Origin of the sequence: Mycobacterium sp. (assembly GCF_035570115.1) — a bacterium.
Classification (GTDB): Bacteria; Actinomycetota; Actinomycetes; order Mycobacteriales; family Mycobacteriaceae; genus Mycobacterium.
Genome location: NZ_DATMLH010000149.1, coordinates 1 through 54,588 on the forward strand (window position 1 = coordinate 1; position 54,588 = coordinate 54,588).

Consider the following 54,588-nt stretch of genomic DNA (forward strand, 5'->3'; position numbering starts at 1 on the left):
CATGCGTTCAGCCACCGCCATCATCACGTCGATCAGGGTTTCCTCGTCGTCGTCGATCACGGCGTCGCAATAGACCTGCAGGTAGGCGAACGGCCAGGTCTCGTCGAGTACGCAGAGGCTGACTTTGCCGTTGCGGGCCACCGCTTTGGCCTTGGCGCGTTCACCCATGGTCGCCACCAGCAGGTCGTCGTTGTCGTCGGGCACGTAGTAGACGATCGACATCGCCGGACCGTCCGATTTGCGGCCGTAGCCGAATACACAGGTCCGGTGGGTCCGGACGAATTCCCGCCGCTCAGAGGGCAGCATGTCGCGGTCCGTTGGCGCCTGAAACGGATCCTTCGACAGCGGCAACAGCCGCGCCGAAGCGCGATCGTGGTCATGGTTCGTGGTTTGGGGAGCAGTACTCATGGTCTGGCCTTCCAGCGTTATTATCGAGTGATAATAAGAGTACACTTCGAACGACGGAACGCAAGACCCCGACGCCGAAGAAGGTGCGCCTGCGCCGGGCGAGGACACCGGCGGTGCGGCTGGGGCGTTGTCGACGGTTGCGGCCGGTCGGCGTGAAAGGCGGCTGGGCCTAGCGGCCAAGACGCAGTCGCCGGGTGGCGTGTTGTTCGACCGTCCCCGCCGCTGGGTGGACACGTGAATGCCACCATGCGCCAGGACGAACGGTGGCACTCACGTCTGCTTGAACTGGGCCGACGCCGAAGCGGAGCGCTGAAATGGCAAGCCGCGCTGCTGTTTAGGCGTATCGAAACCGCAGGTAAAGCATTGTCAGGAAGACCTTGCCCATACCAACTAGGCGATACGCAGACGACCGCCGGTCCGTGGTGGGCTGTCGGCCGCCGGTCGTGCCGCCACTCAGTCGCGCACGGTCAGCCGGATGACAGCAGCCCCTGCGGATAAGGCGCGGCGAAGGTCGGCACGGTTCGGTTGTCCGTCCGGGTCGGTGTGAATTCCGGCGTAGCGAGCGTGCACGGGGTTACGGGGGAGGATCATCCGATAGAACTCGGCCGCGCGCTCCTCGTCGGTGATCACCTCGGCTTCGGCCAGGACGTCGGCTCCACGCAGACGGACCGGAACCAGCTCGCCCGGACGGAGGTTGCGTCGCCAGCCTGCGACGCTGCCGACCAACAGGGCACCGTCATGCTGGGCATATCCGACCGGATTGGAGTAACGACGGCCGGTCTTGCGGCCGGTCACAGTGATGATCAGCAATCGTTGGCTCAGCAGTCCGTGCAACGGCGACCGCAACAGTTTGCGAACGACCACATCGCTGGCACGTCCAAAAAGGGTGCCACTCATTTCAGCCTCCAAGGCCATTGACGAATCGTTATCACTCCCTCATATTATCGGATGATAATAGCTGTACACTCTTAACGATGCAACGCAAGATCCAAGCCCCGAACACAGTGCGCCTGCGCCGGAATAGGACCAATATCCGCGAGGCACTGCTGGAGTCGGCCCTGGTCGAGTTCGGCGCCAAGGGCTTCGACGGTGCATCGACGCGGACGATCGCGATGCGTGTTCAAGCGCACCAGCCGCAGATCAACTACCACTTCGAGTCGAAAGCGGCGTTGTGGATGGCCGCGGTGGATCACCTCTTCGGGCTCTGGGCTAAGGCGTTGGATGGCGTGATACCTACGAAGCTCACCGGGATTGATGTCGCGGCGCTTGCTACTGCGTTTGCCGAGGGGATCCGGCGGTTCGTGCGATTCGCCGCCGAGCATCCCGAACTCAACCAGATCATGGTCCACGAGGGCACGGCGGCCAGCGACCGGTTGACATGGATGACCGAGACCCACGTGAAGCCGGTCTTTGATGCCATTAGGCCGGCGTGGCAGATCCTTCGGGACGCCGGGGTTGCTGCACCTATCGACAGCGAGATCCTGTACTACGTGCTCATCGGCGCGGCATCGCTGCCGTACGTGAACGCCCCCGAAGTCCGCCTTCTCACCGGCCAGGATCCGAAGAGCCCCACGTGGATCGACGCTCACGCCAACGGATTGGTTGCCATCCTGCTGCCGGGATTAGCCGCCGGCTGACGAGCGGGCGTGGTCGCCGTGGCGACGGCGATGCTTTACTTGCTCGCGCGAGCAGATACTACGTATGGTGAAACTCATGGCAGCTAAGCCCGGCAGCAAGAGAGCACGAAGTACGAAGGCCGGAGGGGTGATCCCGCTTAGCGCGGGTGAATTCAAGGTGATTCGCGCCCTGCACCCGGGTTTTGTGACCATGATGCGGCAACTCGATGCTGACTTGCAGCGCGAGCATCGCATGTCGCACGCCGAATTCGTCGCGTTGATGTTTTTATCCGAGGCTCCCGACCGCACCTTAGGGCTCAGCGAACTGGCTCGGCGCTGCCAGCAGTCCTTGAGCGCAATTAGCCGTACCGTCGGGCGGATGGAGGCGCAGGGCTTGGTCCGCCGTGAGCAGTCCTCCCAGGACGCCCGCGCCTACAACGCTGTGCTCACCGATGCCGGGCTCACCCGATTGGAGCAAGCCGTCCCAACCCACTTCGCTAGCCTGCGTCGCCACCTATTCGATCACCTCAATGGTGTGGACCTCAAAGCCATCGGCAATGCCTTCGAACGCATCGCGGCCGCCGCCAGCGGAGACCCGCATGCAGTCCCCGATCAACCATCACCAGACACCCCGGTGGGGCGATACATCACGCCCTGAACGGGATTGCGCTTCCCATCCGCTCTGCGGCTTCCGTGCGGGGGAGTGAATCGCTAGGCCTCATCGAGGGGCGCGAGCACGGCGACGGAGATGGGGCTGGCCAGTAGCGGGCCCAGTTGGGCGCGGTAGTTGAGGTAGTGCTCGGTCGTGCGGTGGTGTTCGAGGGCGGCCGGGTCGTCGTAGCGCTCGATCAGCACCAGGTCGCCGTCAACGGGCACTTCGTAGAGGTTGTAGCTGTGGCATCCCGGCTCGGATCGGGTAGGACCGACCATGCCTTCGAGGAGGGCGCGCAGATCAGAGCGCTTTTCGGGGAGGGGGGCGAATCGGGCGATAACGCCTACGGGGTGGGACACGAGTAACTCTCCTGATGAGTGGGTGAGGTCACTTTGACAAGTGGTCTACTAGACGTTTTAATACGTATTATGACGACTGTCAAGCTTCCGACCACCGGGGCCACTCGAGGTGGGTTAGCCGAGGTGGTGGGCGATCGACAGGCATCCGGGATGGCTCTCGGATGCGATGTAATACGTTTCATGACGTCTGACAAGGATTCCCCTCGATTTGACCTCGCGGATGCTGACCTGCGCGTCTCCCGCGGAAGTGTGCCGGCGACCGCCCAGCTCGCGAAACTGTTGAAAGCGCAAATCCTGGAGCAGCGGCTCCCGCCGGGCAGTCGGCTGCCGACCGAACAAGAGTTGATCGAGCGTTCGGGGTTGAGCCGGGTAACCGTGCGCGCCGCGGTCGGGATTCTCGAAGACGAGGGCTGGCTAATCCGACGTCAGGGCTTGGGCACATTCGTGGCTGAATCGGTCAAACAGGAGTTGGAGTCCGGCGTCCGAACCATCACCGAAGTCCTCGTGAGCCGGGGAGTGACGCCCCACGTCGAGGTGCTGTCCCATGAAGTCGTCCCAGCACCGGAACGGGTGGGCGCCACTCTGGGGCGTTCGGAAGTCCTGCGGATCCAGCGGCGCTACACCGAGAACGATCAGCCGATGGCGATTGTGACCGCGTATCTGCCGGCAGATCTGCCCGACGATGCCGTCGAGCCGCTGCTGTCGGCAGAGCCCGCGACCGAGACGACGTACACGATGTGGGAACAACGACTCGGAGTGCGCATTGGCTCGGCCACCCACGAGATTCACGCCGCGGGCGCCTCCTCGGAAATCGCTGCAGCACTGGGGTTGTCGGTAGGCGCACCCGTTCTGGTGCTGCGGCGCACGAGTTACACCGACAAGGGCAACCCGCTGGAGGTCGTGGTCTTCCACCACCGTCCCGAGCGATACGAATTCTCCGTCACGCTGCCTCGGACGATGCCTGGGCGGCAGGCCGGAATGACCGAAAGGTAGGTAGTCCGATGACCGAATACAACGACGACCAGTCCCAACACGATGGCCCGCATTTCGGGTTGATTCTTGCGCTGGTGACACACGGACTCGCGATCAGCGAATATCCCGAGATGGTCCGGGTAGCCAACATCGCCGAAAGCTACGGCTTCAGTTCAGCCTGGGTGTGCGATCACTTCCTGACGTTGAGTCCCGACGACTACGCCCAGGACGCCGGCATTGGCGGCGATGGTCAGCGCCAAAAGGGAACGCGGCCGGCGTCGACGCCTTTACTAGAGGCATGGACAGCGCTGAGCGCGCTCGCCCGCGACACGGCAAATATCCGCCTCGGGACCAGCGTGCTGTGTAACTCCTACCGTCATCCCTCAGTACTGGCCAAGATGGCAGCCACGTTGGACGTCATCTCCGAGGGGCGCTTGGACCTCGGGTTGGGCGCCGGCTGGTTTCAGCGCGAATTCGAAGCGTACGGAATCCCGTTCGCGCCGGTGGGGGATCGAGTCTCCGCTTTCGGTGAGGCGCTGGAGGTGATCAAGGCGATCTGGACGCAGCCCAACCCGGTGTACTCGGGCCGGTTCTACACGCTGGACGGCGCCGTCTGTGATCCACCGCCCTTCCAGAAGCCACATCCACCGCTATGGGTCGGAGGGGAGGGGGACCGGGTGCACCGGATTGCCGCCCGGTCTGCGCAGGGAATCAACATCCGGTTTTGGTCGCCCGAGAAAGTGAGGCAGCGCAAAGATTTCCTTGCGCAGGCTTGCGCCTCAGTTGAACGTGATCCCTCGACACTACGATTTTCACTGACCGCGTTGCTCGCACCGACCCATTCCGCCGAACAGGAAGCCCAGATCAGAGCGGAGTTCTCGGCAATTCCAGATCCGGGTCTGATCGTCGGCCCCGCGGATAAGTGCATCGAGCGGATCAATGAGTATTACGAATCCGGAGTGGACACATTCCTGTTCACGATTCCGCATGTTGCACAATCGGAGCTTATACATACCGTTGGCGAAAAGGTCCTTACGGCATTCCGGGGAGCTGCTATCCGAAGCTGATGAATCGCTCTCATCATTTTAACTAGGTAGCCAATAAGTAAGGATTAGTTCTGTGATGCATGCCAAAAACAGCTTGACCGACAACGCCGATTCCTACCTGGAATCTACCGAATACCTCGACGCGGACCACCCGTTAGTGGCCGCGCTCGCGGACAAACTCACACACGGCGCGGAGTCCGATGTCGAGCGGATCAGGGCGATCTACCTCTATGTCCGCGATCTTCGGTACGACGTTCTCGAGTCCTTCCGCTATCTGGCGGCCGGCCAGCGCTCGGCCAGCGCCGTCCTCGAGCACGGCGTCGCCTTCTGCATGGGTAAGGCCAGCTCATTCGTGGCGTTGTCACGGGCCGCGGGCGTGCCCGCACGCGTCGCATTCCAGACGCTCGACTCTCCCGAAAAGGAGTTCCTCTCACCGGAGGTTCGCGCACTCTGGGGCGGCAAACGCGGTCGACCGTTGCCTTGGCACTCGCTGGGGGAAGCCTTCCTGAACGGCCGCTGGATCAAGCTCGACGCAACAATCGACGCGCCGACGGCCGCACGGCTCGGCAAACCTTACACGCAGGAATTCGACGGGATCACCGACATCCATACCATCGAAGGCCCAATTCTCCGCGAGAATGGCAGCTACGCCGATTACCCGCCGGAAGTCGGGCAATGGTACGAGGAACTTGCGCGTACAGTTCTCGAAACGCTGAACTCGCCTGAAGGTCGTAAGAAAATTGCCGACGACGACGATCTCTGGGCGGGCCCGCAGCTCGAAGACGTAGCACGCCGGGCAGTTCAATGATTATCAGCGGCAGTTCTTTTAACTGCCTCCGCAAGCGTCGATCACCTTTTTTCAATCCAATTTTTCTGCAATCACCTACCGGACCTCAAGGAGGGCTCCATGTCGGTCTCACAGATAGTTTCGATTAACCCCGCCACCGAAGAAATCAATGCCACCTTCGAGCCAACCCCGGCCCGAAACGTCGACCGCGCCCTGGGCTGTGCGGCGACCGCCGCGCAGACGTGGCGGGCACTGCCGATCAGCGAGCGGGCGAAAAGCCTGTTTGCCATGGCGGACGCGCTGCGCGCCAACAGGGAGCGACTCGCCCTGCACATCACCCAGGAGATGGGCAAACCGCTCCTGGAGTCGCTGGCCGAAGTCGATAAAAGTGCGTGGTGCTGCGAGTTCTACGCCGAGCACGGGCCGGCGATGCTCGCCGACCAGCCGGTGTCCACCTCGGCCAAGCGGTCCTATGTGTCCTACGAGCCACTGGGGCTGGTGTTGGCAGTCATGCCCTGGAACTTCCCACTGTGGCAAGTCTTCCGGCTTGCCCCTCCGACACTTCTGGCCGGCAACGGGATCGTGCTCAAACACGCGGACAACGTGCCGCAATGCGCACTCGACATCGCCGAGATCATTGATCAGGTGTGCCCACCCGGCCTGTTCACCACCCTGCTGGTGGGCACCGAACAGGTCGCCGACCTCATCGCCGACGACCGAATCCACGCAATCACGCTGACGGCGTCAACGCAGGTCGGGCAGCTGGTGGCCGCCACCGCGGGCCGTCACCTCAAGCGCCAAGTGCTCGAACTCGGCGGCTCTGATCCGTTCATCGTGCTGGCGGACGCCGACGTCGCCGCCGCCGCGGCCGCCGCCGTCTCCGCGCGTAACCACAATGCCGGGCAGAGCTGTATCGCCGCCAAACGGTTCATCGTCGAAGACGCGATCCGCAGCGAGTTCACCGAAGCGTTCGCCGCCGGCGTCGCGAAGCTGACGGTAGGCGACCCCATGCTCGAGAGCACCCTGGTGGGGCCGCTGGCCAAAGCGAGCATCAGGCAGTCGCTGACAGGTCAGGTTGAGCGCAGTGTGTCGGCCGGGGCGCGGTTGATCACCGGGGGAACACCGCTGGAAGGGCCTGGGTACTTCTTCAACCCCGCGGTCCTCGATGACGTAACCCCGGGGATGGCGGTTAGCGCCGAGGAGACGTTCGGTCCTGTCGCCGCGATCATGGGCGTCCCGGACGCCAGTAGTGCGGTCGAGGTGGCCAACGCGACGGAATTCGGTCTCGGGGCGAGCTTGTGGACCTCGGATCTGGAGCGTGCAGCCACGCTGATTCCCCAGCTCGAAGCCGGCGCGGTGTTCGTCAACGACATCGTGACGTCCGACCCGCGTATCCCCTTTGGCGGCATCAAACGCAGCGGCTACGGCCGCGAGCTCGGCACCTTCGGCCCGCGCGAGTTCACCAACGTCAAAACGGTGTGGATCGGTCCCTCGCCCGACCCGCGGACACCCCACTTATCGGAATAGCACTTCAATTGAACAAGGAAAAATGACCAATGAAAATCATGCCACTGTCGGAAATCAAACAACTCGTCACGACCGAGCTTTACATCAGCGGGCGGTTTCAGCCGGGCTCCGGGACAAACGCGATCTCGGTTACGAACCCCTTCGACAACGAAGAGATCTGCCGTGTCGTGCCCGCGAGCGAGGCGCAAGTCCAGAATGCGATTGAGGCCGCAGCGACGTCCTTCAAATCACCAGCGTGGCAGTCGCTTACGGGCCGCGATCGCGGAACGCTGCTGTATCGACTCGCCGAACTGCTGCGCCGCGACCTTGAAATATTCGCAACCCTGGAAGCCGTCGACACCGGGATTCCCATCCGAGAGACCAGGATGGAGGTCGCCACCTCGGCGCAGCATTTGGAATACTATGCCGGGTTTGCCGGCAAGATCGAGGGTCTCTACCAAGATCTTGGGCCCCGATTCAACTACGTCCGGCGGGAGCCGTACGGCGTCATCGGCCAGATCGTTCCGTGGAACACGCCGCTCAAACTCATGGCCCGCGGCTTCGCCGCAGCCGTCGCCTGCGGAAACACCATGGTCGTCAAACCCTCCGTCGTCGCGCCGCTCAGCGTTTTGAGATTCGCAAAGACCGTGCAAGAAGCCGGATTTCCGCCGGGCTCCGTCAACATCATCACGGGCAGCGGCCGAACAGTCGGCAAGGCGATCGTCGAGCATCCTCAGGTCCGCAAGATCATCTTCACCGGCGGAACGGAAGGCGGGCACGAAATTCTTCAACAGGCGGTGCACACGGTGACGCCGGCCGTTCTCGAGCTTGGCGGCAAAGGACCCATCATCGTTTGTGAAGACGTCGACTGGAACGAGGCCATCGACGGCGTCCTGACGCAAGCGTTCGCGCGCAAAGCGGAGGTGTGCTTTGCCGGCACCCGCTTGTTTGTGCCCGCCAGCATGCATGACAAATTCATCGCGGACCTTGCCGCGAAGGCAGCAAAAATCCCGATGGGGAATCCACTGGACGCTCGCACCCAGCTCGGGCCACTGATGTCTTCGGAACGTCTAACCGACATCATCGAAAAAATCGACAAAGCGCGGGCCGATGGCGCGAACGTCTACTGCGGTGGAGACAAGGTCCGACAGCCGGGCCTCGAGAAAGGGAATTTCCTTCCGCCGACGATACTCACGGACGTGACGCCGCGGATGTCGGTGGCGCGCGACGAATTGTTCGGTCCGGTCCTCTGCGCAATGGCTTACCGCGAGCTCGCTGATGCCGTGGCGATGGCGAACGATTCCGACTATGGGCTCGCGAGCTACGTCTGGTCCAACGATATTCGGAAAAGCACAAAAATCGCCAATGCCTTGGAATCGGGCAACGTCTTTATCAACTCGTATGGCTATCAGTCCGAGATTCCGTTCGGCGGCTACAAGATGAGCGGAATCGGTCGCGAGCACGGCGGTGAAGCCATCCATGAATACACCCAGGCCAAAAGCATCACCGTCGGCCTCGAACGATTCAAATCCCGCTTCGAGGTCTGACCGAGCTTTCGGTAGGGGAGCCTCTGGGTGTGACAACCCGGTCGGCGTGTCGACACGGGGACAGCACCCGTCCTGAAATGCTCCGAAAGGGCATATCGACCAATGTGATTCGCTCGAGAGCGAAACCGCGCGGGTGAACAGCGCAACGAGCCCCAACCGCAGCGAACTGGCGAACGTCTGGCGGCAACTTGACCGAAGCCGCAATCATTCACACGGCGCTTACCGCAGCATGAAACCCGAGTTGGTCTGATTGTGGACTTCGCCCCCACCACGCAAAGCTAGCCGGCTTCCTGGGATGCGAGCGGCTGGCGCGACACCGATTTGTCGTAATTACGCATGACACGGCGTTTCATTGCGCCGGTCCGGTGCGCACCGATAACGCCGATGATGGCGTTGCTGATCACGTGCGGCGCCTCATCCAAGAGCATGTGACCGGCGGTGGGCCGGTGTACGCGCATCGCCCCGGGGATACCGAGTGCCAGGTCGTGGGCATGCGACGGCGGGGTGAGCCTGTCCGCGCCACCACTGATGACCACTGTCGTGGCTGTGATGGAACTCAGAGTCCGATACTGGTCGTAGTGGCGTAGAGCGCGCAGAAAGCCGGCTTTCGTTGCAACTGGGGTGGCGTTGACGGTCGCAGCCGACACCGCGACAAGCGCGTCCCGGCTCGCTGTACCGTATCCGCCATATCTGACAACGGCTCCGCATACCGGCCGGGCAAGTGCACGAAGGACACGGTCTGCGACGGCGCGCGGTGCGTGGTCTGCGAGTTCGTAGAAGATGTCTGTGGCGGGGTTGGCCAGGAGCCGGCCCAGGCCGCGCTCGGCGAGTTTGCCCGCCGCGGTGGCGACGAGGATGAGCCCAACGGGTTGGACAGGTCGCTGGCCGGCGGGGCGACCCAGGTAGGCCAGAGCCGCCATGCCGCCCATGGAATGTCCGGCAAGCGTGAGGGGGCCTCTGACGCCGAGGGATACGAGCACATCGGCGAGGTCGGCGGCCAGCCGGTCGATGTGGTAGGTGTGCATCGGTGCGGCCCCGGAGTCGCCGTGGCCGCGGTGGTCGTAGCTGATGATCCGGACGCTGTCACCGTATTGACGACGCAGGTGACCGATCTGGATGTTCCAGGAGTTTTTGTTCAAGCAGAGCCCGTGGAGAAGGACGACGGTATGGGCGGCGTCTCGAGATCCGTACTCGCGGACTGACAGTGACACGCCGTCGCTTGTCCTTACCGTTCGTTTGATGCCAGGAAGCCGAACTCCGGGGCGGTCGCCCATCATCGCGCTGTCGGTGCCGTCGGGCGCGTGCTTGACGCCGGCCTCGGCGAGTTGGCGGTTGTAGGAGGCGGCGCGCAGGCTGCCGACCAAGGCGAGAATCCGGATGCTCATTTGGGGTCTCCTAGCCAAATAATTGCTTGCGCCAACAATAATATACTTGCTTGCGCGGACAAACAAGAGGTATCCTTGAGGGACGACACGCGGCAAGTAGGGTGCACCCACGGACCGCGCAGGGGCACAAGGTGATCAGCGCACTGGACACGGAGTTCATGGTTGATGCGACAATTCGACGCCGATCGGCAAGGGCCCAGCGCATGCGGATAACGGTCATCGGACTGGGCAGGATGGGCCGCGCGCTCGCCGACCGGTTGCTCGACGAGGAGGACTAAGTGAACAAGAACGCGGCCACAAACGATCGCCAGACCACCGTGAGCATGACGGTTCTCATGACGCCCGATATAGCCAACTTTTCCGGCAACGTGCACGGCGGCGGGATCCTCAAGATCCTCGACCAGGTCGCTTTCGCCTGTGCCAGCACGTACGCCCGCGGCTATGTCGTCACCCTGTCTGTCGACCGGGTGCTGTTCCGCGAAGCCATCCACGTCGGTGATCTGGTGACCTTCTCCGCCGCTGTCAACTACACCGGCAGAACATCAATGGAGATCGGAATCCGGGTTGATACTGTCGATATCCAACGTGGAACACGCCGACACACCAACAGCTGCTACTTCACGATGGTCGCCGTCGACAGCGACGGTCGCCCCGTCGAAATCCCTGCCCTGCAACCGAAAGACCCGGTCACCGTCAAACGATTCCACGCCGCGCAGCGACGCCGCGAAGCCCAGCGCAAACATTTCCAGGAGTCCACGTAATAATTGGCGCTGGTCCCCCTCAGGGCCATCGGTCACGAAGTGCAAGAACATATTTCGGGAATCAACGTGCGGAATGAACTTCCGTTGGTGCTTGCGGTGCCACACGCGGCGCAGCTGCTGGGAATCAGCCGTGCCGCCGCTTACCGGCTGGTCGCCTCCAGTTGACGCCAGTGACCTGGTCGCACAAAGACTCGCCTCGGCCGCCGAGCATGGCACTGGTCCGTCACCAATTGCGGCGGATTGCCCAGGGATGCCTGGCCGCGCGCTGCAGCGCTGACGCTCCTGGCTGCAGGCCTCTGCCCGACGCCGTCCGCGACACCGATTGCTGCAGAGATTTAGCTCGCCGCAATCGTATTCGCGGCCTCGGTAGCCGCATATGAACTGGCACTGGCCGCCAGGGTGGTCACAAACATGTCATGCACCGCCCCCGCCTGGGCGCTGACCGCCTGATACATCTGCGCTTGCGCGGTGAATTGCGCCGCCGTCAACGCCGAAACCTCGTCGGCTGCGGCGGGAATCACCCCAGTCGTCGGGCCCGCCGCGGTGGCATTGCGGCCACTCAAGGCGGAGCCAATTGTCTGCAAATCACTTGCCGCCGCTGTAAGCATCTGCGGCTGTGTAGTCACAAACGACATCAGGATTCTCCTTCCCTCGATCGTTCACCTGCTGACATCTGCAGCAGAGGCACCGAATCTTGCTGTTCCACAAAGGAATCAGATTCTGTGTCGACACCACGTAGCCGCTGACGTGCGTTTCGGTTTGTCTGTCGACCGTGGCGGTCGCGGTCAAAGTTGGCTCCACACGGCTATTGGCGACCAAGCCGTCGAGGCCGTCAGCGGTGGCAACAGACTGGTTGCTCTGTCCTGTCAGCGTGCTCATAACCATGATGGGCGGTCGTTTTTGCGTGGTCGGGTGTTGCGTTGAGGCGTCCGGTATCGGGGGGTAGTACCGCGTCCGGTCAGCTGTGCCATCGGCAGCGCGCTCCACATGGCCGGCGGCATACCTGTTGAGATCGGTTCGGCGGCCAGGGTGATGTCCGATACCGTCGCGACGGGCGGTGCACTGGGCGCGGCCGCGGTCCAGCTCGGCGGCACCGACAACGCACCGGCCGTGACTGCCCTGCCGAGGTTCGCCGACGCTGGCGCAGCGGCCCCAATTCGGTCCACCAGCACACCGGTGCCCGAAGCGCCCCCACTCGTGGCGAGCAACGCCGATCCTGCGGCCCCGCTGCCGCTGGAAGCGAGCCCCGGCGCCTGCGCCACCGTCCCGACGATGCCCAGCACGATGTCCACCATCCCCACGGACCCGGCCCCGCTTCCCACGCCCGCACCTACCGTGCCGATGCCCCCGGCCAGGACCCCGGCGTCCGGGGCCAAGCTGGCCAGTAGGTCCACCAGCGACGACGAGGACGACGTCGATGTCGATGATGCGAGGCTCTGCAGCGCCTGGGGCAAGGCGGAGACCAACTGCGGGGCCGTCGACATGATGGTCTGTGCGGAAGTGCCGGGGGCGCTGCCGGCGGCATGGGTGACGGCGGCGGATTGCGCGGCCAACCCGGCCGCATTGGTGGTGGGCACCGGTGCGGTGAACGGTGTCAGCTGGGTTGCGCTCGCGGAGGACCCGGCATAGCCGTACATGGCGGCGGCGTCTTGGGCCCACATCTCGGCGTAGTGGGCCTCGGTGGCCACGATCGCCGGGGTGTTCTGACCCAGGATGTTGGTGGCCACTAGCGCCGCCAACAGGGTGCGGTTCGCCGCGATCACCGGCGGCGGCACCGTCATCGCAAACGCCGTCTCGTAGGCGGCCACTGCTGCGCGGGCCTGGCTGGCGGTCTGCTCGGCCTGCCCGGCAGTACTGCTCATCCACGCCAGATAGGGAGTGGCCGCGGCCGCCATCGACGCCGATGACGGCCCCAACCATGCGTCACTGGTCAACCCTGAGACCACCGAACTGTAGGACGCTGCCGTCGAGTACAGGTCTTCGGCGAGATCGTCCCAGGCCGTCGCGGCGGCCAGCATCGGCGCTGACCCGGGTCCGGCATACATGCGCGCGGAGTTGACCTCCGGCGGTAGCGCCCCGAAATCCAGCACCGCAGTCCTCCTTGCTTGCGCGAACGCTTCGCCACCAACGCCGCCACGCGTCATGGCTTCTGTGGGGCGGCCTCGGTAGTGGCTCGGGCGGCCGCGGCCAACGTGGCCAGGGCTTCGGGCATAGCGGTGGCGACTTCGTCGTCATCTGCCGGGTGGGTGGTGGCGAATCGTTCGGCTGCCCGGGGCACGGACAGGGCGATGTCGTCGAGCACGCGCGCTCCGGCGACGCGGGCGGTTTTGCGGGTGTCCTCGTGCGCCCGCACCCCGCCGTAACGCCCACCGGAGGTGCCCACGACAGCGACCGGCTTGTCGACGATTGCCCCGCTGTGGAAGGGGCGTGAGGTCCAGTCGATGGCATTTTTGAGCCCGGCGGGGATGCTGCCGTTGTATTCCGGGGTGACCAGCAGCAGCGCATCGGCGCGCTGAACGGCGTCGCGCAGCGACTGGGCCGGGCCCGGGACGTCACCTGGCCGGTCGAGGTCTTCGTTGTACAACGGCACTTCAGCCAGTCCTTCGAAAATCTCGACGTCGGTGCCGTCGGGGGCGTGCTTGACGGCGGCCTCGGCGAGCTGGCGGTTGTAGGAGCCGGCGCGCAGGCTGCCGACCAGGGCGAGAATCCGGATGCTCATTAGGGGTCTCCTGTCCGCAATTAATTGCTTGCGCCAACAACTATACACTTGCTTGCGCGCACAAACAAGAGGTATCCTTCAGGCACGACACGCGGCAAGAGGGTGCCCCCACGGACCCCTCAGGAGCACAAGGTGATCACCGCACTGCCCACGGCGTTCACGGAGGGTTATGAGCTCGCGATGCCGCAGACCGGCCTACCCTTCCGAAGGAGGAGATCCTATGCGTGCCTTACGGTTTGATCACTTCGGCGATCCGCATGTATTGCAGGTCGCCGAGCTCGCTGATCCCGTCGCCGGCGACGGCCAGGCCGTCATCGCCGTCAAGGCGGCCTCGGTGAACCCCTCGGATGTCAAGAATGTCGTAGCTGCGACCATGACCACCGTTAGCAAACGAGACACCCCTCGCAACAACGGGTTTCAGCGCACCGACGGATACCACGTCGTCGTGTTCAGCTCCGCCGCGGCGGCCGTGCCGTTGCGTCCCACGACGATCGCCCACCAATTGATCGACGCCATCCGAGTTGTCGGCGCCGCCTTGCACCGACCCCCCGCGTGCCGACACTACCCGGAGCGTCGCCTCGAGCGTTTCTTCGAGCGGACGCTCATGGAACGCGAAATGTGCAGACTCTAAGATCATCTCGCCACGCGCGATGGGTGGGAAGAACTCGCCCACCAACAGGTGCGGGTGGATGGCTCCTACTCCCATACCGCCGTAATCGGTTGGCCAGCTTAGGCTGAACCACTCATTGTCCAGGATGAGAATCAACCGCGGACGCTTCGGCGTTGCGCGTCGTCACGACTACCTTGATCGCATCGTCGATGTGTTCGCGGGAGTAGCGCAACGCCGTGGGCAGGTCGTGCAGGCCGAATGTGTGGGTGTGGATCTTTGTGGCATCGAAGCGTTTCTGCGACATCAACGCCTCGGCGCGATGCGTGGCACTTTTGCCCTCGCCGCGGATGCCATAGACGTAGATGTTATTGCGCACGATATGGGCGACATCGATCGACGCCGGCTCGTGCCGGGAAGGCGGCGAGGCAGATGCGGCCACCACGGTTGAGCATGCGCGCTGCCTGGTTCACGGCATCGGGGGCGCCAGAGCACTCCAGTACGTAATCCAGCCCCTTGCCGCCAGTGATACGACGTACCGCTTCGACGGGATCCTGGTTACGCACGTTGATCACGTGATCCGCGCCCAACCCGCGACCGATCTGTAGGCGGTTGTCGCGGGTCCCGGTCAGAACGACCGGTGATGCCCCCAGTGCCTTGGCCACAGCGACGCCGAGCAGTCCGATCGGTCCCGGCCCAAGCACGGCGACACCGTCTCCGGCCACCAGCCCGCCGAGTTCGGTGAACCCGTACATCGCGGTGCCTGCCGTGACGACCAGCGTGGCCTCGACGTCGGACATGCTGTCGGGGAGGGGAATAAGGGTGTTGATGTTGTTGACGGCGTATTCGGCGAATCCACCGTCGGTGGTGAAGCCGTTGGCGCGATGGCCCTTATCGACGTCACCGTAGTTCAGGCCGTAGTTGAGGCAGGCGGTGTACATGCCCTGGCGGCAGCGCTTGCACTGCCCGCAGTCGGCATGGACCTCCACGGTGACGCGCTGGCCGATGCGGTACTCGTCCACGCCCGGTCCGAGCGCCGCCACGGTGCCCATGTATTCGTGACCCGGGGTGAACATCTTGTTGAACGGTTCGCCGCCGCCGATGATCGCCGGCGCGCCGTGGTGGATGATCTCCAGGTCTGTCGCGCAGATCGCCGCGGCATCGATGCGCACCAGCACCTCGGCGCGTCCCGGTATCGGAATCGGCTTGTCCACCAGGGTGAGCTCGCCGGGATCGCCGAGTACCCAGGCCCGCATATGCTCGGGCAGCGGATACGCGGCGTCGGTTTCGATCTCGGTTTGATGGCTCACAGCGTCTTCTCCTTGCGTGTGTCTCGGCCCGGCTGTCAGCCCGATCCGGAGGATCCGTCGGCGGCCAATCGGTCGGCGGTGGCTTCGGGCAGCAGCAGCGACGCCAGCACCAGCGGGTAGACGTCGATTACCCACTGCAGCCCAGAAGCCGACGCATGCGGCTCAGTGCCGATCGACGGGAACGCGACGTTGAGCACGCCGAAATCCGAGAGGCTGACCCGGATCTGCCGATCTCGCTATGGCGCCAGTCACGGCGAACGCCGGCCGTACTCGACCAGGGCGGTGATGTCGTGCGTCTCCCACCCATCCTGAGCCACTTGCCGGTAGGCGTCGCGCGCGGCCTCGGTGACGGGCAGCGGTGCCCCGCTGCCCTTGGCGAGGTCCAAGAAGAGCGTCACATCCTTGGCGCCCTGCACGGTGTTGAACCAACCGGCGTGGTCGGGGTCGAAGAAGACGTCGATGCGGTTGCGCAGACCCGGCGGCATCATTGCTGATTCGCGCAGGGTGGCCGCCAAAGTCGTGTCGTCGACACCCGCCGCGCGGCCCGCTCGTAGGGTCTCGGCGATCACCGCCAGCTGCACCAGCAGCATCTGGTTGTGCAACAGCTTGATGACCGCTGCGGTCTGCGGGTCCTCGCCCACATCGAGTGCTCCGGCGACCGCCTTCCACAGCGGTAGCAGCGCCGCGCGGCCCGATCTCGGGCCGCCGACGATGAACTTGGCCGCACCCGAGCGCAGGGCCTGCGGCGCCCCGATGATCTGCGCGTTGACGAACCGCTCACCGTAGGCGTGCGCCAGAGCAGTGATGACATCGGGAGCCACCGTGCCGGTGTTGACCACCAGGGTCTGTGCCCAGCTCGCTCGCGCCTGACCCTTGGGGGCCGCCACATCGAGGGTGCTCTGGTCGTCGGCCAGGCACAGGAACACGGCATCACACGGGTCGCCGATGTCATCGGCAGAGCCCATGACCTGGGCTCCTTGTTCCTGGAGCGCACCAGCCCGGCCAGGGGTCCGGTTCCACACGCTTAACTGGTGGCCCTCCTCGAGCAACCGCTCGGCCAGCGCACGCCCCATCCTGCCCAGCCCGATCACCGCTATCCTCATGCGCTGCTCCCTTGCTTGTGCCCCGGCGATGGGGCCGCCTGACCCTGCTTCTCATAGGCCTCGTAGCCGATATCGTCGACCGCACCGACCCCGGTGAAGAAGTGCAGGACCTGGCTGTCCACGTTGCCCACGTTGCTGATCTCGTGCCAGTTCCCGCGCGGGACCACAAGGACATGTCCGGGCGCCACCTCGATGGGGGAGCCTGGCACGCCGAGAAACTGCACCACCCCGCTCAACGGGATGATGACCATGTCGGCGTAGGGATGCCGATGCATGTGATGGACGAAGCCGGGCGGAAACGTCATCTGGTCGAGAACCACACCCTCGGTGCCCGTGAGAACCTTGCTGAGCAGGTGGCGGTTGACCTGATAGCCGGTGATGTCCCACCTGGTGAACACTTCGTGCTCGATCTCCTCGATGTCCAGCAGTTTGACTTCTGACATGGCTATGAACTCCTATCCGTGAATTCCGGTCGATTGGTCTTGACCTGCGCCAACCATTTGCGGCAAGCCCGGATGGTTTCTCATCATGACTCCGGGACAAGCTGTCGACGGTTGGGGACCGCTGCGGCGAGAGCGGCCAAAATGGTGGGCATCGCGTCGGCGATCTCGTCATCGTGCGCGGGGTGGGTGGTCGCGAATCGGGTCGCTCCGTCCGGCACCGACAGTGTGACGTCATCGAGCACGCTCGCGCCGGCGATGCTCGCTACTTTGCGAGCGTCGTCGTGGGCCCACACCCCGCCGTAGCGGCCATTGGATACGCCGATAACAGCCAACGGCTTTCCGCTGATCACCCCGGCTCCGTGCGGGCGCGAGATCCAATCGATGGCGTTCTTGAGCGGGGCCGGGATGCTGCCGTTGTATTCGGGCGTGACGAGTAGCAGCGCGTCGGCGGACTGAACTTCGACGCGCAGCCAGTCTGCGGCCGCAACTGCGCCTGGGCGATCGAAGTCTTCGTTGTAGAAGGCCACGTCGGCCAGGTTCTCGAAGATCTCGACGTCGACGCCGTCGGGTGCATGTTTGACGGCCGCCTCGGCGAGCTGCTTGTTGTACGAGCCGGCACGCAGGCTTCCGACCAAGGCCAGAATTCGGGTGGTCACGGGGCTCTCCATTTCGCTGGAATTTGCTTGCGCCGACAAACGTATCATTGCTTGCGCGAACAATCAAGCGTAAAGTCGGGAGCATGACAGGAAGCCGCTCGATGACATCGCTCACAGACGACGAAGTGAGAGTGATCGATAGGCTGCGCCCGGCGGTGTCGGCGCTCTTTCGCCGCTTCGACGCCGACCTGCAGCGAGAACAGCGCCTTTCGTTCGGCGATTACATCGTGTTGTTTTTCGTGTCCCAGGCGCCCGACCAGACCCTGGGGCTCAGCGAGCTTGCGGCACGCTGCCAGCAGTCGCTCAGTGCGATCAGCCGTACCATCGGGCGGCTGAAAGCCGACGGCCTTGTGCGCCGCGAGCAGTCAACCCACGACGCGCGTGCCTACAACGCGGTCTTGACCGACGCCGGGCTGGCCCGACTCCAACGGGCTACGCCCCTCCACCACAACTGCGTCCGCCATTACCTGCTGGATCAGTTGCACGGTGTCGACCTGCGCGCCCTCGGCACTGCGCTCGAACGCATTGCCGCCGCGGAGGATTCCACATCTGCACCCAGCGCGTGACCGCAGACCACCATCGTCCGAGACTCGCCACCCGACGTCATCTTCGTCGGTCCCATGCCGGCTCGTTGAGTCGAGGCCGCTTCTTTGTTTGTGAGCGACGGCACAGGTTGGACTCCGTCAGGGGAGTTGCTTGGTTACGCAAGCAAGTATAAGCTTGTCCACGCAAGCAAGTTCATCCAACTTGGAAGGATTCCCCACCATGACCGCAGCCCAGAAGATCGATCGGCATGGCAATCGTCGTTACGCCGACGAAATCCACAACTTCACGGCGTCCCCAGAGCTGGCCGCCAGTCTGCAGCGCGTGCTGGTCGACCTGGTTGAGCTTCACCTGCAGGGCAAGCAAGCACACTGGAACGTCATCGGCTCAAACTTCCGCGACCTGCACCTGCAGCTCGACGAGCTCGTTGACGCCGCCCGGGACGCCAGCGACACCATCGCCGAGCGGATGCGTGCCCTCGACGCCGTTCCCGATGGCCGGTCCGAAACGGTCGCGGCAACGACGAGCCTGCCGCAGTTCCCGGCCAACGAGGTAAACACCGGCGATGTCGTCGATCTGGTGACCGCACGGACGTACGCAACGGTCGACACCATTCGTGATGTGCACGACGCCGTCGACGCCGTCGACCCCAGCACGAGCGATCTCCTCCACGAGGTCATCGACTCGCTGGAGAAGCTCGCCTGGATGATGAAATCCGAGAACCGCAAGATTTAACCCGGCATACGGCGACTCGGCTTGGCCCGAATCGGTTGGGGTCCAGCCGAAGTCGCCGCCGCGGGGCGCCCAGTGTCCGGATCTGTGGATTACTTGTCGCTCTTCATGTTGCAGCGAGGACCCGCGCTCAACGAAATTGGAATTAGTCGAACTAGGCCCGACCTGCACCCCTACCCGCCACCGAGGAAAAGAACATGTGGCGGCGCATCACGGCCGTGCATGCATTCCCGTTGACGGGAACATCGGGCACAGAGGTACCGATATGCAGCTAGCTGGGGACCGAAGACTCCCGCTGTCAGGGGCACTGATGGGTACCAGCGGTGACGACGCGGGCTGCCCGGCGCGCGACTATATCGACTGGAACAACGGACGTCGGAATCTACCCGCGATGAAGCATTCGGACTCGCGGAGTGCATCTCTCAGTATCAAGTCTCACCACCGCTTTATTTCGAGGAAAGAGCATGACATGACTACTCAACACCACCAAGTGATCACGAAAATATTGATCGGTGCTGCTGTCGCTCTCAGCGCTTACCTTGGGGGAGCGGCACCAGTGCGCGCCGACGGGAACCCGATCGGCAGCGCCCCGAACCCGTTCGGCGGCCTCAGCTGTAGCTGCCGAGAGACAGCTCCGCCCGGCAGCCCAGCTCTGAGGGAAGGGGTAGATCGGGGAATCCGTGAGGGTCGCACTGCCTGGTTGCTAAGACTTCACCATTGACCCAGCCCTGGCAATCGCCGTGACTTTGCGGCTGCCGTTCAACGTGCCCGCCGTGTTGACGCCGTCTCACCGGTCGCAGCCTGACGTGATCGTCATGCCGAATATGGTTCAGGCTCAACGGAACTCGACCTCGGCATCGACCGACGGTTGCCGGGCGTTACTGAAGTCGCTGTGTACTGCGTTGTTGCCGAATCCCTGACGAATGCGGCCAAATAGTCGCGAGCGTCCGTGGTTAAAGGGCGTGCCGACATCTGGAGTGCAAACCTCAATTAGTGCCAAGATCTCTTGGTTACCACAATTGGTGGTCATTGAGAATCTCCTCGTTGATGTTGGAACACTCACTGTTTCGTCGTAATCCGGGCTGGGCGCTCAGGAAGAGTGCTCCGGTGTTGACAGTGCGACTACCGTGCGGCATCCGCGGCGTTCACGCGTGCGTTGTAGGAGTTGACTGGGGTTGTCCGGGCGTTGATGAGAGTGGGTCGGTCGCGATCGGCCATGCCGGCTTCGACCAGTTTGCTCACGTCGTCGGTGCTGTGCGCCTCATGTGCGTCGACGCCGTAGCTGGCGGCGGTGGCGACAATGTCGAGGCCGGGGATGTCCAGACCGGGAACACCGGGGGTCTTCTCCCAGCCCGCGAACTCTTTCACCACGCCGTATTCGGCGTTGGAGGCAACCACGATGGTGACCGGAATCTGGTAGCGCGCCGCGGTCCACAGCGCCGTGATCGCATAGTGCATGGACCCATCGCCCATCAGCGCGACCACGGGCCGGTCGGGGGCGGCAAGTTGGGCGCCCACCGCAGCGGGCAGCCCGAAACCCAGCCCACCGCCAGCGGCCGACAGGTGCGAGAACAGTCCGTCCGGTGTTCAACAAGCTCAAGATTCGCCCCCGTAAGCAACTTCGCGTGTTGGCCACCCGCAGAAACCAACCTCGCAGCGAGGTCTGTCTGGTCGCGGCGCACACCAGCGACCTGGCGGCGGCGCGGGACTGCGGGCTGAAGACGGTCTTCGTGCGCCGGCCACTGGAATACGGGCCGAATCGCGCCGGCCCGCCGCAGCCCAGCCAGGACTGGGAGCTGAGCGTCGACGATCTGGTCGAACTGGCCGCGGCGCTCGGCCTCTAAACCCGACACCGTCGGCGTATTCGACACAGCCGCTGCGCTGCCGGATGTGTGTGGCGGCCCTTGGGTTCGGCCCGGGAAATTGGGCTAATGGTTTGGGAGTTTGTGCAGGTGATGTTCGACAGTGCGCGGGCTCATGAACAGTTGGGCAGCGATTTCCGGGTTGGACAGGCCCTCGCCGGCCAGCCGGGCGATCTGGGTCTCCCGGGCGGTGAGCTGGTCGGGGGTATCGGTGGTGCGTTTGCCTACACGCTCGCCGGTGGCACGCAACTCGCGCGCGGCTCGTTCAGCGAACCCGGTTTCCTGGTCGAGCACTTCGGCTCCCTCGTGGATAACCTCCGATATCGATGGATCTTCGCAACTGCGGTTATCTGGCTCGTTGGTGAGTTCGGCGGGAAAGCGGGTGAGCTGGTGCCGAATCATGTTGCGGTGCACGAAAAGAGAGCTGGCAGGAGTTCGACTGTCGAGAAACACCTCTTCGGTGTCACCCGGCCGCGCCGCATGCTCGGCGCCCATACCAGTAGCTGAGTTTCCCAGTGTGAGTTAGCAACAGCGGCTTTCAGGGCGATCGCTTACGGGCTTGGGCTGCTGGCGCCGTGATGTCCCAAGGCCGCTGCTGCTGCTCTGCCGGCGATGCGTCCCGAGAAGAGGCAGCCGCCAAGGAACGTCCCTTCCAGCGAGTGGTATCCGTGGACGCCGCCGCCGCCGAAGCCGGCGACCTCCCCGGCGGCGTACAGCCCGTCGATGGGTTGGCCGTTGACCCCGAGCGCGCGAGAGGACAAATCGGTTTGATGCCTCCGAGGCTTTTGCGGGTCAGGATGTGCAGTTTGACGCCGATGAGCGGCCCGACGGCGGGATCGAGGATGCGGTGCGGAGCGGCGGTGCGAGCGAGGCGGTCCGCCAGGTAGCGCCGCGACTTGTGGATGCCCTGGACTTGAGCGTCCTTGCTGAACGGGTTAGCCATCTGCAGGTCGCGGGCTTCGATCTGGGCGCGCACGGCACCGGGGTCGAGAAGCGGTGCGTCGGTTAGGTTGTTCATGCCCGCGATGAGTTCCTCGAGGGTGTCGGCGACCACGAAGTCCGCGCCGTGTTGTTTGAACGCCTCGACCGGGGCGGGTGCGCCCTTGCCCAGGACGCGTTCCTGGATAACGGCGCGCCGGTTCTTGCTGGTGATGTCGGGGTTCTGCTCGGATCCCGACAGCGCGGACTCCTTTTCGATGCCTTGGTCTACTGCGGCGGTGGCAGCGTCACCACGCTGAAGGCGGCACCTTGCGGGTCGGCCAAGACGGCACTGCGCCCAACCGACGCGCCCCCGCGCCCCACCAGCCGGGCCCAAGGGACGTCGAACGGCTTCACGACGACCTGCCCGCCCTCCCCGGCTGCCTTGGCCGCCGTGGCGTCCGCATCGTCCACCGCGAAGTAGATGCGCCAATGGTTGGGCACGTCGGGCATCGGCGGTTCCGTACAGCCGCCGACATCGTGCCCCCCGACCTTTAGCATGTGGTACGTCTGGCCCGGAGCCGCCGCCACGCTTGAGTGGGTCACGCCGAGCACGGCTTCATAGAACGCCAGCGCCGCATCCGGTTTGTCCGTGACCAATTCGTTCCAAAAGAGTGCGCCGGGCTCGTTGACCAGCGTGGCGCCGATGTGCCGGTTGGCCTGCCACAGCCCTGCAACGGCGCCGGTCGGATCGGCGACGAAGGCCATCCTGCCGGCATCCCCCACGTCGAAGGCCGGCATCAGCACCTGGCCGCCAGCCGGTGTAACCAACTCAGCCGTCACATCGACGTCGTCCACCGCGATGTAGGTGTTCCACATCGGCGGCCCCCCTTGCGGGGCACCCGGCGGCATCGGCGCGATGGCCGCCACTGTCTTCCCGTTCAGCGTCGCCACGGAATACACGCCGCCACCGGGCATCGGGCTGTCGTCGTAACTCCACCCCAACAAAGATGCGTAGAACTCCTTGGCGGCGGACTGATCGGCGGTCTGCAGGTCGACCCAGTTCGGGGTGCCCTGCACGTATTCGGTTTCCGTTGGCACGACAAATCTTTCGTTAATTGGTGGATGGTTCGGCAACGGCCGCCGTAGAACCCCCTGGCCGGGAAGCCGCCCCACGAGGTCGGGGAGCAGGTTGCGCCGCTCATCTGGTCAGAATCGCTGAGGCAGTCGCAACGAGAAGCAGGAGAAGACTGACATGGTCAACCTTCCGATCAATCCGAAAATCGATCAGCCGCTGGGAATTACGCGTCCTTCATCGTGACTTCGGCAGCAGACCAGTCGGGGGGTGCGGCATCAAGCGGCACGCCCAACGACGCGATAAACACCGCAGTCATCAGGTACTGGGCAGCAAGCAGCGTGATTTCAGCGACTTCATTGTCCGGAAAGTGCTCCCGCAGTGCAGATAACGTCTCTTCCCTCGCGCCGAGATCGTGCACTACGGAATCCACATATGCCATGAGCGCCGCTAGCGCTGGATCGTCGAAGTCATGGAAGGACGGGTCCGTGATTGAACTGAACAGCGCCTCGCTGGTCCCCGTACGGAGCACTTCGGGGTGATGCTGCAGGAGTTCGTACTCGCAGCCGGTTGCAGCCCCAACCCGGACGATCACCCGCTCGCGCACCATCGGTGAAATCTTCGCTTTCCGGAACGCTCCGGAAAATTTCAGATAGGGAAGGGTAACGCCCTGAGTGTGTAGCATCATCCTCGTCAAGTTGATGGGGAATAATTTGAATATTGCCTCGTCCTCAGGAGTAAGACACGGGTACGGGAAGTCAGTCATAACAGTACGATTCCTCATTTGATCGATCGACGGAAAAGTGTTGGCTGGCACTTAATTGCGCCGGGCACACCCCTTAGACAGTTAGAACTTGCTTAGATCAGGGAAAGCGCGGATCGGATCAGCTCCATCCCAGCCAGCCGCCGACTCACGGATCAGTTTGAAGAAGCGGCCTTTGGGGCCTATTACCTCAGATAGTTCGATCACGGTTCCAGGGTGACAACCCGGATCGCTGATGTTCTTCTCGAAATAGACGAATCGGCCGTGCGGGCCGATCACCCCGCTCGCTGCTGGGCTGAACCCATTTTCTTTTGCCCGGGCCGCATCAGCGTCGAAGTCCTCGGTCCAATAGGCAAAGTGTTGAACTCCGGCGAGGCCGGCATTCAAGAAGTCTCGGTACAGTGTCGGGATGTCGTCTCGCGGCTGGATGAGTTCGATTTGCATGGCGTCCAAATTTGCCAACCCTACCGACACGACCGGGTCGTAGCCCGTGTCGCCGCGGTAGATGTAGTCGGATGCGATCATCTTTGGGGCGTAATACCACGGCCCGACGCCCAGCTCGTTGATCCAGTAGTTAATCGCCGCTTCGACATCGGGTACTACGTAGCCCATTTGACGGATTTCACTAATGAATTTCGCCATCAGTAACCCCTTCTCCACTCATTTCGGATAAGGATTGCCGCCTGTCGGACCGATGGGATCCGGCATCCTTAGCCGATCATCGACGAACCGTTCGCCGACGGCGTCCATTCGTCCCAATAGTTAGCGGTCGAGCGGCACACCCGAAACGATGCGCCTGGGACGCCCACGTTCGCGTCCGTGGAACTCCCTAGCCGGCTCCCCTGCCACAGAGCCGCTGCGCTGTCGGATGTGTGGCGGCCCTTCGCGTCGGAGGTGACGCGGACGACACGGTGTTGTTGCGAGAGCTGAAGGCGAGCTTGTTGAGACGTGGCGCAGCAGCTCGTCGACAGTTCGCGCCCACTGAAGAGCGGGGCAGCGATTTCGGGGTTGGGCAGGCCGTCGCCGGCGAGCCGGGCGATCTGAGTCGCCCTAGACCTGAGCTGGGCAGGTATCGAGCGTCAGTTCTGCGACCCGTCCGAGGAGAGCGGCCGCAGCGGGCAGAAGCGGTTAGGCGCCCTCTGCGGCCGTCACACGATGGTCCGTCTCGGCGGCGTCGAGGTCGTTCGCGGTGATCGCGAGGCGGGAGCCGCGGCTCGGACGGTCAGTGGCCCGGTTCGATGCCCAGGATCTGATGTGCTTCAGTCGCGGTCGCAACCGTTCGTCCACTCACCTCGATCAGCTCGGCGATCTGCTGTACGAGCTCCGCGTTGCTGGGAGCTCCGGGCCCGACGTAGTCTTCAAGACCCACGCGCACATGGCCGCCGCGTCGCAGTGCGGCTTGGGCGAGGCCGGTCCCGATCACGTCGCCGCCCTGGACAGCGACGAGCCAGGGCAGGTCGGTCCCTTCAAGCATCGCCAGATAGGCGTCGAGACTGATTGCGGTGGGCGGCAGCCCGAACAGAAGCCGACCCCCGAAGTACAGCTTGAGCATCGTGCCGGGTGGAAGCGCCCCGGCATTGTGAAAGGCGAGCGCGATGCGTAGGAAGCTCGGATCGAAGACCGAGATGCTCGGAGCAAGACGTAGTTCGACGCACTTCTCGACCATGTATCGGGCGTCGGCGTAGGTGTTGATGTAGACGAGGTCCAGAGGGACCGGGAGCCCGTCCTCGTCGAGTGAGCCGATGTTGCACGACCCCGGATCAACAAGCCCGATCCGACTTATGCCGGCCTGGGCGAGTTCGACTTGGTGGCGCCAGCGAACATCGATCGCGATTCCTGGCCCGCCGCTTGCCATCGTGGCATAGAGCAACGCGTCCGGATGAGCCTCCAGGATCGGTCCCCACGCCTCGATGTACGGCGCCGCGGAATGCACACCGCCCTCAGCCCACAAGTACTCATCGTTGTGGTTGTGCACGATCGTCGCGCCGGCATCAATGCAGCCAAGCGCATCAGCCACGATCTCTGCAGGGCTACGCGGAACCAGCGGATTCACATCTTTTTTCACGACGCCGTTCAGCGCGACCTCGATGATGCACGGGGCAGACATTCAGACTCCTCAAGCGATCGACGAGCATCGACGAAGGGTTCGCCGACGGCGTCCATTCGTCCCATTAGTTAGCGGTCGAGCGGCACACCCGAAACGATGCGCCTGGGACTCCCGCATTCGCGTCCGTAGAACCCCCTAGCCGGCTCCCCTGCCACACAGTCGCTGCGCTGCCGGATGTGTGTGGCGGCCCTTGGGTTCGGCCCGGGAAATTGGGCTAATGGTTTGGGCTGCGAGGTTGGTTTCTGCGGGTGGCCAACACGCGAAGTTGGTTACGGGAGCGAATCTTGAGCTTGTTGAACACTTTGTGCAGGTGATATTCGACAGTGCGCGGGCTCATGAACAGTTGGGCAGCGATTTCCGGGTTGGACAGGCCCTCGCCGGCCAGCCGGGCGATCTGGGTCTCCCGGGCGGTGAGCTGGTCGGCGGTATCGGTGGTGCGTTTGCCTACCCGCTCGCCGGTGGCACGCAACTCGCGCGCGGCTCGTTCAGCGAACCCGTCGGCGCGCATGGATGCGAACATCTGGTGTGCGATGCGCAGCTGCTCGCGCGCGTCGAGGCGGCGGTTCTGGCGTCGCAGCCATTCACCGTAGAGCAGGTGTCCGCGGGCCAGCGCCCCGCGGACGCGGGTGTGGCCGAGCCGGTCGATAGCCTCACGGTAGAGGCGCTCGGCAACCTCGCCGTCACTCAGCAGCGCCCGCGAGCGCGTCTCAATGCCCAGCGCCCAGTCGGTGCCGCACGCGCGTGTCGACTCCGAGAGCCGCTGGAGGGCATCGGCTGCGCGCTGACGTTTTCCGCTTCGGGCGGCCGCCTCGATTAGCTCGACTAACCCCCAGGTCGAAAGGAACAACTCCCGCGGGTGCTCGCTAGCGTGCTCGGCGGCGACCACCGCCTCCTCGTATCGGCCGAGGCTGTTGTAGAGGTGCGCGCGCGCCCACGCTACCGCGGTCAGTCCGACGCCATCGCCTTGGCGCAGCCCTTCCTTCATGCTGGCTTCGAACAGCTCAGTGGCCTGGGCTTCGCGGCCCTGCCAGGCGGCGAGCCCCACCCCGCCATAGGGCACGATCTGACTCCCGGAGGCCTCGGTAACTGTCTGCACCTCCTCGACTAGTGACATGGCCGCGCCGAGCTCGCCGGCGTTGAGGTGCACGGCGATCCGCGAAGTGAGGGCGATCGGCAGCTCGCTGAGCGCACCGGCGTCGCGGGTGAGCTGGACGTGGCGGGTGGAGACCGCCTCCCAGGCCTCGTCGTCCCACAGATCCACGGCCGTGTGGCAGGCGAACTCCAGCCAGCGGATCTCCTCTTCCCGCGTGACCGACCTGCGATGGAAGGCGCTCAACGCTCGCTTCAGGATCGGTATCCCGGCAGGGTAGCCCCCGGTGAGCAGCACCGCCAGACCATCCAGGAGCAGATCGGACGCACGCGGGGGCTGCGGTGCGGGCGGCGCGGCAAGCGCGGCCTCGGCCGCCTCCATGAGACCGGCGCCGCCGCGGCTGACGAACCTCGCCGCCCACAGTGCTTGTAGGTAGGTTTCGCGGGCCAGCCCGACGTCGAGCGGCTCGAGGAGCTTGGCAGCCGCGAGCAGCAGGGGCGGCACGTCGCTGCCGCGGCTCACCGCGAACGCGACCTGGGCGCGCAGCAATTTCACCTGGGCGAGTTGGAGATTGTCCAGCGGCCCCAGCTCCGCCGTGGACAGCAATTCCAGGGCCGCGTCGGGGTTGCCGGCCCGGTGGGTGGCCTGCGCGGCGGCCAGCGCGCGCTGCGCCCGGCGGGCCGGTTCGGGTGTGAGTTCTGCGGCCCGCGCGAGGAAGGCGGCCGCCGCGGCCAGACCCCCGCGGGCCTGCGCGCGCCCGGCCGAGCGCTCGAGTTCCGCGGCGACGTCCTCCTGGGGCTCCAATACCGACTGGGCGCAATGCCAGGCCCGCCGATCGGGATCGATTCCCGGATCGGTGGTCTCGGCCAGAGCGCGGTGGGCGATTCGACGGTCGCTCACCGGCGCCGTCTGATAGACAGCCGACCGGACCAGCGGGTGGCGAAAGATGACCCGCGCGCCAACGGTCAGCAGCCCGTCGGCTTCCGCCGCAGCGGCGGCGTCAGCGCCGATGCCAAGGCGTCCGGCGGCCCGCCACAGCAGCGCCGGGTCGCCGACCGGCTCGGCGGCAGCCACGAGCATGAGGCGCTGGGTCGGCTCGGGCAGCCGCTCGATGCGCCGCAGGAAACTTTGTTCGATGCGCCCGGCCAGCGCCAGCGCGCCGGCCACACCGAACCCGCCGGCCAGCTCTGCCACCGTGACTCCATGGGGCAACTCAAGGAGGGCGAGCGGGTTCCCGCTGGATTCAGCGATGATGCGGTCACGGACTGACTCGTCGAGCCGCCCAGGGATGACCGCGGCGAGCAGCACCCGGGCGTCCGCAGCGGCCAGTCCCCGAACTGTCAGCTCGGGAAGGTCGGCGAGGTCACCGCCCGCGCGGTCACGTGTGCCGAAGATGACTGCTACGGATTCGGTATCCAGCCGGCGGGCGACAAACCCGAGCGCCTGGGCCGAGGTCTGGTCCAGCCATTGTGCGTCATCGATCAGGCACAGCAGCGGCTGTTCTGCGGCGACCTCGGACAGCAGACCCAGCACCGCCAAGCCGACCAGCAAACGGTCCGGCGCGTTGCCGGATTGCAGGCCAAGCGCGACGCTGAGAGCGTCGCGCTGCGGAGGGGGCAGGCGGTCGAGACGATGCAGCATCCGCGCGCACAGCTGCTGGAGTGTCGAATACGGCAGTTCCATCTCTGATTCGACGCCATCTCCTTGCGCCACTTGGAAGTCCGCTGCCGCGCCGGCGGCGTGGTTCAGCAGCGCGGTCTTGCCGATGCCCGGCTCGCCGCGCACAACCAGGGCGCGACTGTGCCCGGCCCGAACGTCGGCGAGCAGTTCATCAAGCGCCTCGACCTGCTGGCGGCGGCCTCGTAGCATCTCGTTTCACTCACATTCCTACGCAAGGCGGGATCGGCCGACAGTCCATCAACCGCGCGTTACGGTACTGGCTGCCCTGTGGGCGGGGTAGGCGATGACCGTGTGCGTGCGCCCCGGTGATCGCGCCTTCTGGCCGGTTGCGACGAACGATTCAGTTGCTATACAATTGGATAGTATCCTATACAAATGTATAACGGAAGCGGCGTATGTTCAGCGCAGAGCCTGGTTTTCGCGGCGCCGGCGTCGCGTTGCTGACCCTGTTCGACGACTCGGGGACCGCGGAGCTTCTGGAGCGCAGCGCATGAGCAAACCCTTCGTCACGGCGAGTGCAGACGACCTGACCGCCCGTGCCCGGCTGCGGGATGCCGCGATTCGACTATTCGCCGAGCGGGGCGTCGCCGGGTCGCCGGTGCGTGACATCGCTGAGGCGGCAGGCGTCACAGCCGGGCTCATCACTCATTATTTCGGGTCGAAGGCGGGTTTGAAGGCCGCCGTCGACGAGCGCTTGGTCGAGGTGTTCACCGAACCGCTGAGCTCGTTGCCGGGCGACAGTGGAGCCTTCGCTGAGGCAGTCAGCGAAGGGCTGGCCCACCAGATGGGCGCCCATCCGGAACTGCGCGCCTACCTGCGTCGCTCTTTTTTGGAGAACGATCCGGCCAGCTTTGAAGTCTTCGACCGCTTTGTCACGTTACTGCGTGACCGGCTCCAGGAGATGCAGAAAGCAGGCCTGGTCCGGGAGGACCTCGATCTTGATTGGGCACCCTTCCAGGTGCTGTTTCTGCACTTCGGGCCGCTGCTCTTGGGGCCGGCGATCGAACGCGCCCTCGGCGTTGATAGCTACGCCGCCGACGTCATCCGCCGCCGCAGCCACGCCACCATGGAATTGCTTAGTCGCGGCATTTTCAACAAACCGAAGGAAGCCCGATGACACCGAGCGAGACCAACAACCCGCCAAGCTAGTTTCTTGGCCGGGCCTTGGATGTCGCGTCGGGTGAGGTCGACGCCGACACCGTGCATCGCTGGGTCAGGGATGGGGGTACTCGCGCGCAGCAGGCTCCGCGAACTTGTCCAGCTCCGGGAGGTTGACCACGATCGGATCGGGGTTCGAACGGGTGACAACCCAGACGGTCGGACGGTCGGCGGACGCGTTGATCTCCTGATGCACCGTGTGCGCCGGAATGAAAACAAAGTCTCCCGGACCGGCCTCAACGACGTGCTGCAGACGGTCGCCCCACCGGTACCTGGCGGTGCCTTCAAGCACGTACAGGATTGTCTCCTGATCCCCGTGGTGGTGCGCACCGGTAGCCGCGCCGGGTAGCACCGTGCTCAGGAAGGCGCTCAGTACCTTGGCGTCGGGGTTGCGGCCGTCGAAGGCGACCTCCCGGCGCAGTCCCGAGGTCTGCGGTGTGTTCTCGGAGAGTTGTTCACGCCGAACGACGCGGACCGAAGGTTCATGCATTGGGGATTCCTTTCTGTTCAAGACGGGCGGGTAGTGCGCTGTCCCCGGCGACGTAAAGCCCGAACGGTGAGGGGTCGCCAACCCGCCAGCTGCCCTCGAACTGCACGCTTCGACCGGCTGCCCGGGCCCTTTGCGCGGCACGCCGGGCCGCCGGTAGCTGCTGAGCCTCCCAGCCCTTCAGCCGAACGGGTATCTGCCGTCCAGTGGCGTGCAGCAGCGCGTTGCCTAGCTGCCAGGCATCGTCGGCCGCCCTTGCGGTGCCCGCACCGATATGCGGCCGCAGCGCGAACGCCGCATCGCCGATCAGACAGCTTCGTCCGAAGGCCATTCGCGGCACCTCGAGGTCGACGATCACCTGGACGAACGGCTCGGCGCTTCGTTGCACGAGTTCGGCAATAGCCGAAGGGAGTTCGGTGTCCGCAGCGGAATGCAGCGCTTCGAGATGCTTGGTCTGAACCGATCCTGGCGGCACGGTCAGCTCGGCCCTCAGACCGTTGCGGTCGGTGAGCAGATCGTTGAGGTAGTCTCCGGGCGCGACGTTCCGATACCAGAGCCAGTTGCACAGCACGGACCCGTCCGTGCCCGGAATCGGATAGGTCAGCAAGTGGCCGTGCGGCAGGATCCGGTAGGTGATCGCGTCGCGCAGGATGCTTGCGGTGGGGCCGCTGAGTTCATCGCGTTCGATGGTGCCGCGCCAGGCCACGTATCCCACATAGCGCGGTTGGGCGTCGGGCACCAGGATCGCGCGTCCCGTCGAGCGGATGCCGTCGGCGCACACCACGAGGTCTGCGGTCAAAGTCTGACCGTCGGTCAGTGACAGCGCGACTTCATCGGCCCGGTTGTCCAGGTGCGCAAGCTGAGTCGACAGGTGGTAGTGCTCGGTGCCGAAGGCGTCCAGCAGCCCTCGGTACAACTCGAAATACGACGCGAACCGGTATGCGCAGGGTTGCTCGTGGGCGACGGAGCCGTCGTCTCCGAGATAGCGAAGTCTCCTGGCAGGCACGCCGATGTCGCCAATCGCCTTACCGACCCGCTCCACGAGATAGCGAACCGTGTTGGGGTGCAAGACGATGCCGGCCCCGCGGTCCTGCAGCGGAACCGCACTACGCTCCAGAACGTCGACGTCCCATCCCTGGTCCCGGAGAACCAGCGCTGCGGTCAGCCCGCCGAGCGATCCCCCCACCACACACGCCCGGGTCACGCGGCTGTCCCGTCGTCGAGAATCTTGGAGCACATACCGGCGTGCTCTGCACCGAAGGCCGCCAGCGTGTGCAGGTCACCACTGGCGACCGGGAACCCGCAGCAACCAGCGCCACGCAGCGCTGGCGTACGCGTCGCGGAGGGGTGCGTGGCGGCCATAGCTCAAGAATCGCATTTCGTGGCGCCAGCTGTCATTGGTGCTGACCCGAATTGCCGCTCGCCGCCAGCAGCACAACCGGCCTACTTACCAGCCGCAATAGGTGCTGTGACTGGAGCGGTTGATGTTCCGGGAGTTCATATTTCCATCACGACGGTCTTGGCTTCGGTAAAGAATTCGCGACTGTGTTTGCCTCCTTCGCGGCCGATCCCGCTGTCCTTGAAGCCGCCGAACGGTGCGCGCAGATCACGAACGAAGTAGCAGTTGACCCAGACTGTGCCGGCCCGCACAGCACGTGCGACACGGTGTGCGCGACGCGCATTTTCGGTGAATACCATGGCGTTCAGGCCATAGCGGGAGTCATTCGCCAGCCGGATAGCCTCGGCCTCACCGTCAAAAGGGGCGATGGTGACGATTGGGCCGAAGATCTCCTCATGGCTGATCCGCATCTCCTGGGTGGTGTTGACCAGCACCGTCGGCCGGACCCACCAGCCTTCGTGCGGACCGCCGGTGAGGAGCTTGGCTCCTTCGGCTTCAGCGATCTCGAAGTAGTGGCACACCTTCTGCCAGTGTTCTTCGCTTGCCAGCGGGCCGATGTCGGTTGCAGGGTCGGCCGGGTCGCCGACCACGAGACGCTCGGCCAAGTCGACGAAGCGGTCGACGAACTCGTCGAAGATCGCGCGCTCGACATAGAGGCGGCTGCCGGCCAGGCAGACCTGGCCGGAGTTGGTGAAGGCAGCCCTGATGGACCAATCGAGTGCGGCGTCGAGGTCGGCGTCCGCGAAGACCAGGTTTGCGCTCTTGCCGCCCAGTTCGAAGCTCACGCGTTTGAGACTGGGTGCACCAGCCTGGAGGATCTTGCGTCCGGTGTTGGATTCGCCGGTGAACGTCACGAGATCGACGTCGGGGCTGGTGGTTAGGGCCTCGCCGGCTTCGCCGGGGCCGTAGCCGTGCAGGATATTGAGCACACCTCTGGGTAGCCCGGCCTCGATGGCCAACTCGCCGAGACGGGTGCAGGTACCCGGGCTTTGTTCCGCGGGTTTGAGAACCACGGTGTTGCCAAAGGCGAGGGCAGGGGCGACTTTCCAAGTCGACAGCATCAGTGGGAAGTTCCACGGGCTGATCGCGGCGGTGACGCCGACGGGTTCGTAACTGGTGTAGATGTGGTGGCTGCTGGACGGTAGGGATTCGTCCTCGCAGAAACGCGGATAGTCAGCGAAGAATCGGAAGTTCGCGACCGAGCGTGGCAGGTCACGCTCGCGACACTGGGTGACCGGCTTGCCCATGTCGGTGGTCTCCAGCGCAACAAGCTCATCGGTGTGCTGTTCGATGAGATCGGCGAGGCGGTGCAAATGGGCGCCCCGCTCGTCAGGAGTCATGCGCGGCCATGGGCCTTCGTCGAAGGCAACCCTCGCAGCGTTCACCGCTCGGGCGGCGTCTTGTGTGGATCCGCGGGCGACTTTCGCCCATGGCTGCTGGGTGGCGGGGTTCACTGTGTGAAACCACTGGTCGTTGGCGACCCGTTCACCGTCGATGAGGTGGGTGAGTTTATCCATTTCGGATTCTGCTTTCAGTTCGAGGCGATCCGCTCTGTGATCCTTTGTCGAGGGAAGCGTTGGACGACATCGTCTTTCAGGCGGGCTCGGCCGCAACGATCAGTCGACAATTACCGGAGGCGTGGTTTCGCTGGCGTTGTCCCAGACTTCCTGGTCGCTCAGCGACACCAAAAGGTCGTACGCGTCGGGCCAGTGCATGGTGGGTTTGTCAGGATCGGCGGCTGGCTGTGCGACGGGCGTCGCGGGCCTGTCGAAAGGGGTTGGCTTTTTGAGTGCTTCCACCTCATGCTGGGAGATGTCGCACAAGCCAACAACTTCGGGGTCCACCCAGGCGTTGGCGTCGATATCGTGTCCGCAGGTGACTTCTAGGCTCAGGCCTTCGGGTCCGCCGAAGTAGATCGACTTGATGAAGCCATGATCTATGGGGCCGATCACCTGCACGCCGCGGCTGCGGATCCGATCCCGCATCGTCAGAACCTCGTCGAGGGTGTCGACATGGAGGGCGACGTGCTGCATCCCACCGATGGTGACGGCGCCGCCGGGATTGCCGGCGTGAGTGACGCCCCACTCGATGTCCTTGGGATTGTCGGGATGCTGGACGAACGCGACGTAGCTCTCCGGTGCCAGTTCGACGAAGCCGTGGAACGCGCCGTCGACGCCATGCATGTAGTACAGCGCCCGTAGCGGACAGCCGAGAACATCGCACCAGAATTCGAGCTGTCCCTTCATGTCTCGTGTGCTCAGAGCTAGATGGTTGACGCCGCGGGGGTGCAGGGTGGTCGTCATGGGTGCTGCTCCTTGGATGTTGAGCTGATTAGTTGCATGTTGAAGTGGGTTACTTGGCTTGTCGACGGCACCATTCGAGAACCACGTCGCTGTAGGCGACGGTGTGCGACAGCATCAGCTGATGCATGCCATCGGGGTGCACATACAACTCGACGGGTCCCGCGGTGGCGTCGGCGACCATTTTGGCGACGTCAGGGCCGAAGGTCGTGTCCCGCTCCCCAACCGTGTAGAAGATCGGCTTGGTGTTCTGCGAGATCGGTACCACTGGGTCGTAGCGGAAGAAGGACGCGAATGCCCGCAATTCGTAGTACCAGGTGTTCAGTGGATCGGCTTTCTTTTGCTCGCTCGCACCGAGGTAGCCGTAGTCCTCATCGAAGTTGATGAATCGGTCGAGGCTGAGCAGCAGTTTGTCGCCAAAAAGTGCATCGATCTGCTCAAAAGCCTCGCTGCGGAACGGGTTCGGGTTCGGAATCAGCGGCGCGGATGGGATTGCGTAGCCCATCAGGATCGCGCCCCGGAACGCATCAGAGGCCTGTAGCGCGCAATAGGCTGCCGCGGCACCCAACGATGATCCCTTGATGAAGACAGGCAGACCGGTGGTCTCGCCGATGTGCTCGCCTAAAGCCACCGCGTCGTCGACCCACTCCTCGATGCTGAACCGGCCAGGTGGCCGCATGTTCACCGACCGGCCGTGGCCCGGAGCGTCCATGCTCCAGACATCCACGCCGCGGGACGCATGGTGCGCGCAAAAACTGTCGTAAATGCCGCCGTGGGAAGCGATCCCGTGCTGAATCAGGATCGCGTGGTCTGCATCTTTGCCGGGATACCGGTAGCTGAACGTCTCGTTGAGTACGTGTTCTTCTCGCTTCATGGGTGTCAGCTTGAACTATTTCTCGCCGGGTGTCAAGAAAATAATCACCGGGAGGTATCGTGCTGTCATGGCGACAGATGCCGTGCAGACCGCAGAGACACGCGGCCGGCCACGTATACGAGACGACGACGAGATCCTGAGGGCCGCGTTGCACGCTTTCGCTGAGCACGGCTACGACGGAATGTCGCTGCGCACGCTTAACTCCGAGATGGGACTCAGCCGCGGCACCATCAACCAGCGGTTCCGTTCAAAAGAGCAGCTCTGGTACGCCGCGGTCGATCATGAGTTTCGGCGCCTGACCGAGGATCTCAACGCCGAGCTGCAACACCGAACGGTTCCCGACGACGATCTGTCGCGGGTACGCGAGGGCATTCGCGCATTCCTGATCGCCTCGGTCCGTCGCCCCGAACTCGTCAGGTTGATGAACCAGGAAGGCCTGCATTCGACCAGCCGCCTCGACTACATCGTGACGTCGTTCACTCTGCCGACGCTGACTCCGGCATGGCAGGCCCTGAACCGACTCGCCGACGCCGGCCTGGTCCGACGCGTGCCCGCCCGAACGTTGCTGTTCCTCATCGCCCACGGAGCCGCCGCGCCGTTCACCCTCGGCCCGCTGTCGGACCGATTCGACCCCGTTGACGGCCCCCTGGACCCCGTCGTCCACATCGAGCTGGCCACCGACATCATCGTCTCCGGGCTCCGCACCGCCTAGCCCCACCCCGCGGTCAGTGCAGTCGGCCTTCGACGAAGACGCTTTCCGGGACGGCGGCGTCGAGCCCGGCCGGCGCGGTCCGGTTGCTGGCGGCCATCAGATCGTCTGCAGTCGTCGCAGCCGTGACGGTCCAGCCATGCGATTGCAGCCAGTCGACGACTTCCGTTCGTTGCTCCTCGTAGAGCAGGTTGCCGGACTCGGCGATGTCTTTGCCGCCCAGTTTGATTGCGACGTCCCGATACAGTTCCGTCTGTTCTTCGCGGCGCGCTGCGCTGTCGGGGCTGAAGAACTCGTTGGTGAACGCTTCGATCGCGACACGGCTTCCGGGGGCGCTGAGCGACTGGATCCGGTCGAACAACAGGTCTTGGGCGTCGGCGGTCAGGTACGGCAACAGGCCCTCCGCCGACCACGCCGTCGGAGCCGACGCGTCAAATCCGGCTTGCGCCAGTGCTTTCGGCCAGTCTAGTCGCAGATCGATGCCGACGCTGATGTGGGAAGCGATCGGGTCGACCGCATGAGATTCCAGCGTGCCGGTCTTGAATTCCAGCACCTTGGGCTGGTCGATCTCGTAGACCACACATCCGGCAGGCCAGGCGAGCCGCCACGCGCGTGAGTCCAGGCCGGCTGCCAGGATCACGGCCTGCCGGATGCCGTCGCCAGCCGCCGCGAGAAAGTAGTCGTCGAAGAACTTCGTCCGGCACGCTGTATAGCCAAGCATCGCTTGCATCCGGTCCTCGAATTGTGGGTCGGCATCGACCAATTCGGCCGGTAGCTCATCGTCCAGGTAAATCCGCCAGATGCCGTCGCCGGCCGCTTCGAGGAACAGCTTTGCGTAGGGATCGCTGATCAGCGGATCGGCACTTTTGGTCTCTGCCGCCCGCCCACCGGCAACGCCGAGCGCGGTCGCGCCGACGCTCTCGTTGATGTCCCATGTGTCATCGTTAGTTCTGGCCATCGGGATCCCTTCGCCGATCTGGGTACAACGAGCTGCACGAAGCATATACGGAAACTTAGCTACACTTACAAAATTATCACCGTGCACTGGCTAGGGACTGGCGACTCGGTAATAGCAGCGGCGTTTCACACGATCCGGCGAGTCCCTGCGCGGGAGTCGTTGGCAATGGTCACGGCGTCGTCCGCAGTCCTTTAGCGTGCTAATCTCACCGATAGCACGGTCCACTGTTGCCATAGTAGAACGTGATGGTCGGCTAGAGAGACCTCAACAGGCGTTGTTGGAATGGGGTATCTGAAACAGCGTGTTAGAGGTTCGACTTTCGCCTTCAGAAAGAGAACGGCATGGGCGCGAAGGAAGTGATGACTGATCTGGTGGGTGGAAGTCGCCCGCTCTCCTACGAGCGCGATGGCGTGACGTTGGGGTACTCCGTGGTGGGCGACGGTCACCCCATCCTGTTCGTCCACGGCACGACGGCGACGGGGGAGTTCGAGTGGGGTCGGCTCGCGGCCAGGCTGGCGTCGGATTATCAATGCGTCCTGCCTGATTTGCGGGGTCACGGGCGATCAGAATTGGGCGATTCATCCGATATGGGCCAGGCCATCTGCGCGGACCTGCGCCATCTTATCGAGCACCTGGGCCTCGATCAGCCCCATATTGTTGGGTTTTCCTACGGTTCCGAGATCGCGCTCATGGTCGAACTTTCAGCGCCCGGTACCGCGCGATCTCTTGTGCTGGTGAGTCCCGGGACCGGTCGCCCCAGCGACTATGGAGCCCCCCGTCTTGAGTACCTCTACCGCACCTGGCCGTTCGCGTTGCGCCGCCTGCACGAAACCCACCACGGACCTGAGCATTGGCGCCAGCTTGTGACGGCGCTACACGTAGACAGTCTCGGTCGAGCCGAACTCTCGGCGGAAACCCTCGCGGCTGTCGGATGCCCCGTCCTGCTGGTCGCCGGCGCCCTCGACGAGTCGACACGGCGGGCGCAAGGGCGGCGGTTCGCCGAGGTCAACGCTCTGGCACGCTACGTGGAAATCGACGGCGCGGCACACGCCGTGCACCACAAGTGCCCCGATAGGTTTGAGCAGGTCATCAATGCCTTCCTGACTGAAGTAGGCAATGAGAGAGCGGGGAGTCGTGGCGCGACAGAAGACAGCTGAGCTGAAATCAGTCGGTGAGGTGCCGGCGGAGCAGTACGTGCCGAGCTGGCAGCGAGACAGTGTCGATCGATCGCTGCGCAATGCAATCGAACGCGCACGCAAGCGCAGTGATCGGTTCGTTGAGGCTGCCGTTGAACTGCTGTCCGAACGCGACGAGGGTGACTTCTCCATCCAGGACGTGGTGGACCGGTCTAGTCAGTCGCAGCGCACGTTCTACACCTTCTTCGACAGCAAAGACAGCCTGATGCTCGCCGTATACGAGACGATTCTGCGTAAGACCGCGATGCCGATGTTGCGGGAGCGGTGCGAGGGCATTGACGATCCGGTGCTGCGGCTTCGGGCTCTGCTGGATGCGTTATCGGAGATCACCGAGATGCCGGCGCGGTTGGCGCGGGGGTTGAGTGTTCTTCATCTGCGGCTCGCGGAGACACGGCCGAACGATCTCGCCAGCGCGTTGGAGCCCCTGCACACCTTCATCGTCGAACTGCTGACGGCAGTGGCCAATTCGGGCCGGCTACGGGAGGACCTCGGGCTGCACACCCAAGCCGCGCTGCTTCAGGAATTGCTGCTTGCCTCGACGCACTCCCGGGTGTTGACGGGCGGCAGCCAGACCAGCGTCGACGATCTGTGGGCGTTCTGTTCGGCCGCGATATTGCGTCGCGAGGACTGACCGCCGGCGCCTCAGGTCACGGCGCCGGCGACCTTGAGGTCGATGAGCTCGTCGTCCGATTTCCCTAGTGCGCGCAGGATTTCGTCGGTGTGTTCGGCGAACTGCGGCGCCCGAGTCAGGCTTGCTGGCGTCTCGTCGAATTGCACGGGGTTGGCGACCAGTTCGCGTCGCGTGCCCTCGATATCGTGAACTTTGGCGATCATTCCGTTGGCCCGCAGCGCAGGGTCTTGTCCCACTTCCCAGGGATCCTGCGCAACGGCCCATTGCCCTTCCATGCCGCTGAACTGTGACGTCCACTCGGCAAGCGTCCGCCCGGCTATGACCTTCTGAAGGACCTCGGCTGCCTGTCGGGCGTTGCCCATGAGGGCGTCGGCGGTCGCGAACCGGTCGTCGGTGATCAGATCCTCGCGGTCGATGCGCCGGCAGAATTCAGGCCAGTAGCGACTTGGTTGCAGCATTGCCAGCACTATCCAGCGGTTGTCGGCGGTGCGGTAGTTGCCGACGAGCGGATTAGTACGAGCCGAGCTTGTGCTGGGCTCGCGTTCTGGTGGCCCACCGGTCAGGAGCGCGAAGCCGACCGACAAGGCGTTCGCCCAGGCGCCCACGCCGAGCAGCGAGACGTCGACTACCGAAGTCTCGCCGGTCCGTTCGCGCGCCAGCAGCGCTGCGGCGATGCCTCCGGCGATGCTCATCCCGCCGAGCGAATCACCGTAGGCGCCGGCCGGCATCTTGCACAGGCCGTCGAACTCCGTTGGGGTGGTTCCGAGCGCGGAGCCGCCTCGGGCCCAGAAGGCGGTGCTGTCATAACCGCCTTTCTCGCGGTCGGGGCCGCGGCTGCCGAAGCCCGAACCGCGGACGTAGATGATGTCGGCGTTGATCTTGCGTACGTCGTCAAGCTCGATGCCGAGCCTTCGGCGCGCCCCGGGCAGGAAGTTTGTCAGGAATACATCGCTGGTTCGGATCAGCTCGTGCAGGACCTCCAATGCCTCGGGCCGCTCAAGCGCGAGGCCGATGCTGCGCTTCCCGCGGTTGGGGTGCTCCATCAGGGGCGCGAAGGACCCGCCACCGACCGGCATGTCCATGACTGCGCTGAGGCCGCGTTGGGCGTCGCCTGTCTCTGCGTGCTCGACTTTGATCACGTCGGCGCCCCAGTCCGCCAGGACCGCGCCCGCAGCCGGGACAAACGTGAACTGAGCCACCTCTAGAATCCGCACGCCTTCCATCGGTCGGATCACGACGGTCTCCTGTTCTGATTCAGTTCGATTGGTGCCGAACCGATTTCATGCTCAGCTAGTCGCAGGGCGAACATGGATCACATCCATCATCAGATCGCGCGGCCGGGTCAGCACGTCGTACAGAACCTCGGCGACGCGTTCGGATGTCAGCAGTTGCGTTCCGCTCATCCGGGTCAGGTACCCGTCGGCTTCCCAGATGGGCCAGGCCCGCTCCAGGTCGCCTGGTCCGAAGTTCTCATGGATGCCGGTATCGCCGACGGCACCCAGGATGACCAGTGTCACCCGGATCGAGTCGCGCCGGAGTTCATGGTTCATCGCTTCGGTGAAGCCATTGAGCCCGCGCTTGGTCGCCGAGTAGAGGGTCATCAACGGCAGGTGATCGAGGGTGATCTCGGAGGAGATGTTCATGATGTCGCCGCCGCCCGCCGCCCGCAGCAGCGGGATCGCCGCGCGCGTGGTGTAGATCGGTGCGACGAGGTTGGTGTTCACGGTGACGGCGATGTCCTCGTCGCTGGCCTCCTCGATGAGCCGGATCCGGCTCGCGCCGGCGGAGTTGACCAGCACGTCGACACGGCCGAACTGCGCCGCGACCTGCTCGAACGCGGCGCACACTTCGGTGCTGGACGTCACGTCGGTGACGATCGGGACCGCGTTGGCACCGAGGGTGTCCGCGATCTCGTCGAGCAGCAGTTTGCGACGCGCCAGCAGCACCACGGTGGCGCCCTCCTGCGCGAAGCGCTGAGCAGTCGCCCTTCCGACGCCCATCGAGGCGCCGGAGACCACAACGACCTTGCCCTCCATGCTGCCGGACATCGCACGCCTCGATTCCTCATGCTCCGAGATGGAGAGCCGCGTCCAGCGCATACACGGCTGATGCAGCACTACATTGCGTTATACGCACATGTCGTTCTACCATGACGCGCACGTGATAGTCACCACCTGGCCCGCCGCAGCGTGCGGGCGTTTGCTCGGAGGGAGTCCGTTGTGCCCACACGCGTCACGGGCAAGGAGGCCAAGCACTGGGCGGTCGAGCATTTATGGGGCAACTGCAGCTCGCTCTACACACCGTTTTCGGGCCGGGATGGCGACGACATCGACTTCGAGGCACTGCGTGCGCTAGTTCGACACTGCCTGGTCGACCTAGACCAAGACGGCATCTGGCTGACCGGCGGGATCGCCGAATTCTGGTCGCTGACCACCGACGAGCTCAAGGAGGTCGTCCGGGTCGCCGTGGAGGAGGCCCGCAGCGTGAGGCCCGCGGCTCTCGTGCAGGTGATGTCCAGCACTGACACCGCCAAGCAATGCGTCGACCTGACGTTGCACGCCCAAGAACTCGGCGTCGACATCTGCTACATCCTCACCCCGTACTTCGAGTGCTCGGGCAAGCCAGGCGTTTTGGAATACCTGCGCTACGTCGCAGACCGGACCGACATGCCGTTGGGATTCTTCAACTCCCACTCCACCGGCCTGGTGCTGACCCCGAGCGAATGCATCGAGCTGTATCACGAGATCCCGGCGCTGTGCGGACTCAAGAACGGGCTGCTCGACGCTGAGCACAGCCTGGCGGTTCACCGTCTCGCGCCCGAAATGGTGCTGTGGGAGGCGAACGACGAAGCCGGAATCCGGCTGGGAATACCTCATCCAGGGGCGCTCGGGTCCGCCCTGTATCTCTACGAAAAGCCCGGACTGCTGCTGTTCTCCCAGTGGCGTGCCCTTCTGGTGGCCGGCGACTTCGAACGGGCCGAGAAGTTCGCCGCCGAGACCGGGTTGGCAGATATGAAGGCCGCCAGTCGCCGCTACCAAGCGCACCCGGCCCGGCCGGGCTCGTTCACGCATTGGGGCGCGGGATTCAAGTTCGGTGCCAGCCTGCTCGGCCTACCGGTGGGCGACTACCCCCATTCACGGCCGCCGCAGACCGCATTCCCCGACGACCTCAAGGGCCCGATCATCGAGGCGTATGCCGCGTCCGGGTTCATCAAGTCCTGAGAACGGAGCGTCGCCGTGCAGGTGCAACTGGTTTCGGCAGGGACCATCCCACGGCTGGTCGAGCTGTGAGCAACGACGAGCGTTCCGCAGCGCTCGCCGACCCGGCCGTGCGCGTGACGCGCGACGGGCCGGTGGCGTTGGTGATGCTTGCGCGGCCGGCGAAGTCCAACGCGATGGACATCGAAGCCACCTGTGCGCTGCTGGACGCCGTGCGGTCGCTCTGCGAGAGCGGCGACGTACGGGCGATGGTACTCACCGGCGACGGTACCGCGTTCAGCGCCGGCGGCGACATCCAGACAATCCGGGAGATGGGCGTGGACAGGGGAGTTCGCAACGCGATCCTCGGCAAGCACCAGGAGTTGTTCTGGGTCATGACACGGCTGCCCTTCGCGAGCGTCGCAGCGGTTAATGGTGCCGCCGTCGGGGCAGGCGTCACGGTCGCGTTGCTGTGCGACTTGGTTGTCATGGCACAAGATGCTTTCCTGTCCGACCCACGTGTCGCGCTCGGCCTGCTCGACGGCGCGGGCGGAATTGTGTTGTGGCCGTTGCTGACCGGTCTCTCTGCGGCAAAGGAGCACTTGTTGCTCGGCGATCGGGTTCCGAGAGCCGAAGCCCACAGGCTCGGTTTGGTCAACCGCGTCGTTCCCACCGAGGAAACCGTGCCGGCGGCCCTTGACCTGGCGCGTCGGCTGGCGAGCCTACCGCCGCGGGCGGTGCGGGAGGCGCGGCGCTTGCTGAACTCGCACATCGAGCGGGCGGCCCCGGTGCTGTCCGAGTGCGCACGGGCTGAGAGCGACTGCTTCGAGACGGACGAGCACCGTGCCGCGTTGGACCGGTTGAGTCTGCGACTTGCCACGAGCTCACCAAGGCAGTCGTAGTGGTCGCAGGCAACCGGGTCGCGCTGGTGACGGGAGGCACGTGATCAGACCCTTCGGGTGACAAGGAGAAACGATGTCAGAACACTTCATTCGGTACGAGACGGACGGGTCGGTGGCGGTGATCACCCTGGACCGGCCGCAGGCCGCAAACGCGCAGACGCCGGGCATCCTCAAGGACCTCGACGACGCTTGGCGGCGCGCGGACGAAGACTCGGATGTGCGGGTGATCGTGTTCACCACGACCGGTAAACATTTCTCGGCGGGCCACGATATGTCCGGCAACGACCCATCCGCCAACGGCCGCAACCTTCGTCCCAAACGGGCCGGGGACGGAAAGCTGGTGGCGGAGGATTATTACGACTGGGAGACCCGCGGCTACCTCGAGTACGCCAAGCGCTGGCGTGACATCCCGAAGCCCACGATCGCGGCCGTGCAGGGTAAATGCATCGCAGCGGGGCTGATGTTGTGCTGGCCGTGTGACCTCATCGTCGCTGCCGAGAACGCTGAGTTCTCGGACCCGGTCGGCTTGCTGGGCATCATGGGCGTCGAATACCACGCGCACACTTGGGAATTGGGCCCTAGAAAGGCCAAGGAGATGCTATTCACCGCCGGTTCGGTAACCGCGGAGGAGGCACTACGCTGCGGGATGGTCAACCACGTCGTGCCGCTGGACAACTTGCGTTCCTTCACAATGGATCTCGCGCATCGCGTTGCCCGGACTGACCCCTGGGCGTTGCGGCTGGCCAAGCGTGCCGTCAACCACACGATGGACACCATGGGCTTCTCGACAGCGATCGCATCGTGCTTCGACATGCACCACCTCGGGCACACCCGGGCGTTGGCCGCGACGGGCGGGCAGACCGTCGTGATGGCCGACCTGGAACGGATGAAGGCAGCCGGCCACTCCGGCGCGTAGTGAGACCACGTTGATACCGCCAACCGCACCGCGTTCAATGCAGATTATCGCGCGCCGGGATCAAGCCGATTGCCGCGCAGACAATTCGCGAACTGCGCATCACCCCGATAACCAAGTCAATGGAGGGAATTGTGACAAGAATTGTTAATGAGACCGTCCGGAGTTCATCGCCGGTCAGTTACCGAAATGTTGTTTCTGTCCTTATCGTGCTGGTCACATTATCGCTGGTGGGATGCTGGTCCGCTACCGCGCTTTATGGGGTTGATAGCGGCACCTCGTCCGACGTGTTCGTTACCATCTCGACGACCTCCATCGTAATTGTCCTTCTATTGCCGTGGTTCAATCTCAAAGGACACGAGAATCTTGATCATGAGCAGCGCATGGAGAGAATGGCTGCTTCGTGGTTGGTGGTCCTTGGCGTGGCACATCTGATCTGGGAAATGCCTTGGGTTCTATTTCACACCTACTTGATGAGTAACGAAGCTCAAGGACAGCTATGGAGCTATCTTTGGTGGATTTATGCCGATGGTGGGGACACCCGCTACATTCACCCCGATGGCAATCTGCTTGCGTTTGAAACCGGGGCATCGTTCATGGGTGTGGCTGCAGTTGTCCTCGCCTGTTTACGCAAGCAGGCAGGGCGGTTCACCGATAGCCAGCTGGTGGCTGTTATCGTGTTGATGGCGTGCGAATTCTATGCAACCGTTCTCTACCTCATTTCGGAGGTTTACGAGGGCATGCCGCACGTAAATGGGACAGTCAACTTAGTGGTGAAATTCATCTATGGGAATATTCTTTGGCTGGTTGTCCCTTGGATCGTGTTTCTGTGGGCGAGGCGCGTTCTTCTCTCGCGCGTCGCTGGGCTTCACTAGCGAACGCAATTGCAGATGCGTCACATTTGTGCGCACGTGCCCCTCAACCCTGCGTCATCCCCGGTCCGCGCGACGGTCACGTAACTGGCATCGGCTGAATGGCTGGGTGTGCGACGCCGAGTGTCGCTCATAGATGTTGTCGCTCAACGATTTCGGATACACAACTCGAACACGACGCCTTCGCGGATCAGTTCCGACCCGACGTTGACTCGGCCAGCATTGCGACCAACGCGGTGCGGTCGACCTTGCCGGTTGGCAGCATAGGCAACTGGTCCTCGCTGAGGATCAGGACGGTCGGCACTTTAAACGACGAAAGATTTTGTCGGGCGTGGGCCATCAGAGCCGCCGCCGTCAGCTTGGCACCGTGGGCGGGGACCACGGCGGCTGCAACGACCTGGCCACGTACCGGATGGGGTATTCCCACGACGAAGCTGTGCACCACGCCGGGCACGGCGTCCAACACGGCCTCCACCTCCGCGGGCGAAACGTTGGATCCCGCGGTCTTGATGAGAGTGCTTGCCCGGCCCGTGAAGTGCAGGTGGCCGGCCTCGTCGAACCATCCCCGGTCCCCGGTGGCGTACCAGCCGTCGGGGCCGAACACGTCGTGGCGTTCCCGTTTGTAGACACCGTTCATCACGATCTGCCCACGTACCTGGATCTCGCCCTCGTGACCGGCGGGCGCCTCGACGCCTGAGGCGGGGTCGACGATCCGGTGCTGCACCACACCAGGTAGCGGAATCCCGAAGGAGCCGCGCCGCTCCGGCGGCAATGGGGTGTCGGGGACCTCGACCATCGTGTGCGGGCCACCGGTCTCGGTCATGCCCAGCAGGTTTGGCACCAGGTCGGGTTCGCCTGGTCGCCGGTCGGGCGGCAACGCCTCGAGCATGGTGCCGCCGCGCACGCTTGACAGGTCACGCTTGGCGAAGTCGGGATGGTCGGCCATGGCTTGGCTTGCCTGGGCCCAGCAGGAGATGAATGTCGCCCGTTCCCGCTCCAACAGTGCCAGCGTGCTACCCGCTTCGAATATATCTTGCGCAAGGATGGCCGCGCCGGTCGAAAGCGCCTGCAGCACAACCATCGTCAGGCCGCCCACCCAAAAGAACGGCATCGGCGAATAGATGCGGTCGGTGGAGGTGACCCCGCGATGGCGCGCCAGGATGTAGGCGTGGCGCACCAGGCTGCCGTGCGTGTGGACGACGGATTTCGGCAGCGCCGTCGTCCCGGAGGTGGTGACCACGACGAGGTCATCCGCGGGTACAACTTCGTTCTCGGCTGAATATGCAAGCGATACAACGGGTTCCGGCCGCGGCCACGGCGCCGCCCAGGAGCGGTCGCAGTCCGGCCAAACGTGTATTTGCCGCAGGTAGGGTGCCTCCGGTGCAGCGATCACGGCGCCTCCGGCGGTGAGGCCGGGCAGCGCGTCCTGCATGCGTTCGACGAGGTCGCGGCCTGCGATCGATCGGCCCATGAGTACGACCTGCACATCGGTATGCCGCAGCAGCCGCCCGAGTTCCGCACCGGGTGCGAAAGTCGACAGCGGAACGGTGAGCGCGCCGATTCGCGCGGCAGCCAGCCAACAGATAAGCCACTGGGCACAGTTGGGGAACAGGATCCCGACCCGGGTCCCCTTGCCGACACCGGAGGCCAGCAGCGCGTCGGCCAACTCCAGCGACGCGGTCTCCGCTTCCGCGAAGGTCAGTCGCTCATCATCGGTGATGAGGAACTCGCCGTCGGGTGCGGCGCGCCTGATGGCGAGGAGCTCGGGGATGCTGGCCGGCATGCCATCCGGTGTCGAATCATCGACTGCCGCGAGGGCTCCGGCCATCAGCCGACGCGGACGGGGACGTGCGAGTAGCCGGCTACGTTGGACATGGTGACCCGGCGCAGGCCGTCGGTGTCGACGGCGAATTGTGGCCAATGTTCGCGGAACTGCTGGAAGGCGACGCGGCTCTCGAGTCGGGCGAGCCAGGAGCCCAGGCAGCTGTGCGCACCGTACCCGAACGCCAGCGTGGTGGCGCCGCCGCGCCGAATGTCGAACGCATCGGGCCGGTCGTAGGCCCGCGGGTCGCGGGTCGCGGCCCCCGTCACCAACAGCGTGGGCGAACCCGCGGGAATTGTCGCGCCGTGCAGGTCGACGTCGCGGGTTGCGAAGCGCCCCTGATACTGCGATGGCGGGTTGAGCCGCAGCATCTCCTCGATAGCGCCGGGAATCAGGGTGGGATCAGCGAGGACCAGCTCCCACTGGTCGGGGTTGCGGTGAAAAGCCATCACGCCGTTGCCGATGAGCTTGGTGACGGTCTCGCTGCCGGCCGCGGCCAGCAGCAACGAGAATGTGGCGATGTCTTCGTCGGTGAGCCGGTGCGTTGCGCCCGCGTCGTCCTCGTAGGTGGCGGTAACCAGTCTGCTGATGATCAGGTCGTCGGGGTTGCGGCGCTTCTCGCGGGCCAGCTCCAAGAAGTACTCGCCCATCGCCATCGAATCGGCCACGCCGCTTTCGGTGGCGAACGGGTTGTTTTCCTCGCGGTGCAAAAACCCGTCGGTCCACAGCCGGATCTGCTGTCGCTCACCGGCAGGCACGCCGAGCATCATGGAGATGATCTCCACGGGGAACAGGGCGGCGAAGTCGGCCACCACATCGAAGTTCTGCCTATCCTGCAGCGCGTCGAGGTAGGACGTCACCACCTCGACCACGAGCGGCTCCAGGTTGGCGATCGCCGCCTTGGTGAACACCTGCCGGACCAGCTTGCGTTGCTGCTCATGCTCCGGGGGGTCCATGATGATCAACACGTTGGTTTCGAACCGGTGCCGCAGCGACAGCGCATCTAAGGTCACCCCGTAGGCGCTGCTGAATGTCTCCCAATCCCGGTGTGCGGCAACAACGTCGTCGTGGCGGGTCAGGGCGTAGAAGTCCCATCGCTCGCTGTAGTAGACCGGCGCCTCATCGCGCATCCACCGGTAGGTCTCATACGGATCGTCGAAGAAGACATCCGAGTACGGGTTGAACTCCGCCGGGGCGCCGTCTGCACGCGTTCTCGTTGCGGGCGGCGCGCTCCGATCCGTTGACATCTCAGGCGTCCACCCGCATCGCGTTCGACAGCGTTCCGCCCATCACTATGGCGATTTCGTCGTCGCCCAGTTCGCGACGGCGGTCGGCGTAGCTGAGCGGTTCGGCCAGGCCCTCGGGATGTGGGTAGTCCGAGCCGAAGAAGATGTGGTCGATCGGCACCAGCTTCGCAAGCTCGGCCACGTTCTCCTCCCAGAACGGATTGAAGTAGACGCAGCGATGGATGGCTTCCACTGGATTCTCGCTGTAGAGCTGCGGCATCTTCTTGTGGGTGTCGCTGAGGTTTTCCAGTAGCCGGGGCAGCCAGGTTGTTCCGTTCTCCACCATGGCAATACGCAGCTCTGGGAAGCGGGTGAGCAAACCGTGGCAGGCCAGCGCCGCGACGGCGTCCTCCGCTGGGTTGCGCGCAAGACTGTAGTACGAGCGGAATGGAGTGGGCTGGAAGGGACGGAATTCGCCGCCGCCTTCCCAGTCGTTGGCGTAGCGAGAGTAGCCGCTGTCCGAGGCGTGCATGACGACCAGCACGCCAGTATCGCTGACTCGCTTCCAGAACGGGTCGAACTCTGGAAGGGCGAACGAGCGCGGACCGTGCAGTCCGGGAACCGGGGCCGGCCGAATCAAGACGGCGCGGGCACCCCGTTCGAGCACCCAGTTCAGTTCTTCGATCGCCTTCTCGACGATCGGCAGGGTGATGATCGGAGTGGTGAAGATCCGGTCCTTGAAGTTGAAAGACCATGTTTCGTCCAGCCACTGGTTCAACGCGTGGATGATCGTGTGGGTCGCCTCGGGGTGCTCCCGGAAGCGTTCCTCCACCAGGCTCGCCAGTGTCGGGTACATCATCGACTTGTCGATGCCCTGCTCGTCGAGAAGCGCCAGCCGGGGTCCCGGTTCACGCATCGCGGGGGTTGCCTCGATCGCCTTGCCCAGGATCTCCCGGTGGCTCTTGCCTTCCGGGTTGCCGTTGTGGAAGTAGTCCTCTTGGGCGCCCGGCGCGGCGACCTTATCGAAGGTCGGGTTGGGGATGTAATCGCTGATCTGCCCCAAGGTGGCGATCTTCGTGCGGCCGTCGACCTCGACGTATCGGATCGCACCGCGGTACTCGGCGGGAAGGAATTTGGTCAACGCATCGCGAGTCTCGTACATGTGGTTGTCGCCGTCGAAGACCGGAAAGCCCAGCTTCTGTGTCATCGTCGAACTCCTCGGTCCGGCCGTGCCTATCGCGCTCGACAGTAACATCGAGTGCGTAATAAGAGAACAACGCGCTACTTTTTTGCATGTACCAACTCCGCTAGGAGTAATGTGCTCGCTACGGCAGTCCCGCTCTTGCCGTCGAGCCCTCGGACACGGGAGGAATCTGGTGTGGACCTGCGGCTGAGCGAGGAGCAACGCGCGGTCCGGGAGACTTTCGCGGCGCTCTTCCGGAAGGAGGCGACGCCGCAGCGCGTCCGGGCGGCGGAGTCGTCGGGCTTGGACACCGACCTGTGGCGGCGCTTCAGCGAGATGGAAGCGCTCGGGATCGGCGTGGCGTCGGATTGCGGCGGCGTGGGCGGGGGTCTGCTGGAGCTGGCGCTAGTAGCGGAGGAGGCGGGCCGCCGCCTCGCTCCGATACCGATCGCCGAGACCGCGGCCGCGGCGCGGCTGCTGGGCCGGCTTGGGGAAAAGGAGCTGATCGGCCCGGTGCTGACCGGCTCGTTTATCGTGTCGCTGGCTACCGGACCTGGACCCGTCGAGAAGCAACTGCTCGTCGACGGAGCGATCGCGGATGCGATTCTCGCCGTCGAGGGGAGTTCCCTGATTTACGCGCTACGGCCGGCCGGACTGGCCCGAACTCCACGGCCCAACTTCGGTGGATTGGCGTTGGCCCGATGGTCCGACGGCTGCGAGCGCCGCTGCCTGGCGGAGGGCGATTCGGCCCGGACGACGTTCGCCACCGCTCTTGATGAGGTCCGCGTGCTGCGGGCGGCGGCACTGATCGGACTGGCCGCCGAGGCCGTCCGCATCGGCTCTGATTACGCGAAGGTGCGTCACGCGTTCGGGCAGCCGATCGCGATGTACCAGGCCGTCGCTCACCCCTTCGCCGACGCTGTCGCGGCGTTGGACGGGGCGCAACTGTTGATCCAAAAGGCCTGCTGGGCCTTGGATTCGGGGCAAGCCGACGGGCCCGCGTTAGCCTCGATGGCGTTTGTATTCGCCGCCGAGACCGCATACCAGGCAGCCGGACACAGCCTTCACGTCCACGGCGGGTACGGCTTCATGGAGGAGTACGACATCCAGCTCTACTACCGACGGGCCAAAGCGTGGGCGGTCGCATTCGCCGATCCCCGGCGCGAACTGCTCACCCTCGCCGACAGGCGCTTCGGCCCGGTGGGCACAGGAGGTCACTGAGGCATGGACTTCAGCGAACCCGCGAGCTGGGCCCGAATCCGCAGCGAAGCAGAAGATTTCGTCGCACGGTATGTCACCCGCGAAGTGATCGAAAACGAGCGACGCACCGGAGACGGTGCCGACCGGGAGCTGACGCGAAAGCTGGGGGAGCGCGGATGGATCGCCCCGGCCTGGCCGGTGGAGGAGGGTGGGGCCGGACTCGATCAATTCGAGACCGGTGTGCTGTTGGATACGCTGCGCCGGGGAGGCGTTCCTACGATCGGGTCCGGGACGACGATGCTGCCGGCCAATGCGATCAGGGCCGCGGGCTCAGCAGAGCTGAAGGCCAGGATTTTGCCGAGCGTTGCGGCCGGCGAGATTCTCATCTGCCTCGGCTACACCGAACCCGCGGGCGGATCTGATGTCTTCGCCTGCGCGACCCGCTCCGAGCGAGACGGTGACGATTGGATCGTCAACGGCCAGAAGATCTTCACCACCTTCGCGCATCTCGCCGACTACTGCTTTCTGCTCACCCGCTCGGCGCCGGGGTCCGTCGGCACCCGAGGCCTGACGATGCTGCTGGTATCGCTGGATTCAGCCGGTATCGAAATCCGGCCGGTGCACACCATGGGCCATGAACGCACCAACATCGTGTTCTACAACGACGTGCGGGTCGACGACGCCAACAGGATTGGCGAAGCGCACCAGGGCTTTTCGGTGATGCTGGCCGCCTTGGAGGCCGAGCAGAACGTCGCGCCCGCCTCACGGACGGGATTAGTGGCAGCCGACGCGCTGGAATTCGCCCGCACCCATCCAGGAACGGACGGCACCGCGCTCATCAACGATCCCCTGGTGCGTGAGCGCCTGGCCCATATGGCGATGGAGGCCGAGGTAGCCGACCTGCTCGCGTTGCGGGTGGCGTTCCTGGACGCCGAAGGCGACAAGCCGGGCCCGGTGTCGGCGCTGTTCGGTCCTGAAAGCTATGTGCGGGCGTCCGCCGCCGCCGCCGATATCGCCGGAACCGCGGGCATGCTGGATTGGACTGACCCAGAGGCTCCCGTTGACGGCGCGCTGGATGCCCATTACCGCAGCGCAGTCGCCACGACGATTTACGGCGGTTCCAGCGAAGTGCTGCGCAGCCTGATCGTCGAGAACAGGTTAGGGCTACCCCGCAGCCGTCCACGTCGCTGACAGGTCAACGGAATTGGCGGGCCAGCCAATCTGCACTGTCGCGCGCGGCGCATTTGGCCACTGCGCAGTCGGCGAACATGTCGAACCCGTGAATCGCGCCGGCATAGACATGGAGCTCCGTTGATACGCCGGCCCGGCACAGGCGAGCGGCAAAATCGATCGACTCGTCTCGAAGGCAGTCCGCCGTGCCCACGCTGACGAACGTCGGCGGTAAGCCCGCCAGCTCGGCGGCTCTGGCGGGAACCGCGTCCGGCGGCATGTCGTCTGTTCCGTAGCGCTCGCCCAGATAGCTGCGCCAGCCGAATGCGTTGGACTCCCGACTCCACATTGGAAGGCCGTCGAGCGCGCTCGACGGCGTGGTCATTCGATCATCGAGCATCGGGTATTCGAGGTATGCGAATTCCACACCATCGAGCCCCTGGTCCCGCCAACGCAGCCCGAGAGAAGCGGCCAGTAACCCACCGGCGCTGCGTCCGCCGACCCCGATGCGGTTCGGGTCCAACCGCAGATCGGCCGCGTGATCAACGATGTACCTCAGTCCGTTGTCGCAGTCGTCTAGCGGCAGCGGATAGGGCGCTTCCGGCGCCAACCGGTATTCGACACTTATGCAGGCGCAGGACAGCGACCGGCACCACTCGTTGAGGCGGGCGTTATCCATAAAGCGGTTGCCGATCACGGTCCCGCCGCCATGCATCCAGTACAGGGCCGGCAGGTCACCGGTAGCGCCGCGGGGACGCAGCAGGGTCAGTGCGACCCCTCCGTCGGAATCGGTCGTGAGGTCCACGCACTCGATGTCGGGTGCCGGCACGGGCGGGAACGGGGCGTTCTGACGCGTCATCGGCACGGTCTCGTTGGAGAAGACGAAATCGGGCAGATCGCGGACGGCTTCGCGAATTTCGGGGTCGAGCGCTTCTCGACGCAACATCACCATCGACCGCCTCCCAGCACATGTGGTTACTTCACTACGGCGTCAGCATAGTATGCCCGTTGCATCTGGCGCAGGTCACGTTCTACTGTTGAGAGGCGATGCCTCTCAGAAAGAGATCACATGCTTCCCGAAGACGCAAGAATCATCTCCGTCGACGACCATGTCATCGAGCACCCGCGGGTTTGGCTTGACCGGCTGCCCTCGAAGTACGAAGACGTGGCGCCACGCATCGTGAAGCTGCCCGACGGCAACGACACCTGGCTTTACGAAGGGTGCGCTTCGGGCAACTTCGCTCTGAACGCGGTGGCGGGTAAACACCCGCGTGAATTCGGCATGGACCCACGCAGCTACGACGACATGCTGCCCGGCTGTCACGACATCGCCGACCGCATCAAGGACATGGACATCGAGGGCACCTGGGCCCAACTGTGCTTTCCGAACTTCGGCGGTTTCGCCGGCAGCACGTTTTACGCTGCCGAGGACAAGGACTTTGCAAAGCTGTGCATCAGCGCCTATAACGACTTCATTCTCGACGAGTGGTGTGCCTATGCTCCCGAGCGCCAGATCCCGTTGATGATGGTGCCGTTCTGGGACATCGAGGCGTCGGTGACCGAGATCAAACGCACCGTCGACAAGGGCGCGAAATCGGTTTCGTTCATCGAGGCGCCGCACAAACTCGGCCTGCCGTCATTCCACACCGATCACTGGGATCCGATCCTGCGCATCTGCGAGGAAGCCGAGCTTCCGCTGTCGATGCACTTCGGCTCGGGCGGCATGCCGCAGGGGCTCGCGCCGGACGGCGACATGTTCATCAGCATCGCGCTGTTCGGGCTGAACTCGATGATGGCGACCGTCGACCTGTTGATGTCCGACGTGTTCTACAAGTTCCCCAACCTCAAAGTCGCGCTGTCCGAGGGCGGCATCGGCTGGATGCCGTATCTGCTGGAGCGCATCGACTACTCCTGGGGCCGGCACAAGTACTGGTGCAACATCAACGCCGATAAGCTCCCCTCCGAGCTCTTCCGCGAGCACATCTACGGCTGTTTCATCTCCGACCAGTCGGGTATCGAGCAACGGCACCGCATCGGGATCGACAACATCCTGTTCGAAAGCGACTATCCGCACTCGGATTCCAACTGGCCGCATACCCGCAAGTTGCTCGCCGAGCACCTCGTCGATGTGCCGGACGACGAGGCCCGAAAGATCGTCGAGCTCAATGCCCGCACACTGTACCGGTTTTGGGACTGAGGCAACCGTTGACGGGAGAGACGATGAGGGCGAATGGATCCGATTTCACGTTCGACCCCTTCAAGCCCGGACCACGAGACCAGCTGCCGCGGGTACTGGCCGAATTGCGGGAGCGATTTCCCGTCTACCGCACCAGCTCCGACATCTGGGTGGTGTCGCGGTTCGATGATGTCAAGGCAGTGCAGTCGAACCCGCAGCAGTTCTCGTCGCGACCCAATCCCTACGAGGGAGCCGCGCCGCCCGACGACGAGATGAAACCAGAGGTGGTCGAGCGACTGCTTGCGCTGGCCGCGGGAATCCCGGTGGACATGGCCGAGATGGCTTCCGCGAAGACCATCGCCGCAGCCGACCCGCCCCAGCACACCCGGATGCGCCGCATCGTCAGCAGAGGGTTCACCCCACCGCGCATCAAGGAGATGGCGACCGCGATCGAAGAGATCGTCGAACGCTGTTTGGCCGGAATCGAAGACCAACCCGCCTTCGACGCGGTGGAGCGCCTCGCCATTCCGCTGCCCGTCGAAATGATCTGCCACATCCTGGGTATCGACCGCAGCCACTACAGCCAGGCCAAGCGTTGGTCGGACGCTTTCGCCGCCGCAGCGGGCGCGGTATTCAGCAGCCCCGCCGAGCGCAACGAGTTGATGCTGGCAACCATCAAAGAGTTCAGCACCTATTTCGTTCCACTCATCGAGGCACGGCGCGCAGAGCCCAAGGGCGACCTGGTCAGTGCCATGGTCGCGGCGATCGCCGACGAGTCACTGAGCAACGTCGAAACACTGATGGTCGCGATCACCATCATGGTGGCCGGCAACGAGACATCGACAAATCTGATCGGCAACACCATCGTCGAGCTACTGTCCTGCCCCGACCAGCTCAAGCCGTTGCTCGACGATCCTGGACTGCTGCCCAATGCGGTGGACGAAGCCAATCGATTGACCTCCCCGATCCAGTTCGCCTTTCGCGAGGCGACCGAAGACAACGAGATCGCCGGCACGCCAATCCCGAAGGGCGCCATCATCGCGTTGCACATGGCCGCCGCAAACCGAGATCCGCGCCGATTCGATGACCCCGACCGCTTCCTGATCACCCGGCCCCCCGGCAAGAACCTGGCGTTCGGACACGGCATCCACTTCTGTCTGGGCGCCCACCTCGCCGGTCAGGAGGTGCGTACGGCGGTTGGCGGGTTGCTTCCGTATCTCGACCGGCTCGAGATAGCCGGACCACTGGAGCGCAACCCGACGGCGCTGTTGAACGGCTGGCAAAAGGTCGAGCTTGCGTGGGTCTAGGAAATAGAGTGCGGTGGCGTTGTCAGGCACCGGCACGGGTGGATCGAGGCGTGCAGCCTCCGGAAGGCACCCAGTTGTTCGATGGCGAGCGCGGACAGGTAGTCCCGCGGAGATGAATACGGGACCATCACGTCTTGAGATCAGCGTCGAGGAATGAGTTCACGTCGGTGGCGAACTCGGCGTGATGCTGAAACAGGAAGCCATGGGCCGCATCGGGATAAATCTTGACCGTCGCGTCGGGCAGGAGGCCGCCAAGCAGGT

The 54,588-nt window shown here is 64.2% G+C and carries 58 protein-coding genes and 2 pseudogenes; 25 read left to right on the top strand and 35 right to left on the bottom strand.

The genetic code is table 11. The features are described from left to right. Both VNW74_RS14335 and VNW74_RS14340 read right to left on the bottom strand, forming a co-directional pair. On the bottom strand, positions 1-408 hold a 408-nt coding region (locus tag VNW74_RS14335; protein WP_325677889.1), incomplete at its 3' end, for a pyridoxamine 5'-phosphate oxidase family protein. A gap of 453 nt (positions 409-861) precedes the next feature. Next, positions 862-1,305: a nitroreductase family deazaflavin-dependent oxidoreductase gene (locus VNW74_RS14340; RefSeq protein ID WP_325677891.1), complete on the bottom strand. Its 444-nt coding sequence runs from the start codon at positions 1,303-1,305 to the stop codon at positions 862-864. A 77-nt stretch (positions 1,306-1,382) separates the two neighbouring features. On the opposite strand from VNW74_RS14340, the gene VNW74_RS14345 reads away from it, so the two are divergent. Both VNW74_RS14345 and VNW74_RS14350 read left to right on the top strand, forming a co-directional pair. Continuing rightward, positions 1,383-2,045: a TetR/AcrR family transcriptional regulator gene (locus tag VNW74_RS14345; protein WP_325677893.1), complete on the top strand. Its 663-nt coding sequence runs from the start codon at positions 1,383-1,385 to the stop codon at positions 2,043-2,045. A gap of 76 nt (positions 2,046-2,121) precedes the next feature. Continuing rightward, positions 2,122-2,682, top strand: coding sequence for a MarR family winged helix-turn-helix transcriptional regulator (locus tag VNW74_RS14350; RefSeq protein WP_325677895.1), 561 nt, complete (start codon positions 2,122-2,124; stop codon positions 2,680-2,682). A 53-nt stretch (positions 2,683-2,735) separates the two neighbouring features. Here the strand turns inward: VNW74_RS14350 and VNW74_RS14355 are convergent, their stop codons facing one another. Continuing rightward, complete coding sequence (locus VNW74_RS14355) at positions 2,736-3,035, bottom strand: putative quinol monooxygenase (RefSeq protein ID WP_325677897.1); 300 nt, start codon at positions 3,033-3,035, stop codon at positions 2,736-2,738. Positions 3,036-3,215: 180 nt separating this feature from the next. On the opposite strand from VNW74_RS14355, the gene VNW74_RS14360 reads away from it, so the two are divergent. The 5 genes from VNW74_RS14360 to VNW74_RS14380 all read left to right on the top strand — a co-directional run bounded on the left by VNW74_RS14360 (position 3,216) and on the right by VNW74_RS14380 (position 8,893). Further along, the gene (locus VNW74_RS14360; RefSeq protein WP_325677899.1) at positions 3,216-4,028 is read left to right on the top strand and encodes a GntR family transcriptional regulator; all 813 of its coding nucleotides are present in this window, start codon (positions 3,216-3,218) and stop codon (positions 4,026-4,028) included. An 8-nt stretch (positions 4,029-4,036) separates the two neighbouring features. Continuing rightward, on the top strand, positions 4,037-5,074 hold the full coding sequence (locus VNW74_RS14365) for an LLM class flavin-dependent oxidoreductase (protein WP_325677901.1): 1,038 nt from the start codon (positions 4,037-4,039) through the stop codon (positions 5,072-5,074). Between the two features lie 55 nt (positions 5,075-5,129). Next, entirely contained in the window at positions 5,130-5,861 is a 732-nt protein-coding gene (locus VNW74_RS14370) for a transglutaminase family protein (RefSeq protein WP_325677989.1), read from the top strand. A 99-nt stretch (positions 5,862-5,960) separates the two neighbouring features. Continuing rightward, positions 5,961-7,367, top strand: coding sequence for an NAD-dependent succinate-semialdehyde dehydrogenase (locus VNW74_RS14375; RefSeq protein WP_325677903.1), 1,407 nt, complete (start codon positions 5,961-5,963; stop codon positions 7,365-7,367). Positions 7,368-7,396: 29 nt separating this feature from the next. Then, positions 7,397-8,893: an aldehyde dehydrogenase family protein gene (locus VNW74_RS14380; protein WP_325677905.1), complete on the top strand. Its 1,497-nt coding sequence runs from the start codon at positions 7,397-7,399 to the stop codon at positions 8,891-8,893. Between the two features lie 278 nt (positions 8,894-9,171). On the opposite strand, the gene VNW74_RS14385 is transcribed toward VNW74_RS14380, so the two are convergent. Beyond that, entirely contained in the window at positions 9,172-10,278 is a 1,107-nt protein-coding gene (locus VNW74_RS14385; RefSeq protein ID WP_325677907.1) for an alpha/beta fold hydrolase, read from the bottom strand. A 131-nt stretch (positions 10,279-10,409) separates the two neighbouring features. Here VNW74_RS14385 and VNW74_RS14390 point away from each other — a divergent pair, with 131 nt between their 5' ends. Both VNW74_RS14390 and VNW74_RS14395 read left to right on the top strand, forming a co-directional pair. Then, positions 10,410-10,556 (top strand): hypothetical protein, encoded by a 147-nt coding sequence (locus VNW74_RS14390; protein WP_325677909.1) that lies wholly within the window; start codon positions 10,410-10,412, stop codon positions 10,554-10,556. A 45-nt stretch (positions 10,557-10,601) separates the two neighbouring features. Further along, positions 10,602-11,039: an acyl-CoA thioesterase gene (locus VNW74_RS14395; protein ID WP_325677991.1), complete on the top strand. Its 438-nt coding sequence runs from the start codon at positions 10,602-10,604 to the stop codon at positions 11,037-11,039. A gap of 335 nt (positions 11,040-11,374) precedes the next feature. On the opposite strand, the gene VNW74_RS14400 is transcribed toward VNW74_RS14395, so the two are convergent. The 3 genes from VNW74_RS14400 to VNW74_RS14410 form a co-directional block, all read right to left on the bottom strand. After that, a complete protein-coding gene (locus tag VNW74_RS14400; RefSeq protein WP_325677911.1) occupies positions 11,375-11,674 on the bottom strand; it encodes a PE family protein in 300 nt (99 codons plus the stop codon). Positions 11,675-11,914: 240 nt separating this feature from the next. Further along, the gene (locus tag VNW74_RS14405) at positions 11,915-13,126 is read right to left on the bottom strand and encodes a PPE family protein (protein WP_414686686.1); all 1,212 of its coding nucleotides are present in this window, start codon (positions 13,124-13,126) and stop codon (positions 11,915-11,917) included. A gap of 53 nt (positions 13,127-13,179) precedes the next feature. Then, complete coding sequence (locus VNW74_RS14410; protein ID WP_325677915.1) at positions 13,180-13,758, bottom strand: NAD(P)H-dependent oxidoreductase; 579 nt, start codon at positions 13,756-13,758, stop codon at positions 13,180-13,182. 220 nt (positions 13,759-13,978) lie between these two features. On the opposite strand from VNW74_RS14410, the gene VNW74_RS14415 reads away from it, so the two are divergent. Next, positions 13,979-14,389 carry a hypothetical protein gene (locus VNW74_RS14415; protein ID WP_325677917.1) on the top strand — a complete coding sequence of 137 codons (411 nt, stop codon included), beginning with the start codon at positions 13,979-13,981 and terminating at the stop codon, positions 14,387-14,389. Positions 14,390-14,501: 112 nt separating this feature from the next. Here the strand turns inward: VNW74_RS14415 and VNW74_RS14420 are convergent, their stop codons facing one another. The 6 genes from VNW74_RS14420 to VNW74_RS14445 all read right to left on the bottom strand — a co-directional run bounded on the left by VNW74_RS14420 (position 14,502) and on the right by VNW74_RS14445 (position 17,889). Beyond that, entirely contained in the window at positions 14,502-14,744 is a 243-nt protein-coding gene (locus VNW74_RS14420; RefSeq protein WP_325677919.1) for a hypothetical protein, read from the bottom strand. Then, positions 14,734-15,675, bottom strand: coding sequence for a zinc-dependent alcohol dehydrogenase (locus tag VNW74_RS14425; protein ID WP_325677992.1), 942 nt, complete (start codon positions 15,673-15,675; stop codon positions 14,734-14,736). Before VNW74_RS14425 ends, VNW74_RS14420 begins: the two co-directional genes overlap by 11 nt. Positions 15,676-15,710: 35 nt before the next feature. Continuing rightward, positions 15,711-15,872 carry a hypothetical protein gene (locus VNW74_RS14430; protein ID WP_414686684.1) on the bottom strand — a complete coding sequence of 54 codons (162 nt, stop codon included), beginning with the start codon at positions 15,870-15,872 and terminating at the stop codon, positions 15,711-15,713. Between the two features lie 51 nt (positions 15,873-15,923). Next, positions 15,924-16,778 (bottom strand): NAD(P)-dependent oxidoreductase, encoded by an 855-nt coding sequence (locus VNW74_RS14435; RefSeq protein WP_325677921.1) that lies wholly within the window; start codon positions 16,776-16,778, stop codon positions 15,924-15,926. Continuing rightward, on the bottom strand, positions 16,775-17,221 hold the full coding sequence (locus VNW74_RS14440; RefSeq protein ID WP_325677923.1) for a cupin domain-containing protein: 447 nt from the start codon (positions 17,219-17,221) through the stop codon (positions 16,775-16,777). Before VNW74_RS14440 ends, VNW74_RS14435 begins: the two co-directional genes overlap by 4 nt. A gap of 83 nt (positions 17,222-17,304) precedes the next feature. Further along, entirely contained in the window at positions 17,305-17,889 is a 585-nt protein-coding gene (locus VNW74_RS14445) for an NAD(P)H-dependent oxidoreductase (protein ID WP_414686685.1), read from the bottom strand. An 89-nt stretch (positions 17,890-17,978) separates the two neighbouring features. Between VNW74_RS14445 and VNW74_RS14450 the strand changes: the two genes are divergently transcribed. Together VNW74_RS14450 and VNW74_RS14455 are read left to right on the top strand one after the other, a co-directional pair. Further along, on the top strand, positions 17,979-18,443 hold the full coding sequence (locus tag VNW74_RS14450) for a MarR family winged helix-turn-helix transcriptional regulator (protein WP_325677925.1): 465 nt from the start codon (positions 17,979-17,981) through the stop codon (positions 18,441-18,443). 199 nt (positions 18,444-18,642) lie between these two features. Beyond that, a complete protein-coding gene (locus VNW74_RS14455; RefSeq protein ID WP_325677927.1) occupies positions 18,643-19,155 on the top strand; it encodes a DNA starvation/stationary phase protection protein in 513 nt (170 codons plus the stop codon). An 832-nt stretch (positions 19,156-19,987) separates the two neighbouring features. Here VNW74_RS14455 and VNW74_RS14460 read toward each other — a convergent pair. Then, positions 19,988-20,182, bottom strand: coding sequence for a hypothetical protein (locus VNW74_RS14460; protein ID WP_325677929.1), 195 nt, complete (start codon positions 20,180-20,182; stop codon positions 19,988-19,990). A gap of 92 nt (positions 20,183-20,274) precedes the next feature. Continuing rightward, positions 20,275-20,727 (bottom strand): thiamine pyrophosphate-dependent enzyme, encoded by a 453-nt coding sequence (locus tag VNW74_RS14465; RefSeq protein WP_325677996.1) that lies wholly within the window; start codon positions 20,725-20,727, stop codon positions 20,275-20,277. Between the two features lie 8 nt (positions 20,728-20,735). On the opposite strand from VNW74_RS14465, the gene VNW74_RS14470 reads away from it, so the two are divergent. Continuing rightward, on the top strand, positions 20,736-20,996 hold the full coding sequence (locus tag VNW74_RS14470; protein WP_325677931.1) for a hypothetical protein: 261 nt from the start codon (positions 20,736-20,738) through the stop codon (positions 20,994-20,996). 84 nt (positions 20,997-21,080) lie between these two features. Here VNW74_RS14470 and VNW74_RS14475 read toward each other — a convergent pair. From VNW74_RS14475 to VNW74_RS14505, 7 genes and pseudogenes are all read right to left on the bottom strand, one after another. After that, a pseudogene (locus tag VNW74_RS14475) lies at positions 21,081-21,287 on the bottom strand (helix-turn-helix domain-containing protein); the annotation flags it as partial. 278 nt (positions 21,288-21,565) lie between these two features. Further along, positions 21,566-22,212 (bottom strand): annotated as a pseudogene (locus VNW74_RS14480) (FAD-binding protein); the annotation flags it as partial. An 8-nt stretch (positions 22,213-22,220) separates the two neighbouring features. Continuing rightward, on the bottom strand, positions 22,221-23,033 hold the full coding sequence (locus tag VNW74_RS14485) for a VOC family protein (RefSeq protein ID WP_325677933.1): 813 nt from the start codon (positions 23,031-23,033) through the stop codon (positions 22,221-22,223). A gap of 200 nt (positions 23,034-23,233) precedes the next feature. Further along, complete coding sequence (locus VNW74_RS14490) at positions 23,234-23,773, bottom strand: carboxymuconolactone decarboxylase family protein (protein ID WP_325677935.1); 540 nt, start codon at positions 23,771-23,773, stop codon at positions 23,234-23,236. An 81-nt stretch (positions 23,774-23,854) separates the two neighbouring features. Continuing rightward, on the bottom strand, positions 23,855-24,430 hold the full coding sequence (locus tag VNW74_RS14495) for a VOC family protein (RefSeq protein WP_325677937.1): 576 nt from the start codon (positions 24,428-24,430) through the stop codon (positions 23,855-23,857). Between the two features lie 562 nt (positions 24,431-24,992). Beyond that, complete coding sequence (locus tag VNW74_RS14500; protein WP_325677939.1) at positions 24,993-25,877, bottom strand: 3-keto-5-aminohexanoate cleavage protein; 885 nt, start codon at positions 25,875-25,877, stop codon at positions 24,993-24,995. Between the two features lie 214 nt (positions 25,878-26,091). Beyond that, complete coding sequence (locus VNW74_RS14505) at positions 26,092-28,836, bottom strand: helix-turn-helix transcriptional regulator (protein WP_325677941.1); 2,745 nt, start codon at positions 28,834-28,836, stop codon at positions 26,092-26,094. A gap of 301 nt (positions 28,837-29,137) precedes the next feature. Here VNW74_RS14505 and VNW74_RS14510 point away from each other — a divergent pair, with 301 nt between their 5' ends. Next, a complete protein-coding gene (locus tag VNW74_RS14510; protein WP_325677943.1) occupies positions 29,138-29,764 on the top strand; it encodes a TetR/AcrR family transcriptional regulator in 627 nt (208 codons plus the stop codon). Positions 29,765-29,860: 96 nt separating this feature from the next. Here VNW74_RS14510 and VNW74_RS14515 read toward each other — a convergent pair whose 3' ends face one another. The 6 genes from VNW74_RS14515 to VNW74_RS14540 all read right to left on the bottom strand — a co-directional run bounded on the left by VNW74_RS14515 (position 29,861) and on the right by VNW74_RS14540 (position 34,865). Further along, a complete protein-coding gene (locus VNW74_RS14515; RefSeq protein ID WP_325677945.1) occupies positions 29,861-30,295 on the bottom strand; it encodes a cupin domain-containing protein in 435 nt (144 codons plus the stop codon). Beyond that, a complete protein-coding gene (locus VNW74_RS14520; protein ID WP_325677947.1) occupies positions 30,288-31,496 on the bottom strand; it encodes an FAD-dependent monooxygenase in 1,209 nt (402 codons plus the stop codon). Before VNW74_RS14520 ends, VNW74_RS14515 begins: the two co-directional genes overlap by 8 nt. Beyond that, entirely contained in the window at positions 31,493-31,654 is a 162-nt protein-coding gene (locus VNW74_RS14525) for a hypothetical protein (protein ID WP_325677949.1), read from the bottom strand. The genes VNW74_RS14520 and VNW74_RS14525 overlap by 4 nt, the downstream gene beginning before the upstream one ends. Before the next feature lie 135 nt (positions 31,655-31,789). Continuing rightward, positions 31,790-33,208, bottom strand: a complete 1,419-nt coding sequence (locus VNW74_RS14530; RefSeq protein WP_325677950.1) for an aldehyde dehydrogenase — start codon at positions 33,206-33,208, stop codon at positions 31,790-31,792. Positions 33,209-33,307: 99 nt separating this feature from the next. Further along, entirely contained in the window at positions 33,308-33,994 is a 687-nt protein-coding gene (locus VNW74_RS14535) for a VOC family protein (protein WP_325677952.1), read from the bottom strand. 49 nt (positions 33,995-34,043) lie between these two features. Beyond that, the gene (locus VNW74_RS14540) at positions 34,044-34,865 is read right to left on the bottom strand and encodes an alpha/beta hydrolase (RefSeq protein ID WP_325677954.1); all 822 of its coding nucleotides are present in this window, start codon (positions 34,863-34,865) and stop codon (positions 34,044-34,046) included. A 67-nt stretch (positions 34,866-34,932) separates the two neighbouring features. Here VNW74_RS14540 and VNW74_RS14545 point away from each other — a divergent pair, with 67 nt between their 5' ends. Further along, positions 34,933-35,577 (top strand): TetR/AcrR family transcriptional regulator, encoded by a 645-nt coding sequence (locus tag VNW74_RS14545; RefSeq protein ID WP_325677956.1) that lies wholly within the window; start codon positions 34,933-34,935, stop codon positions 35,575-35,577. 13 nt (positions 35,578-35,590) lie between these two features. On the opposite strand, the gene VNW74_RS14550 is transcribed toward VNW74_RS14545, so the two are convergent. Further along, positions 35,591-36,532: a class I SAM-dependent methyltransferase gene (locus tag VNW74_RS14550; RefSeq protein WP_325677957.1), complete on the bottom strand. Its 942-nt coding sequence runs from the start codon at positions 36,530-36,532 to the stop codon at positions 35,591-35,593. Between the two features lie 341 nt (positions 36,533-36,873). Between VNW74_RS14550 and VNW74_RS14555 the strand changes: the two genes are divergently transcribed. Continuing rightward, on the top strand, positions 36,874-37,689 hold the full coding sequence (locus tag VNW74_RS14555) for an alpha/beta hydrolase (RefSeq protein ID WP_325677959.1): 816 nt from the start codon (positions 36,874-36,876) through the stop codon (positions 37,687-37,689). Continuing rightward, on the top strand, positions 37,667-38,359 hold the full coding sequence (locus VNW74_RS14560) for a helix-turn-helix domain-containing protein (protein ID WP_325677961.1): 693 nt from the start codon (positions 37,667-37,669) through the stop codon (positions 38,357-38,359). Before VNW74_RS14555 ends, VNW74_RS14560 begins: the two co-directional genes overlap by 23 nt. An 11-nt stretch (positions 38,360-38,370) precedes the next feature. Here the strand turns inward: VNW74_RS14560 and VNW74_RS14565 are convergent, their stop codons facing one another. After that, positions 38,371-39,582, bottom strand: a complete 1,212-nt coding sequence (locus tag VNW74_RS14565; protein ID WP_325677998.1) for a CoA transferase — start codon at positions 39,580-39,582, stop codon at positions 38,371-38,373. 63 nt (positions 39,583-39,645) lie between these two features. Next, the gene (locus tag VNW74_RS14570; protein ID WP_325677963.1) at positions 39,646-40,407 is read right to left on the bottom strand and encodes an SDR family oxidoreductase; all 762 of its coding nucleotides are present in this window, start codon (positions 40,405-40,407) and stop codon (positions 39,646-39,648) included. Between the two features lie 171 nt (positions 40,408-40,578). Here VNW74_RS14570 and VNW74_RS14575 point away from each other — a divergent pair, with 171 nt between their 5' ends. The 4 genes from VNW74_RS14575 (at position 40,579) to VNW74_RS14590 (ending at position 44,246) form a co-directional block, all read left to right on the top strand. Then, entirely contained in the window at positions 40,579-41,580 is a 1,002-nt protein-coding gene (locus VNW74_RS14575; protein WP_325677965.1) for a dihydrodipicolinate synthase family protein, read from the top strand. 65 nt (positions 41,581-41,645) lie between these two features. Continuing rightward, positions 41,646-42,458: an enoyl-CoA hydratase/isomerase family protein gene (locus VNW74_RS14580; protein WP_325677967.1), complete on the top strand. Its 813-nt coding sequence runs from the start codon at positions 41,646-41,648 to the stop codon at positions 42,456-42,458. A gap of 73 nt (positions 42,459-42,531) precedes the next feature. Continuing rightward, positions 42,532-43,374 (top strand): enoyl-CoA hydratase, encoded by an 843-nt coding sequence (locus tag VNW74_RS14585; RefSeq protein ID WP_325677969.1) that lies wholly within the window; start codon positions 42,532-42,534, stop codon positions 43,372-43,374. Positions 43,375-43,505: 131 nt separating this feature from the next. Continuing rightward, positions 43,506-44,246 carry a hypothetical protein gene (locus VNW74_RS14590; RefSeq protein WP_325677971.1) on the top strand — a complete coding sequence of 247 codons (741 nt, stop codon included), beginning with the start codon at positions 43,506-43,508 and terminating at the stop codon, positions 44,244-44,246. A gap of 187 nt (positions 44,247-44,433) precedes the next feature. Here VNW74_RS14590 and VNW74_RS14595 read toward each other — a convergent pair whose 3' ends face one another. The 3 genes from VNW74_RS14595 to VNW74_RS14605 are packed head-to-tail and all read right to left on the bottom strand — an operon-like array spanning position 44,434 to position 48,498. Continuing rightward, a complete protein-coding gene (locus VNW74_RS14595) occupies positions 44,434-46,071 on the bottom strand; it encodes a class I adenylate-forming enzyme family protein (RefSeq protein ID WP_325677973.1) in 1,638 nt (545 codons plus the stop codon). Continuing rightward, positions 46,071-47,312: a cytochrome P450 gene (locus tag VNW74_RS14600; RefSeq protein WP_325677975.1), complete on the bottom strand. Its 1,242-nt coding sequence runs from the start codon at positions 47,310-47,312 to the stop codon at positions 46,071-46,073. The genes VNW74_RS14595 and VNW74_RS14600 overlap by 1 nt, the downstream gene beginning before the upstream one ends. A 1-nt stretch (position 47,313) precedes the next feature. Continuing rightward, positions 47,314-48,498, bottom strand: coding sequence for an amidohydrolase family protein (locus tag VNW74_RS14605; protein ID WP_325677977.1), 1,185 nt, complete (start codon positions 48,496-48,498; stop codon positions 47,314-47,316). Positions 48,499-48,669: 171 nt separating this feature from the next. Here VNW74_RS14605 and VNW74_RS14610 point away from each other — a divergent pair, with 171 nt between their 5' ends. After that, positions 48,670-49,695 carry an acyl-CoA dehydrogenase gene (locus tag VNW74_RS14610; protein WP_325677979.1) on the top strand — a complete coding sequence of 342 codons (1,026 nt, stop codon included), beginning with the start codon at positions 48,670-48,672 and terminating at the stop codon, positions 49,693-49,695. A gap of 3 nt (positions 49,696-49,698) precedes the next feature. Next, on the top strand, positions 49,699-50,865 hold the full coding sequence (locus tag VNW74_RS14615; protein ID WP_325677981.1) for an acyl-CoA dehydrogenase family protein: 1,167 nt from the start codon (positions 49,699-49,701) through the stop codon (positions 50,863-50,865). Between the two features lie 4 nt (positions 50,866-50,869). On the opposite strand, the gene VNW74_RS14620 is transcribed toward VNW74_RS14615, so the two are convergent. Further along, positions 50,870-51,796 (bottom strand): alpha/beta hydrolase, encoded by a 927-nt coding sequence (locus VNW74_RS14620; protein WP_325677983.1) that lies wholly within the window; start codon positions 51,794-51,796, stop codon positions 50,870-50,872. Between the two features lie 117 nt (positions 51,797-51,913). Between VNW74_RS14620 and VNW74_RS14625 the strand changes: the two genes are divergently transcribed. Beyond that, positions 51,914-53,041: an amidohydrolase family protein gene (locus tag VNW74_RS14625; RefSeq protein WP_325677985.1), complete on the top strand. Its 1,128-nt coding sequence runs from the start codon at positions 51,914-51,916 to the stop codon at positions 53,039-53,041. 23 nt (positions 53,042-53,064) lie between these two features. Then, a complete protein-coding gene (locus VNW74_RS14630; protein WP_325677987.1) occupies positions 53,065-54,327 on the top strand; it encodes a cytochrome P450 in 1,263 nt (420 codons plus the stop codon). Positions 54,328-54,588: the final 261 nt, after the last annotated feature.

Excerpts from the sequence above, each read along its gene's own strand:
- VNW74_RS14340 (WP_325677891.1), bottom strand. The coding sequence starts at position 1,305 with ATGAGTGGCACCCTTTTTGGACGTGCCAGCGATGTGGTCGTTCGCAAA.
- VNW74_RS14345 (WP_325677893.1), top strand. The coding sequence starts at position 1,383 with ATGCAACGCAAGATCCAAGCCCCGAACACAGTGCGCCTGCGCCGGAAT.
- VNW74_RS14350 (WP_325677895.1), top strand. The coding sequence starts at position 2,122 with ATGGCAGCTAAGCCCGGCAGCAAGAGAGCACGAAGTACGAAGGCCGGA.
- VNW74_RS14360 (WP_325677899.1), top strand. The coding sequence starts at position 3,216 with ATGACGTCTGACAAGGATTCCCCTCGATTTGACCTCGCGGATGCTGAC.
- VNW74_RS14365 (WP_325677901.1), top strand. The coding sequence starts at position 4,037 with ATGACCGAATACAACGACGACCAGTCCCAACACGATGGCCCGCATTTC.
- VNW74_RS14370 (WP_325677989.1), top strand. The coding sequence starts at position 5,130 with ATGCATGCCAAAAACAGCTTGACCGACAACGCCGATTCCTACCTGGAA.
- VNW74_RS14375 (WP_325677903.1), top strand. The coding sequence starts at position 5,961 with ATGTCGGTCTCACAGATAGTTTCGATTAACCCCGCCACCGAAGAAATC.
- VNW74_RS14380 (WP_325677905.1), top strand. The coding sequence starts at position 7,397 with ATGAAAATCATGCCACTGTCGGAAATCAAACAACTCGTCACGACCGAG.
- VNW74_RS14385 (WP_325677907.1), bottom strand. The coding sequence starts at position 10,278 with ATGAGCATCCGGATTCTCGCCTTGGTCGGCAGCCTGCGCGCCGCCTCC.
- VNW74_RS14395 (WP_325677991.1), top strand. The coding sequence starts at position 10,602 with ATGACGGTTCTCATGACGCCCGATATAGCCAACTTTTCCGGCAACGTG.
- VNW74_RS14400 (WP_325677911.1), bottom strand. The coding sequence starts at position 11,674 with ATGTCGTTTGTGACTACACAGCCGCAGATGCTTACAGCGGCGGCAAGT.
- VNW74_RS14410 (WP_325677915.1), bottom strand. The coding sequence starts at position 13,758 with ATGAGCATCCGGATTCTCGCCCTGGTCGGCAGCCTGCGCGCCGGCTCC.
- VNW74_RS14415 (WP_325677917.1), top strand. The coding sequence starts at position 13,979 with ATGCGTGCCTTACGGTTTGATCACTTCGGCGATCCGCATGTATTGCAG.
- VNW74_RS14435 (WP_325677921.1), bottom strand. The coding sequence starts at position 16,778 with ATGAGGATAGCGGTGATCGGGCTGGGCAGGATGGGGCGTGCGCTGGCC.
- VNW74_RS14440 (WP_325677923.1), bottom strand. The coding sequence starts at position 17,221 with ATGTCAGAAGTCAAACTGCTGGACATCGAGGAGATCGAGCACGAAGTG.
- VNW74_RS14445 (WP_414686685.1), bottom strand. The coding sequence starts at position 17,889 with ATGGAGAGCCCCGTGACCACCCGAATTCTGGCCTTGGTCGGAAGCCTG.
- VNW74_RS14450 (WP_325677925.1), top strand. The coding sequence starts at position 17,979 with ATGACATCGCTCACAGACGACGAAGTGAGAGTGATCGATAGGCTGCGC.
- VNW74_RS14455 (WP_325677927.1), top strand. The coding sequence starts at position 18,643 with ATGACCGCAGCCCAGAAGATCGATCGGCATGGCAATCGTCGTTACGCC.
- VNW74_RS14460 (WP_325677929.1), bottom strand. The coding sequence starts at position 20,182 with ATGACCACCAATTGTGGTAACCAAGAGATCTTGGCACTAATTGAGGTT.
- VNW74_RS14490 (WP_325677935.1), bottom strand. The coding sequence starts at position 23,773 with ATGACTGACTTCCCGTACCCGTGTCTTACTCCTGAGGACGAGGCAATA.
- VNW74_RS14500 (WP_325677939.1), bottom strand. The coding sequence starts at position 25,877 with ATGTCTGCCCCGTGCATCATCGAGGTCGCGCTGAACGGCGTCGTGAAA.
- VNW74_RS14505 (WP_325677941.1), bottom strand. The coding sequence starts at position 28,836 with ATGCTACGAGGCCGCCGCCAGCAGGTCGAGGCGCTTGATGAACTGCTC.
- VNW74_RS14510 (WP_325677943.1), top strand. The coding sequence starts at position 29,138 with ATGAGCAAACCCTTCGTCACGGCGAGTGCAGACGACCTGACCGCCCGT.
- VNW74_RS14515 (WP_325677945.1), bottom strand. The coding sequence starts at position 30,295 with ATGCATGAACCTTCGGTCCGCGTCGTTCGGCGTGAACAACTCTCCGAG.
- VNW74_RS14525 (WP_325677949.1), bottom strand. The coding sequence starts at position 31,654 with ATGGCCGCCACGCACCCCTCCGCGACGCGTACGCCAGCGCTGCGTGGC.
- VNW74_RS14530 (WP_325677950.1), bottom strand. The coding sequence starts at position 33,208 with ATGGATAAACTCACCCACCTCATCGACGGTGAACGGGTCGCCAACGAC.
- VNW74_RS14535 (WP_325677952.1), bottom strand. The coding sequence starts at position 33,994 with ATGACGACCACCCTGCACCCCCGCGGCGTCAACCATCTAGCTCTGAGC.
- VNW74_RS14540 (WP_325677954.1), bottom strand. The coding sequence starts at position 34,865 with ATGAAGCGAGAAGAACACGTACTCAACGAGACGTTCAGCTACCGGTAT.
- VNW74_RS14545 (WP_325677956.1), top strand. The coding sequence starts at position 34,933 with ATGGCGACAGATGCCGTGCAGACCGCAGAGACACGCGGCCGGCCACGT.
- VNW74_RS14550 (WP_325677957.1), bottom strand. The coding sequence starts at position 36,532 with ATGGCCAGAACTAACGATGACACATGGGACATCAACGAGAGCGTCGGC.
- VNW74_RS14555 (WP_325677959.1), top strand. The coding sequence starts at position 36,874 with ATGGGCGCGAAGGAAGTGATGACTGATCTGGTGGGTGGAAGTCGCCCG.
- VNW74_RS14565 (WP_325677998.1), bottom strand. The coding sequence starts at position 39,582 with ATGGAAGGCGTGCGGATTCTAGAGGTGGCTCAGTTCACGTTTGTCCCG.
- VNW74_RS14570 (WP_325677963.1), bottom strand. The coding sequence starts at position 40,407 with ATGTCCGGCAGCATGGAGGGCAAGGTCGTTGTGGTCTCCGGCGCCTCG.
- VNW74_RS14585 (WP_325677969.1), top strand. The coding sequence starts at position 42,532 with ATGTCAGAACACTTCATTCGGTACGAGACGGACGGGTCGGTGGCGGTG.
- VNW74_RS14595 (WP_325677973.1), bottom strand. The coding sequence starts at position 46,071 with ATGGCCGGAGCCCTCGCGGCAGTCGATGATTCGACACCGGATGGCATG.
- VNW74_RS14600 (WP_325677975.1), bottom strand. The coding sequence starts at position 47,312 with ATGTCAACGGATCGGAGCGCGCCGCCCGCAACGAGAACGCGTGCAGAC.
- VNW74_RS14605 (WP_325677977.1), bottom strand. The coding sequence starts at position 48,498 with ATGACACAGAAGCTGGGCTTTCCGGTCTTCGACGGCGACAACCACATG.
- VNW74_RS14615 (WP_325677981.1), top strand. The coding sequence starts at position 49,699 with ATGGACTTCAGCGAACCCGCGAGCTGGGCCCGAATCCGCAGCGAAGCA.
- VNW74_RS14620 (WP_325677983.1), bottom strand. The coding sequence starts at position 51,796 with ATGGTGATGTTGCGTCGAGAAGCGCTCGACCCCGAAATTCGCGAAGCC.
- VNW74_RS14625 (WP_325677985.1), top strand. The coding sequence starts at position 51,914 with ATGCTTCCCGAAGACGCAAGAATCATCTCCGTCGACGACCATGTCATC.
- VNW74_RS14630 (WP_325677987.1), top strand. The coding sequence starts at position 53,065 with ATGAGGGCGAATGGATCCGATTTCACGTTCGACCCCTTCAAGCCCGGA.